Here is a 56,799-nt window from a genome sequence, read left to right on the forward strand (position 1 = left end):
AGAATTACGGCAAGACGATCGAAGGCAAGAAGACCTGGGACGGCAAGCAGCAGCGGGACACCGAGGAAGGCTTCGGCCGCCTCGACGCCCTCAATCGCATCGGCAACCAGGTGTTCTCGCAGGACTTCGCGCTCAGCGGGGTCAAGGGCTTCGAGAAGAACCTGCATGCCCAGGACGCGCCGGTCAGCTATCCCGCGATCTGGACCGTGCCGTGGTTCAAGTTCGCGCAGTACGACGCCTCGATCGAGCAGCCGCTGATCCGCAATGCCGGCGAAGCGCTCGGCGTCACGGCGCTGCTCAACCTGTCCGACGCTTATCCGGAGGACAGGCTTTGGCGGTCGTCGGTTCATATCAACACCATCGGCTGGATCGAGGACATGCTCAGGGGCCCCGATCCGTTCAAGGCGGCCAAGCCGGAGTTCGGCGGCCTGCTGTCGCCAAAATGGCCGTCGCAGATTCTCGGCGACGCCTGGAGGATCGATCAGAAGAAGGCTGATAATGGCCGCAAGATCTACACCGAGATGTGCTCGGGATGTCATCTGCCGGCCGTCAACACCGACGCTTTCTGGTCTTCAGGGCATTGGGAGCCGAGCGGCGACAGCAAGGTGCTGAACGCGGTGACGATCCCCACCGACGAGATCAAGACGGATCCCGAGCAGTCGATGGTGCTCGGCACCAGGACCGTCGACGTGCCCGGCTTCCTGAAGGTGAACACGGCCGACCTCAAGACCTGGTGGCAATGCGACGGCTCGACGGCGAGCTCGCCGACCGAGATGTCATATGCGCTCGGCCTCATGACGGTGGTCGATCTCGTCGCCCGCAAGTGGATGGACGACGACAAGATTCCGGACGTCGAGCGGGCAAAGCTGTGGAATCTCGCGCGCAAGAACTGCCCCAATCCGGCGCCCGGCCCCCGCTATCGCGCGCGGCCGCTGAACGGGATCTGGGCCACTGCACCCTATCTGCACAACGGCTCGGTACCGTCGCTCTACTGGCTGCTGAAGCCAGCAAGCGAGCGTCCGCAGAAATTCTGCATGGGCCGCCGCGACTATGATCCCGTCACCGTCGGCTTTGCCGTCACCGCCGACGAGCGCTGCAAGACGGGCGAGACGCAGTTTTCGACGACGGGATCCGACGGCAAGCCGCTCCAGGGCAACAGCGTGCTCGGCCATTCCTTCGAACGCAAGCCGGGCGAGGAAAGACGCCCCGGCGTCATCGGCCGCGAATTCAAGAACGACGACGAGCGCTACGAGTTGATCGAGTATCTGAAGACGCTGTAGCCAAAGCCCTCATCGTCATGGCCGGGCTTGTCCCGGCCATGACGAGTTTGCGGCTCTGTCCGCAATACAAACTCTCACTTGAACAGCGGCGTGCCCGGCACGAAGGCATCGAAGGCGGCCCAGAACTGGGAGCGGTAGCGGTCCTGCTCCTGGAGGATCTCGTGCTTGGCGCCGGCGATCACCAGATGAGAGCCGGCGCGCAAATGATAGGCGAACTCCTCGATCGCCGCGGTCGAGACCACGGTGTCGTTGGACGCCGCCAGCATCAGGATCGGCTGGCGGATCTCGGAGGGGTAGTGAGTGCCCTTGAAGGTGTGCATCGCGCGGAAGGCGGTATCGGCCCAGGCGACCGTCGGTGACGCCAGCCCGAGCGTCGGATCCTCCTCCAGGATCGCGGCGTTGCGCGCATAGCGCACGGGATCGCTGGTCAGGGGATTGTTGATGAAGGGGTTGAGCCCGGTGATCTGGTCGCTGCCGCCGGGGACATAGCGGCCGCCCATTCCCATCAGGCGCATCGTCTTCAAAATCGCCCGCGCCGGCAACGAGGTGGCGCGGCCGGGCAGGTCGATCATCGGCGCCGTCAGCACCATGCGGTCGAACCAGCGCTTGCCGGCATGCGCCACCCGCAGCAGCACGGTGCCCCCCATGGAATGGGCGAGCGCGAAAAAGGGCGGCGGGCAATCCGGCAGCACCACCTGCTGCACGAAGGTCTCGACGTCGATCTCGAAATCGGAGAAGTCGCGCACATAGCCCTTGCGCGGATCGCGCAGGCGGCGCGAGGAATGGCCCTGCCCGCGCCAGTCGATCATCGCCACCGCAAAGCCGCGGTCGCGCAGGTCGCGGACGGTCTCGAAATATTTCTCGATCTGCTCGCTGCGCCCGGTGAAGACGCAGACCGTTCCCTTGCGGCCCGCCGGCGGCGCCCAGCGCGCAAAGCGCAGCTCGACGCCGTCGGGCGTCTTGATGGTGCCGCTGACGACGTCTTCGGGGACGGGATTGGAGGGAATCGAGATCAGCGTCATTGGGCGCAAAGTGCTGAAAATCAAGGGGCGGGAGCGCCGAAAAGGCGCAAATTGCCGCCCTCTTGAACGCAGTGTCCCTGAACCCATATCACCATGGTGCAGGCCGCTACCAGTGTTTCGGACCCGGAACATCAGGCTGCACACAGACGAAAGCCCGGCCCGATTGGCGGGCGGGTTAGCGAACAGTCGCTCAACGGAGGACTTGAACCATGCGTACCTACGATCTCACCCCCTTCTACCGTTCCACCGTCGGCTTCGACCGCCTCTTCAACCTGCTCGACCAGGCCGGTTCGGACGGCAGCCCCGGTTACCCCCCTACAATATCGAGCGTACCGGCGAGAATACCTACCGCATCACCGTCGCGGTCTCGGGTTTCGCCAAGGATGAGCTCTCCCTCGTCGCGAAGGAAAACACGCTGACGATCAAGGGCGAGAAAGTCGCAAACGAGAACAGCAAGGCCGAAGTGCTCTACCGCGGCATTGCCGCGCGCGCCTTCGAACGCGCCTTCCAGCTTGCCGACTTCGTGCAGGTGAAGGACGCTTCGCTCGAGAACGGGCTGCTTCACGTCGACCTCGTACGCGAGATTCCCGAAGCCAAGAAGCCGCGTCAGATCGCGATCAACGTTGGCGCGCCGAAGGCGCAGGTGATCGAGAACTCGGCCGCGCAAGTCGCCGCGTAAAGTACGCTCGCCACTTCCAGGTTGCGAAAACGCCCCGGTGCCCCGGGGCGTTTTTTTTGCATGTTCAATCGCTGGCTCACGAACAGCCGCGAGTCGTCGGCTGGTTTTCGGTTGAACTGGAAATACGGTTTCGGGTCTCTCGTTCTACCGTGCCCACGCACTGCGTAAATCGCCTGCGCGCCTTGCGGCGCCTGATCAGGACGTTTGTCACGGATCAGTGACCGAGCGTAACGCCGCCGCCCAGCGCCTCGTCCTTTGGATATCGAACCCAAAACAAGACGGAGAACGATCATGACTTTCTGGCGCAGCCTTTTCGTCGCCGCGAGCCTGCTGGCGGCCCCTCTCAGCCTCGCTCACGCGCAGACGCCGCAGACCGTGAAGGCCAGGAACGTCGTACTGGTGCACGGCGCCTGGGCCGACGGCTCGAGCTGGTCGGAGGTGATCCCGATCCTCCAGGCCGCCGGCCTCAACGTCACTGCCGTTCAAAACCCGCTCGGCTCGCTCGCCGAGTCGGTCGAGGCGACCAAGCGCGCGCTGGCCGAGCAGGATGGACCGACCGTGCTGGTCGCGCATTCCTGGGGCGGCACGGTGATCAGCCAGGTCGGCACCGACCCGAAGGTCAGCGGCCTCGTCTACATCGCCGCGCGTGCGCCCGACGCGAACGAGGATTTCGTCGCGCTGTCGAAGCAGTTTCCGGCGGGACCGGCGCGCGCCGGTATCGTCGAGCGCGACGGCTTCACCAAACTCTCGGAAGATGCCTTCCTGAAATATTTCGCCAATGGCGTCACTCCGGAACGCGCCAAGGCGCTCTATGCCGTGCAATGGCCGACGGCAGCTTCGATCTTTGCCGGCCGCACCACTGAGGCCGCGTGGCATTCGAAGCCGAGCTGGTACGCGGTCTCGAAGAACGACGGCACCATCAATCCGGATTTCGAGCGCTTCCTGGCCAAGCGCATGAACGCGACCACGGTCGAGCTCGATGCCGGCCACCTCTCGCTGGTGTCGCATCCGAAGGATGTGGCGAATCTGATCCTGGAAGCGGCGGGGTATCCGCGGAGCTGAGCGGCAATCGCCTTCATGAAAAGGCGCCCGAGATGTTCGGGCGCTTTTTTGTTTGCTCAGGCCTGTCCCCGGTGTGGTCCGTGCGAACGCAGGGACGACAGCGTTGGTGTGGTTAGCGCCGTCGCATCAAACGAGCAGAGCTAATCCAGCCCCTGCGCCGCCGGCATCTCCTGCGTCGGCAAAATCGTGGGCGCGGGCCTGGCCTGGCCGACTGTCGGTGCAGCCGCCTCGGCCGGCTTTGCCTGCACGGCGGCCGTTTGCTGCGCGGGCTCGGCCGGCCTTGCCGCCGCGACCGGCGCCTCGCTGCGCGGCGGGGCGGCCTTGGGCAGCGGCACGGCGCGGCTGGCGACGTGCGGGATCGGGGCAGGCGGACGCGGCGGACCGCCGCGGACCATGGTGGGCGGCGGCAGCGCGCTTTGCGGTCCGTAAGGCGCCACCGCGCGCTCCTCGAAGGCGGGGGCCATGCCGTAGGCGTCGGCGGCCGGCATGAAGCGCAAGATTCTCCCGTCGCGGGCGTCGATCACGAGCCGGCCGTCGTCGCCGCGCCGGTCGATCACGGCAATGGTGTAGACGCTGCCGCGCAGGCGCGGGATGCCGAGCGGCGAAAAGCCGTTGTCGCGCAACACGGCGTAGACCTCGGTCGATGGCAGCAGCGCCGGGGCCGGGCCGCGCTCCTCATAGCCATAGCCGTAGCGCGGCTGGGGTGGCGGCGCGGCCTCCGGCGGCGCATAGGGCCCGTCGAAATCCGACACGGCGATTGCAGCCCCGCCCAAAATACCGTTCGCCGGGACTCGCGCGAGAATCTGCGCTTGAGCCGCGGTCGCGGCCAGCGCCAGCGCGGCGGCGGCCACACATCCTGTGAAAAACTTCATGGTCGGCACGCTCCTGTCAGACCCCCGAATGCCTCGCGCGCTTTCGCTTCTTGCGGCGTGACGCGCCTTTCGAAGGGCCGATCCGAAGCTTCAATTGAGAATTCGGCGTCGGCAGGGCCGGATCAGGGCGCGTTTGCTTCAAAACGGGGGCCGCGCAACTTTCGGAAAGCGATTGATTGACAGATCGGGAATCGGGACTTTCGCGCGCTTGTGTGATAGACAAAAATTTGGCAAGGTGATCGTTAGGACAGGATGACTGTCTCAATTTTGCTTGCGGTTCCGGCATAGGGATTGCAACGAAAGTCGGTGCTCTCGAGCACCAGGAAGGCAACAGGCAAAGCCGTTCTCGGGGACGAAGAACGCCTAGCTTGGCTTTAAGAAAATGCGGCTCGCAGCGGACGAGCGGTGACCCAGAAGCGGGTGCCGCGGAACGCCCAAGGTGCGCCGAAGAGAGCGGTGAGGCAGCTTGCCGCATGGAGAGGACGAGGACATGAACGGGTCGCAATTCGAGCGCGCAAACATCGTGGCAGACCAGCTGTCGGCGACGGTCGCCTCGAAAACGACCGATCCGATGCAGGAACACAATTCGCGTCCGCCGGCCGTGGGCCTCTACGATCCGAGCCTCGAGAAAGATTCCTGCGGCGTCGGCTTCATCGCCAACATCAGGGGCAAGAAGTCCCACGAGATCGTCTCCGACGCGCTCAGCATCCTCTGCAATCTCGAGCATCGCGGCGCTGTCGGCGCCGACCCGCGCGCCGGCGACGGCGCCGGCATTCTGGTGCAGATCCCGCACGCCTTCTTCAGCCGCAAGGCGAAGGAGCTCGGCTTCGCGCTGCCTCAGCCGGGCGAATACGCCATCGGCGCGCTGTTCCTGCCGCGCGACACCGCCTGGCGCAACGTCATCAAGAGCATCATCGCCGACCAGATCAAGGAAGAGGGCCTGACCCTGCTCGGCTGGCGCGACGTGCCGACCGACAATTCCTCGCTAGGCGTCACCGTGAAGCCGACCGAGCCCGCCTGCATGCAGGTGTTCATCGGCCGCAACGGCACCGCCAAGACCGAGGACGATTTCGAGCGCCGCCTCTACATCCTGCGCAAGTCGATCTCGCAGGCGATCTATCAGCGCCGCGACCGCGGGCTGGCGGGCTATTACCCCTGCTCGATGTCCTGCCGCACCGTGATCTACAAGGGCATGTTCCTCGCCGATCAGCTCGGCAAGTACTATCCCGACCTGCACGAGAAGGATTTCGAGAGCGCGCTGGCGCTGGTGCATCAGCGCTTCTCGACCAACACCTTCCCGGCGTGGTCGCTGGCGCATCCCTACCGCATGATCGCGCATAACGGCGAGATCAACACGCTGCGCGGCAACACCAACTGGATGGCGGCGCGCCAGGCCTCGGTGAGCTCCGAGCTCTACGGCAAGGACATCAACCGGCTCTGGCCGATCTCCTACGAAGGCCAGTCGGACACCGCCTGCTTCGACAACGCCCTCGAATTCCTGGTGCAGGGCGGCTACTCGCTGCCGCACGCCGTCATGATGATGATTCCGGAGGCGTGGGCCGGCAATCCCCTGATGGATGAGACGCGCCGCGCCTTCTACGAATATCACGCCGCGCTGATGGAGCCGTGGGACGGCCCGGCCGCGATCGCCTTCACCGACGGCCGCAAGATCGGCGCCACGCTCGACCGAAACGGATTGCGGCCGGCGCGCTACCTCGTGACCAAGGACGACCGCATCGTGATGGCGTCCGAGATGGGCGTGCTGACCATCCCCGAGGACCAGATCATCACCAAGTGGCGGCTTCAGCCCGGCAAGATGCTGCTGGTCGACCTCGAGCAGGGCCGCCTGATCCCCGACGACGAGATCAAGGCCGATCTCGCCAGGAGCCATCCCTACAAGGAGTGGCTGGAGCGGACCCAGATCGTGCTGGAAGAACTGCCGAAGGTGCCGACCACCGGCGTACGCTCCAACCTGTCGCTGCTCGATCGCCAGCAAGCGTTCGGCTACAGCCAGGAAGACATCGCCATCCTGATGACGCCGATGGCCTCCATCGGCGAGGAAGCAGCGGGCTCCATGGGCAACGACACGCCGATCTCGGCGCTGTCGGACAAGGCCAAGCCGCTGTTCACCTATTTCAAGCAGAACTTCGCGCAGGTCACCAACCCGCCGATCGACCCGATCCGCGAGGAGCTGGTGATGAGCCTGGTCTCGATCATCGGACCGCGGCCGAACCTGTTCGACCTGCAGGGTCTCGCCACCACCAAGCGTCTCGAAGCGCGCCAGCCGATCCTGACCGACGCCGATCTCGAAAAGATCCGCTCGATCTCGGACGTGGCTGAATCCCACTTCAAGTCGCGCACGCTCGACACCACCTTCCACGCCGGCCTCGGCGCGGCCGGGATGGACCAGGTGCTCGACGAACTCTGCGCGCGCGCGGAAAGCGCGGTGCGCGAAGGCGTCAACATCATCATCCTGTCCGACCGCATGGTCGGCAGCGACCGCGTTCCGATCCCGTCGCTGCTGGCCTGCGCCGCCGTGCATCATCACCTGATCCGCACCGGCCTGCGCACGTCGGTCGGCCTCGTCGTCGAATCCGGCGAGCCGCGCGAAGTGCATCACTTCGCCTGCCTTGCCGGCTACGGCGCCGAAGCGATCAATCCTTACCTGGCGTTCGAGACCATCATCGCGATGAAGGACCGCCTGCCCGGCTCGCTCGACGATTACGAGATCGTCAAGCGCTACATCAAGTCGATCGGCAAGGGCCTGCTCAAGGTGATGTCCAAGATGGGCATCTCGACCTACCAGTCCTATTGCGGCGCGCAGATCTTCGACGCGGTCGGCCTCAAGGCGGACTTCGTCGGCAAGTTCTTTGCCGGCACGCATACCCGCGTCGAAGGCGTGGGCCTGGCCGAGATCGCGGAAGAAGCCGTGCGCCGCCATGCCGACGCGTTCGGCGAGGCGCTGGTCTACAAGACCTCGCTCGACGTCGGCGGTGAATACGCCTATCGCAGCCGCGGCGAGGACCATGCCTGGACCGCGGAATCGGTCGGACTGCTGCAGCACGCCGCGCGCGGCAATTCGCTGGACCGCTATCGCGCCTTCGCAAAGATCCTGAACGAGCAGTCGGAGCGCCTGCTGACGCTGCGCGGCCTGTTCCGGATCAAGAACGCCGAGGAAGACAAGCGCAAGCCGGTGCCGCTCGACCAGGTCGAGTCGGCCAAGGACATCGTCAAGCGTTTCGCCACCGGCGCAATGAGCTTCGGCTCGATCTCGCGCGAGGCGCACACCACGCTCGCGATCGCAATGAACCGGATCGGCGGCAAGTCGAATACCGGCGAAGGCGGCGAGGAAGCCGACCGCTTCAAGCCGCTGCCGAACGGCGACAGCATGCGCTCGGCGATCAAGCAGGTCGCCTCGGGCCGCTTCGGCGTCACCACGGAGTATCTCGTCAACTCCGACATGATGCAGATCAAGATGGCGCAGGGTGCCAAGCCCGGCGAAGGCGGCCAGCTGCCCGGCCACAAGGTCGACGCGACCATCGCCAAGGTTCGCCACTCGACGCCCGGCGTCGGCCTGATCTCGCCGCCGCCGCACCACGACATCTACTCGATCGAGGATCTGGCGCAGCTCATCTACGACCTCAAGAACGTCAATCCGACCGGTGACGTCTCGGTCAAGCTCGTCTCCGAAATCGGCGTCGGCACGGTCGCCGCGGGCGTCGCCAAGGCGCGCGCCGACCATGTCACCATCGCGGGCTTCGAGGGCGGCACCGGCGCTTCGCCGCTGACCTCGATCAAGCACGCCGGCTCGCCCTGGGAGATCGGTCTCGCCGAAACTCACCAGACGCTGGTGCGCGAGCGGCTGCGCAGCCGCATCGTGGTCCAGGTCGACGGCGGCTTCCGCACCGGCCGTGACGTCGTGATCGGCGCGCTGCTCGGGGCCGACGAGTTCGGCTTCGCGACCGCGCCGCTGATCGCGGCCGGCTGCATCATGATGCGCAAGTGCCATCTCAACACCTGCCCGGTCGGCGTCGCGACCCAGGACCCCGTCCTGCGCAAGCGCTTCACCGGCCAGCCCGAGCACGTCATCAACTACTTCTTCTTCGTCGCCGAGGAAGTCCGCGAGATCATGGCCTCGCTCGGCTTCCGCACCTTCAACGAGATGATCGGCCAGGTGCAGCTGCTCGACCAGACCAAGCTGGTCGCGCACTGGAAGGCCAAGGGCCTCGACTTCTCCAAGCTGTTCGTCAAGCAGAAGGAAGAGAAGGGCCAGAAGATCTACCACTCCGAGCGCCAGAACCATCATCTGGAAGCCGTGCTCGACCGCACGCTGATCGAGAAGGCGCAGCCCGCGCTCGACCGCGGCGCGCCGGTGAAGATCGACGCCGCCATCAACAGCACCAACCGTTCCGCCGGCGCGATGCTGTCGGGCGCGGTCGCCAAGATCTACGGCCATGCCGGCCTGCCGCACGACACCATCCAGGTCAGCCTCAAGGGCACCGCGGGCCAGGCCTTCGGTGCGTGGCTGGCGCAAGGCGTCACCTTCGAGCTGGAAGGTGAAGCCAACGACTATGTCGGCAAGGGCCTCTCGGGCGGCAAGATCGTCGTCAAGCCGCCGAAGAACTCTGGCATCGTGCCGGAAGAGAGCATCATCGTCGGCAACACCGTGATGTACGGCGCGATCCAGGGCGAGTGCTACTTCCGCGGCGTCGCCGGCGAACGCTTCGCCGTGCGCAACTCCGGCGCGGTCGCCGTGGTCGAAGGCGCCGGCGATCATTGCTGCGAATACATGACCGGCGGCATCGTGGTCGTGCTCGGCAAGACCGGGCGCAACTTCGCGGCCGGCATGTCCGGCGGCATCGCCTATGTGCTCGACGAGGATGGCTCCTTCGACAAGCTCTGCAACATGGCGATGGTCGAGCTCGAGCCGGTGCTGTCGGAAGAACTGATCAATGCCGGCACCTATCACCACACTGGTGACCTCGAGGCGCACGGCCGGGTCGATGTGCTCAAGAACCTGCTCGCCTCCGACGTCGAGCGCTTGCACATCCTGATCTCGCGCCACGCCAAGGCGACCGGCTCCAAGCGCGCCGCCGACATCCTTGCCAACTGGAAGGACTGGCTGCCCAAATTCCGCAAGGTGATGCCGGTCGAGTACCGGCGCGCGCTGCGCGAAATGGCCGCCAACGCGGACGCCGAGCCGAAAATCGCGATCGGGGCGTAAGGCAACAAGCCCTCATGGTGAGGAGCGCGAAGCGCTTCTCGAACCATGAGGTCACCAGCGGGGCCTTCATCCTTCGAGACGCGGCGCCAAGTGCGCCGCTCCTCAGGATGAGGGTCTGGCTAGAGAGAAGACGAATTTAAGCGGCAGGGACTTCGGGTTTAATGGGCAAGATCACGGGTTTTCTCGAAATCGAACGGCACGACCGCAAGTACACCCCGGTCGCCGAGCGCGTGAAGCATTACAAAGAGTTCGTCGTTCCCTTGACCGAGAAGGAAACGCGCGACCAGGCCGCGCGCTGCATGAACTGCGGCATTCCCTATTGCCACGGCACCGGCTCGGTCTCGCCCGGCACGCCCGGCTGCCCGGTCAACAACCAGATCCCCGATTTCAACGACCTCGTCTATCAGGGCAACTGGGAAGAAGCCTCGCGCAATCTGCACTCGACCAACAATTTCCCGGAGTTCACCGGCCGCATTTGTCCGGCGCCGTGCGAAGCGTCCTGCACGCTCAACATCGACGACAACCCGGTCACCATCAAGACCATCGAATGCGCGATCGTCGACCGCGCCTGGGACAATGGCTGGCTGAAGCCTGAAATTGCCTCCCACAAGACCGGCAAGAAGGTCGCGGTGATCGGCGCGGGGCCGGCCGGCATGGCCTGCGCGCAGCAGCTCGCGCGCGCCGGCCACGACGTGCATGTGTTCGAGAAATACGCCAAGGCCGGCGGCCTGCTGCGCTACGGCATTCCCGACTTCAAGATGGAGAAGGGCGTCATCGACCGCCGCATCACGCAGATGGAAGGCGAAGGCGTCACCTTCCACTACAACAGCCATGTCGGCGTTGACGGCAATGTCGATCCGCGCGAGATGCTCAACGCGTACGACGCGATCGCACTGACCGGCGGCGCGGAAGCGCCGCGCGACCTGCCGATCCCCGGCCGCGACCTCGCCGGCATCCACTATGCCATGGACTTCCTGCCGCAGCAGAACCGCCGCGTCTCCAGCGAGCCGTTGAACGGCGTCCAGGAGATTCTGGCCGCCGGCAAGCATGTCGTCGTCATCGGCGGCGGCGACACCGGAAGCGACTGCATCGGCACCTCGCTGCGCCAGGGCGCACTCTCCGTGACCCAGCTCGAGATCATGCCCGCGCCGCCCGAGCACGAGAACAAGGGCCTGACCTGGCCGAACTGGCCGCTGAAGATGCGGACATCGTCGAGCCAGGCCGAAGGCGCGGTCCGCGAATTCGCCGTGCTGACGCAGAAGTTTTCCGGCGAGGCCGGCCAGGTCAAGAAGCTGCATTGCGTGCGCGTCGACGACAAGTTCAAGCCGCTTCCCGGCACCGAGTTCGAGCTCGACGCCGATCTCGTCCTGCTCGCGATGGGCTTCGTCCATCCCGTGCACGAGGGCCTGCTCAAGCAGCTTGCGGTCGAGCTCGACCCGCGCGGCAACGTCAAGGCCACCACGCTCGACTACCAGACCTCGCGCCCGAACGTGTTCACTGCCGGCGACATGCGCCGCGGGCAATCGCTGGTGGTGTGGGCGATCCGCGAGGGCCGGATGTGCGCGCGGTCGATCGACACGTTCCTGATGGGGAAGACGGATCTGCCAAGGTAGGCGCGGCTCGCTCCGCTGCCAGATTTTCAAATGGTGTCATCGCCCGCGAAAGCGGGCGATCCAGTATTCCGAGACAGTTGTGATTTACTGAAAAGCCGCGGCGTACTGGATGCCCCGCCTTCGCGGGGCATGACGGCGGAGTGAGGGGCAGCGAGCAGACTTCAGTCTATGACGTGCGGAAAGTGCCGTGCGTCCCACTCGTCAAGTCGGAACAGCACCTTACCATATTCGAGAATCTTGTCGTCCGGTCGATAGGGCCTCGTCGAAACCTCAACGTCCGATGCTACTGCACTTGGCATCAAGTGAAAATGTCGTTGGTCTCACTTAAGGCCAGCAGTTCCTTGACGAGGACGTCGCGCCCCTCCGGATTAAGCCATAGCTCGAATTCACCAGCCGAGTTGATATCCAAAGTAATCCGAGCGGCCATAGTGGCCTCCCCTTCAATTCTGCAGCCGCAGCCCGAGCATCACCACAGTCCCCTGCGAGCTCGATCCCGCGACATTCGAATCCAGGATGTCATGCCGCAGCGTGCCCTTTACCCAGATGTTGCGGTTGAGCTTGTAGATCAGATTGCCTTCGAGCGAGTAGGTCTTGTCGTTGCGGTTCTGACCTTGATAGTCGTAGGTGCCGTAGGTGAACTTGCCGACCGCGGTCAGCCAGCGGCGGAAGTCGTGATCGACCTCGGCGGCGTAGGTGTGCACCAGCACGCCGGAGGAGCCGGGAATGGTAGTCTCCGCGATCTGCGTGTCGGTGTTGAATTTCACCGTGGTCAAACCGCTCGCGTTCCAGATCAGCGAGCCCGAGGTGAGGAAGCCCGCGAGCTGGCTGAGGCGCGGGTCGACATAGTTGCGCGCGGAATACCCGACCGAGACTTCTCCGGTGAGGATGCGCGAGAACTCGAAGGACGTACCGACCTTGGCATAGCCGCCGTTTGAATCGCGGAAGTAGCCGTTGCGGTCGGCGGCCTCGTCGTGGATTCGGGTGTCGCCCTGGATCTCGACGAAGGGCTTCAGCCCCGGCTTGAGTTCGTAGGAGAAGCGCCCGACGCCGCCATACTGGTTGAAGTCGCGGTCGTGGTTGTCGAAGACCGAGCCGTCGGTGAGTTTTGAATCCGTGTAGGCGGTGCGATCCACCGTCGCGCCGGCCGCGACCTGGAAGCGGTTGAAGGTCTGGTCGAAGCCGACGGTGGTGCCGTAACTGGCGTAGACGGGATATTTCTGCAAGCCGGCCTGCACGTTCGGGCTGCCGGGATTGTCGGTGGCGAGCCGCAGGCGCAGCTGCGAGGTCAACTTGAGATCGCGATCGACGTCGAGGCGGCCGTCGATGTGGCCGGTAAAATCAGGACGATCGATCTCGACCGGCGAGGGCGAGGCGAAGCCGTCGATCGTCGCCGGCATGTTGTTGGTGTAGCCCGAGAACGAGCCGCGCAGATCGGCGACCAGCGCGTGGCGCTCCCAGTCGGACGCCACGAGGAGGTCTGGCGCGACGACATAGACCGGCGAGCCGATCGGCTTGTTGAGGCGCGCCGGATTGGTGTCGTAGCCGGCGGAGAGCTCAAGCCCGCCCTTGATCAGGAAGCTGCCGGCATAATCGCCGACGGCGCCGAACGCATCGTCATCCGCCTTGAGACGGCGGCGCAGCGGCTGGCCGGGCACGGTGCCCGCCATCGCGGCCGGCACCGGCGCCTTGTTGGCGGAGGCGGATGGCGGCGGCGCGATCTTCGGCAGGCCGAGCGTCGACAGCTGCGGCTTCGTGGTCGGCAAAGGCGAGCCGGGACCGGCGCGCTTCGGCTTCGGCTGGCCGGGATAAAGCTTGGGCTGCTGCCGCTTGCGGTTGAGCGAATCGTAACCGGAGCTGCTGGCGCCGTTGGCGGCGGGCAGGCCATAGGTCGGGACCTGATTGGTCGGGTTCCGGCCGACGCGTGAGGTCGCCGGGGTCTGCTGGCGCTTGCGCGGGTCTGCATTGGGGTCGGGCGGCGTCGGCAGGGTGTCCGACGGTGCCTGCGGGACGCCTGCGGTGCGCCGCGTCGGCAGCGTGTCGGGCGAAGCGAAGCCGCCGCGGGTGGGATTGAACAGGTCGGGGGTGAGGCTCTGCGCGGCCACCGGCGCGTTTCCGAGGGCCGTCAGCACGAAGCACGGCAAAGCCGCGCGCAGGAAATGTGCGCGTTTGCTCCGGCCAGTGCCTGGAGACGACCCCACGATGGAATTACCCCAACGAAATCAAATACTTTCGCGATTGCTCCCGCCGGCTGGCGGAAACCATCGTTAAGGGAGTTAAAACAATTATGGTTAATGACCCGTTGAAGGTCCTGGAGGTCGCGTCGCCTCGCCCGCCGGGGCGTGCTAAGCAGGCGCCAACGGGCCACCGCCCCACCCTTCCCTTGGACGAAAACATGCCGAGATCGAAACCGCTGATGACCCAATCATCCGGCTCCACCCCTGCCAGCGTCGAATCCGCGCTCCGCACGCTGGAAACGGAGAGCGGCGGCATTAACGCCCTCGCCGCCGCCCTGCGCGGCCCGCTCGGCGAGACCTTTGCCAAGGCGGTCGACCTGATCCGCAATGCCAAGGGCCGCGTCATCGTCACCGGGCTCGGCAAGTCGGGCCACATGGCGCGCAAGATCGCGGCGACTTTGGCCTCGACCGGCACTCCGGCCTTCTTCGTCCACACCGCGGAGGCCGCCCATGGCGACCTCGGCATGATCACCACCGACGACGTCATCATGGCGCTGTCCTGGTCCGGCGAGCAGCCGGAAATGAAGACCCTCGTGAACTATTCGGCGCGCTTTGCGATCCCCATGATCGCAGTGACGTCGAACGCTTCGTCCTCGCTGGGCCAGGCCGCCGACCTCGTGATCGAGCTGCCGAAGGCGCGCGAGGCCTGCCCGCACAATCTGGCGCCGACCACCTCGACCATGATGCAGGTCGCGATTGGCGATGCGATCGCGATCGCGTTGCTCGAAGGCCGCGGCTTCACCGCGCTGGAGTTCGCGCACTTCCACCCCGGCGGCAAGCTGGGCGCGATGCTGAAATTCGTCCGCGACTACATGCGCACGGGCGCGGACATTCCGGTCAAGCCGCTCGGCGCCGAGATGTCGGATGCGATCATGGAGATGTCGGCGAAGGGACTGGGCTGCGTCTGCATCGTCGATCAGGCCGGCGGCATCGCAGGCATCATCACCGACGGCGATCTGCGCCGCAACATGCGGCCCGATTTGCTGACGGTGGTTGTCGACGACATCATGACGAAGCAGCCGAAGACCGTGCCGCCCTCGATGCTCGCCACCGAAATGATCGAGGTGCTGAACACGCGCAAGATCACCACGCTGGTCGTGACCGAGGCGGACAAGGTGGTCGGCATCGTGCATCTGCACGATCTGCTGCGCGCGGGCGTGGCCTGATCGTCATCCCGGGGCATCGCAAAGCGATGAACCCGGGATCCATCGGGCCGCGGAGCCCGTTGCATCATGGATTCCGGGCTCGCGCCAAGTGGCGCGCCCCGGAATGACAGAGAGGGTGAGGCGCTCCTCACCTATGACGGCGGTCAGAGCGGCGCCGGAAACCGCGCCGCATTCTCCTCCAGCGGCAGTCGCAGCCCGTTCGCCAGATACGACACCGTGCGATAGAAGCCGCACAGCAGCATGATCTCCAGAATCTGCGCCTCGTCGCAATGCGCCGCGAGCGCGGTGAATTCGGCGTCACTCAGCGTCGCTCGGTGATGCAGCGCGTCCACGGCTGCGATCAGCGCCTGCTCGGCTGGCGACCAGCACGGTGACGTCGCATCGCCCTCGACGGTCGCGCGGATCTCCTCCGCGGTCAATTTCGCCGGGCCAGCGAAGATCGCGATATGCACGCCCCATTCATATTCGCATCCGGTCAGCGCGCAGGTGCGGTCGATGACGTCTCGCGTTGGCGCAGGGAGAGCGGACCGGGATCGAGCAGGCCACCGGCGCGAAACTTGTCCCAGGCGCGGCTGTGGCCCGCCATCACCCGGAACAGCGCCAGCGGCGGCGCGCCCCGCATGATGCGGTCGAATTGCGCCTGGATCTCCGGGGGATAAGGCGGCGTGAGCGGGGCAATGCGCGGCCCAGGCTGGGACATTCGCCGTCTCCGTTGCTACAATTAATGTAACATATTGCTACACTATTTGTAGCATCACGCAAGAGGGCCGGGATGACGAAACAGCCAGCATCAGGCAAGGTCCGCGGCTCGCGCACCGGACGGCCGATCATGGCGCTGCTCGATCTTTTGGGCCGGCGCTGGAGCCTGCGTATCCTCTGGGAATTGCGTGACGCGCCCCTCACCTCGCGCGCACTGCGCACAGCCTGCGACGAGGCCTCACCGACGGTGCTGCAGGCGCGCCTGTCGGAGTTGCGCGAGGCGGAGTTCGTGGAGCTGGGCGAAGGCGGAGGCTATGGGCTGACGCCGCTCGGGCGGGAATTGTGCGAGACGTTCATGCCGCTGCACCGGTTTGCGGAGAAGTGGAAGAGCGCTTCCCCCTCTCCCCGCTTGCGGGGAGAGGTTCGGGGTGAAGGGGAGCCTCCGCGCAAACGGTGAGAGACGGACTCGCGGAGAGGCGAAGAGACTACGCCGCAGCCACCGTCAAATTGACGCCGTCCACCTGAACCACCTTGACCCGCGTCCCGGCCGGCGTATCGGGACCTGCGACCCGCCACACCGTGTCGCCGATGCGCATGGTGCCGTTGCCGTCGATGATCGGCTTCTCCAGCGTGAACTCGCGGCCCAGCAGCGCCTCGGTACGCCTGTTGAGGAAGGGACTCGCGCTTGCATCCAGCTTCGGCCGGGCGAGCCGGCGCCACACCGGCACCGCGGCGGCGGCGAACACCGCGAACATCACCAGCTGGATCTGCCAGGATATGACGACCGTGAACGAGATCAGGCCAACCAGCAACGCGGCCAGCCCGAGCCAGAACAGGAAGATGCCCGGCGCCAGCACCTCCAGCGCCATCAGGATGAAGCCGAAGATCAGCCAGTTCCAGGTGCCGAGCGATACGAACATGTCGGTCATGACGCGACCTCTTGAATTTGGCGCATGCCCTTGGACGGGCCTGCGCTTGAACTATCCTTGCCGCGGCGGCACCGCCGGCGGCGTGCTGCCGGTGGTCGGCACCGAGCCGCGGCGTGCGGCGGCGGCCGCGGATGCCGCACTCTCGCCGAACGTCGCCTTGGCGATCTCGCCGATGCCGGCGAGCGAGCCCAGAATGCTGGTCGCCTCGATCGGAAGCATGATGATCTTCTGGTTCGGCGAGTCCGCGAGCTGCCCGAACGCCTTGATGTACTTGTCGGCGATGAAGTAGTTCAGCGCCGCGACGTCGCCCTTGCTGATGGCGTCACTGACCATCTGCGTCGCCTTGGCTTCGGCCTCGGCGGAACGCTCGCGCGCCTCGGCGTCACGGAATGCAGCTTCCTTGCGGCCTTCGGCCTGGAGGATCTGGCCCTGCTTGGCGCCTTCGGCGCGCAGGATTTCGGACTGGCGCTGGCCTTCGGCGGCCAGAATGTCGGCGCGCTTGACGCGCTCGGCCTTCATCTGCCGGCCCATGGCTTCGACGAGGTCGGCGGGCGGCACGATGTCCTTGATCTCGATACGGTTGACCTTGAGGCCCCAGGGCGAGACCGCGGCATCGACGACGCGGAGCAGGCGCTCGTTGATCTCGTCGCGGTGCGACAGCACCTGGTCGAGATCCATCGCGCCCATCACCGAGCGGATGTTGGTCATGGTCAGGACGGTGATGGCCTGGGTCAAGTTGGAGACCTCGTAGCTCGCCTTCGCGGCGTCGAACACCTGGTAGAAGGCGACGCCGTCCACCGTCACGGTGGCGTTGTCCTTGGTGATGACCTCCTGCTCGGGAATGTCGATCACCTGCTCCATCATGTTGATCTTGCGCCCGACGCGATCGAAATAGGGCACGATCAGATTGAGCCCGGGGCTCAGGGTCTGGGTGTACTTGCCGAACCGTTCGATGGTCCAGTCATAGCCCTGCGGCACCGTTTTCACGCCGGCGACCAGGGTGACGATGACGAGCAAAACCAGAACAATCGCGAAAATGTCGAAGCCGCTCATATATCCTCCAAGGCAGGAAAAGCCGTTTCCCGCGCTGTCATTGGTCGGGATCGCGACCTTACCGGTTCAGCGGTTGCCGGTAACGTCGGTATCAGCGTGATTCTGCACAAGACGTGCGGACAAGGACCGGTCGCGATTATGTATTTGCGAAAGGCCCTTGAAAGCATGCAGAGGCAAACCTAGCGGCAAAAGTTAAGATTTCGAGACGCGGCGTGCGGGTTCGTTGGGACGCCACTCAAATCCAGCCCTGAAGCTCGCGCAGCACCAGGGTGCGGATCACGTCCATGCCGGGCTCGCTGTCGTTGAGGCAGGGGATGGCAGAGAAATGCTCGCCGCCGTTTTGCTCGAAGATCTCGGCATTTTCCTGCGCGATTTCCTCCAGCGTCTCCAGGCAGTCGGCCGAAAAGCCCGGCGTCACTACGGCGATGCTGCGTACGCCTTCCTTGGCGAGGCGCTCCATTGTCTTGTCGGTGTAGGGCTGAAGCCACTCGTCGAATCCGAAGCGCGACTGGAAGGTCAGCAGCAGCTTCGTCTCGTCCATGCCGAGCCGGCGGCGCAGGGCCTCGGTGGTGGCAACGCACTGGCCTTGATAGGGATCGCCCTTGTCGACATAGGATTTCGGCATGCCGTGGAACGAGGCGACGATCAGCTCCGGCTTGAACGGCAGGCTCGCCAGATGCGTCTCGATCGAGGTGGCGAGCGCCTCGATATAGGCCTCGTCCTCGTAGTAAGGCGGCGTCACCCGCAGCGTCGGCTGGCTGCGCAGCCGGGAGAGCACGCGGAACACTTCGTCGCAAACGGTTGCCGAGGTCGGGGCGGAATATTGCGGATAGAGCGGCACGGCGAGGATGCGGTCGCATCCTCTCGCGATCAGCCCGTCGATGCCCGACCTGATCGACGGATTGCCGTAGCGCATCGCCCAGTCCACCACGACGTGGTCGCGATCCGACAGTGCGGCCGCGAGCTTGTCGCTCTGCGAGCGCGTGATGGTCTTCAGCGGCGATTCGTTCTTCTCGGTATTCCAGATCTTCAGATAATCGCGCGCCTTGGCGCGGGGCCGGGTGCGCAGGATGATGCCGTTGAGCACCACTTTCCAGATCAGGCCCTGGTCCTCGATGACGCGGGCGTCCGACAGAAATTCCTTCAGATAGACCCGCACGCCGGGCGCGTCGGCCGTATCGGGGGTGCCGAGATTGACCAGAAGCACGCCGACCCGCGCCCGGCTGGACAGAAGGAGCGGCTTCGCGGTCTCGATGGGGGCTACGGTCGTCATGGTCCGTTGCGTCGCGCGTTGCACCGAACTTGTCAAGATTGGGCCGGTTTCGCTAGGGTCGGGATCGAGGGGGAGGAACCATGACGCTGGCGGAATGGTGCGTATTCGGGGCGCTGCTGCTCTATCTGGTAACGATCGCCTCGATCAAATGGATCAGGTTTCGCGGATTCGACAATTCCCGGCCGCGTGACCCTGCCTTCTATGAAGACGCCCTCGCGCAGCGCGCGCTCGGCGCGCACCAGAACGGCATCGAGACCTTTCCGTTCTTCGCCTTCGCCGTCCTGCTCGCCGAATACCGGGATTCGCCGCAGCGCCTGATCGACGAACTGGCGGCGCTGTTCCTGATCGTGCGGATCGCCTACGTGCTGACATATCTCGGCAACCGCCCGACGCTGCGCTCGATCCTCTGGAGCATCGGCTTTGCGATCAATCTCGGGATCTTCTTCATGCCGATGCTGAAGCGGTTCCTGCCGGTGTGAGGCCTCTTCCTTCTCCCCTTGTGGGAGAAGGTGGCGCGAAGCGCCGGATGAGGGGTATGCTCTTCAAACTCGGCTCAGCGTTCGTGGCGACATGCCCCTCACCCGTCTCGCCGCTACGCGACGAGCCACCCTCTCCCACAAGGGGAGAGGGGAAGAAACACCTCAAAAACACGTGGTCCGCTCGGCCGCGATGTAGCCGAACAGCAGGCCCGCACCGAACAGCAGCACGAGAGCGGCCGCGCCGAATTCGATACCCCGCATGAACAGCGCGCCGCCGCCGTCGCGGCCTGCACTCAGGCGGGCGGCGACGTCCTTGGCGGAGACGGCGACGACGGCGATCGCGGCAACCGTGATCGCGGTGCCGAGCCCCATCAGGAAGGTCGCGGCGATGCCGGCCCAGAACAGGCCCTGGGCGAGCGCGAACACCAGCACCAGGATCGCACCCGAGCAGGGACGGATGCCGACGGTCAGGATCGCGGCGAAGCCACGCCGCCAGCCGCCAGGGCCGGCCAGCTCGCTCGGTGTGGGGCCGTGGGAATGGCCGCAATGCTCGTCATGGACGTGATCATGCCCGTGGTGGTGATCGGCCTGAGCGTGACCGTGATCGTGGTGAGCATGGTCATGGTGATCGTGGGCCTCATGATGATGGTGATGACCGTGATCATGATGGTCGTGCGGCACGCCCGCGATTGCCGGCACCGGCTGGGCCGCCTGGAGCGCACGGATGAAGGTGCGGCCCTTGACCCAGACCAGGCGCAGGCCGAACAGCGCGATCAGGCCATAACTCGCGATCTCGATGGCGCCTTCCGCCTTGCACATCGTCTTTGCGGTCGCGTTCAGCACCCAGGCCGAGATGCCGACGATGAGAATCGCGACCAGCGACTGCATCAGCGCCGAGGCAAACGACAGCGCGATGCCGCGCCGCGCGGTCTCGCGGTTGGCGACGAGATAGGAGGCGATCACCGCCTTGCCGTGGCCGGGTCCTGCGGCGTGGAAGATGCCATAGGCGAACGAGATGAACAGCAGCGTCCACACCGCCGAGCCGTCGGTCTTGGCGGCGCGGATGGTCGCGGACATCTGGCGATAGAATTCAGACTGTTTTGCGAGCAGCCAGCCGATGAAGCCGCCGGCCTCGGGCTCGGCGGCCTGCGCGGGACGCGGCGCGCCAAAGGGGTTTTGCGCGAGGAGATCATGGAGCGCGGCATCGGCCGCGGCCGCCACGACGACAATCGCAGCGCAGGTGAGCAGCCCGCGCGCGAGCGGGGAGAGGTGCGGCCTCAAGGGCAATCCACCGTGATCTTGTTGGCGAACATCATGCCGAAATTCGAGTTCTCGCCGTTCATGAAGGTCTGCTCGTTGAGCTTCTGGGCGGTCGCGGTGCCGTCGCTGGGCCGATCGAGCTTCATCTGGCAACCGGCGGGCGCACCGACCAGCTTGACCGGATTGTCCTTGGCCATCTGGAAGTCGATGAAGTAGGAGCGGTCGAACACTTCGAGCACCAGTTGCTTGGGCCTGACCGGGTTCTTCAGCGGCAGCGTGAAGTGCAGGGTCAGCACCGTATCCTTGTAGTCGAGGAAGTAGTCGACCGGCTCCTGGAATCGCTCCTTTTTGCCGTCGGCTCGCGCGAAGGTGAAGTAGGCATATTCCTTCAGCGACTCGACATTGGTCTGCGCCAACGGCCCCAGTTCCTCGCGGGTGTAGGCGCCCTTGGTCTTGCTCTCGAGCCCCTGCACCGCATAGGCCGAGAACATGTCGTCAAACGTCCAGGCGTGGCGGACGCCGGTGATGCTGCCGTCGGGCGCATAGACGAGCTCGCTCGTCGCGGTGATCCAGACATGCGGATGCGCGTGCGCCACACTTGCCGCGAGCGTGAGGCCGGCGGCGAGCAGCAGTCCAAACAGGGCGCGCATGCCCATCAGGCCGCCTTGGGGGCGTCGAGCAGGCCGCGGCGGCGCAGCAGCGCGTCGGGCTCCGGCGGCCGGCCGCGGAAGGCCTCATAGGCGGCCTCCGGATCGACCGATCCGCCCGAGGAGTAGATGTCGTCGTGCAGGCGCTTGGCGACGGCGGGATCGAAGATGTTGCCGGCCTCCTCGAACGCGCCGAAAGCGTCGGCGTCCATCACCTCCGACCACATGTAGCTGTAATAGCCGGCGGCATAATGGTCGCCGGAGAAGATGTGACCGAACTGCGTGGGCCGGTGGCGCAGCGAGATCTCCTCGGGCATGCCGATCTTCTCCAGCTCCTTCTTCTCGAACGCCCGCACATCCTGCGCGGCCGAGGCCGGCTGGGTGTGGAATTCGAGATCGACCAGCGCCGAGGAGACGAACTCGACGGTGGCAAAGCCCTGGTTGAATTTCCGCGCCGCGAGGAAGCGCTGGAGCAGATCGTCCGGCAGCGGCTCGCCGGTCTGGTAGTGACGTGCGAACTTCTGCAGCACCTCGGGCCGCTCCTGCCAGTGCTCGTAGAGCTGCGAGGGCAATTCGACAAAATCGGTGAACACCGAGGTTCCCGACAGCGACGGATAGGTCACATTGGAGAGCATGCCGTGCAGGCCGTGGCCGAATTCATGGAACAGGGTGCGGGCATCGTCCGGCGAGAGCAGCGAGGGTTCGCCGCCGGCGCCCTTGGCGAAGTTGCAGACATTGATGATCAGCGGCGCGATCTCGCCGTCGAGCTTTTGCTGGTCGCGCAGCGAAGTCATCCAGGCGCCGGAGCGCTTCGACGGCCGGGCATAGTAGTCGCCATAGAACAGCGCCTTGTGCTTGCCATCAGGTCCCTTCACTTCCCAGACCCGGACGTCCGGGTGCCAGACCGGGACGTCCTTGCGCTCGGCGAAGGTGATGCCGAACAGGCGCGTGGCACAATCGAAGGCCGCCGCAACCATGTTGTCGAGGGTCAGATAGGGCTTGATCGCGGCGTCATCGAAATTGGCGCGCTGCAGGCGCAGCTTCTCGGCATAGAAGCGCCAGTCCCAGGGCGCGAGCTTGAAATTGCCGCCCTCGGCCGTGATCAGCGCCTGCATCTCGTCACGGTCGGCGAGCGCCCGGGCACGTGCCGGCTTCCAGACCCGCTCGAGCAGGTCGCGCACCGCATCCGGCGTCTTGGCCATGGAATCCTCGAGCCGGTAGGCCGCGAAGGTCGGGTAGCCCAGGAGCTTGGCGCTCTCCTCGCGCAGCTTCAGGATCTCGACGATGGTGGCGTTGTTGTCGTTGGCATTGCCGTTGTCGCCGCGCGCCGTGAAAGCCTTGTAGACCTTCTCGCGCAGGTCACGCCGCGCCGAGCTCTTCAGGAACGGCTCGGTCGAGGAGCGCGACAGCGTCACGATGGCCTTGCCGGCCATGCCGCGCTCTTCCGCCGCAGCCTTGGCGGCGGCGACGAAACTCTCCGGCAGGCCCTGACGGTCGCCCTCGCCGAGCTCCATGAACCAGTCCTGCTCGTCGCCGAGCAGATGATGGCTGAAGCCGGTGCCGAGCTGGGCCAGTTTCTCGTTGATCTCGGCCATCCGCTTCTTGGCCTCCTCCGAGAGACCGGCGCCGGAGCGATGGAAGCGGGTGTAGGTGCGCTCCAGCAGGCGAAGCTGCTCGGGAGCCAGACCCAGATTGGCGCGGTTCTCGTGCAGCTGCGCGATGCGACCAAACAGCACGGCGTTCATCATGATCGGATTCCAGTGCCGCGCCATCCGCAAGGAAACCTCCTTGTCGATCTCCAGGATGGCCGGATTGGAATGCGCCGAGACGAGGTCGTAGAAGACGGCCGCGACCTTGTTGAGCAGCTTGCCCGAGCGCTCCAGCGCCGTGATGGTGTTAGCGAAGTCGGCCGCGGCGGGATCGTTGGTGATCGCCGCGATCTCGGCGGAGTGATCGGCGAAGGCCTGCTCGAAGGCCGGGAGGAAATGCTCCGGCTCGATCTCGTCGAAGGGCGGGGTCGCGAACGGCGTCACCCAGGCCTTCAGCAGCGGGTTAGTCTCGGAGTCCGTAGTTTGGCGGGGTTCTGACATTGCAAGTCCCGGTTTTTGAGCTGATTTGTTGCGGCCAGCTATAGCACGCGATGGGGCTTTTTTGGGCCATTTGGCCTTGCTCCCGCCCGCCTTTTCAGGGAGATTGCGGCCATCGAAGCCCAGAGATCCCCGAGCCCATGAACGCGCCTTCCTCGTCCTCCCGTCAGATCGTCTGGCCGAGCGTCATCACTGTCATCAGCGCCGCAATCCTGATCGGCGCCGAAGTGTTCGGCGCGGCGTTTGCCGGCGGCTGGGCGCTCTCGATCCTGTTCGGACTTGGCGACCAGGGTGCACACATCCTGCAGGCCGTGCTGTTCGCACTCGGCGTGCTCGTGATGACGGCCTTCGTCCGCGCAGCTCAGCGCGTCGAGCCCTTCACGAAGCGCGGCTGACGCTTCCGCGCGTACGTCAGACACGCGCGCGACACAGAAAACTTAACGCGCGTTCATCTTCCGCGTCCCTCGCGCAACACTGCGCAAGCAGATGTTAGGCAATTCTGCCCACAGCCTAAAAAAATTCTTGCGAAGCCGGGTCAAAACCCTTATGTGCGCTCTTGCCCAATTTCGCACGTGCCTGTGGTCGTGTGTCAGTCGGTAGGTATCCGGACAAGAGGCCGGACAGCCGCCAAGGGGTGAAGAAGCCGAGGGGCTCTTCGGAAGTGCGGAAGTCGAAAGACCCAAAAGTCTGAAGACTGAAAGCAAACCCGGAGCGTCCAGCATCTCTCTCAAAGAGATGCCTTGTCGAAGGTGACTTCACTTTTTGCAACCGTGACTGGCAGCCGGAGGCGAACCGGCGCACCCCGCTCTCAACGGGGGACGCGACTTAAAGCAACGACGGATCGGGCTTTTTTGGTCTCTACCGGCAGTCCAACGCCGGCGCGGGCTACTGAAAAGGCTTGTCCTTCATTGCCAGGTGTGCGGGCGGGAAATTCCCAACCAATCCACGGCAGCACAGTCTGATTTGAGTCTTTGGCTCGTCGCGCCTCCATCGCGCGATCTGGCCGGGGCGCTGATCCGACGACATTTTTTGAACGGATCCCCGTCGCTGGGCCGTTTGGGAGAGTGCTATGACCGAACGTATTCAGGAATTCCTGCGCAACCGCCGCAGCGAGGGCCGGGACACCGAGCCTTGCCTCGTGGTCGACCTCGAAGTCGTGCGCGACAATTACCAGACCTTTGCCAAGGCGCTGCCGGACAGCCGCGTGTTCTATGCCGTCAAGGCTAACCCGGCGCCGGAAGTGCTGGCCCTGCTCGCGTCCATGGGCTCCTGTTTCGACACCGCGACGGTCGCCGAGATCGAGATGGCGCTGGCCGCGGGGGCGACGCCCGACCGCATCTCCTTCGGCAACACGATCAAGAAGGAGCGCGACATCGCGCGTGCCTTCGCGCTCGGCATTCGCCTGTTCGCGGTCGACTGCACCGCCGAGGTCGAGAAGATCGCCCGTGCCGCTCCCGGCGCGAAGGTGTTCTGCCGCATCCTCTATGACTGCGCCGGCGCCGAGTGGCCGCTGTCGCGCAAGTTCGGCTGCGACCCGGAGATGGCCGTCGATGTGCTCGACGCTGCCAAGCGCCTGGGCCTGGAGCCGTGCGGCATCTCGTTCCATGTCGGCTCGCAGCAGCGCAAGGTGAAGGCGTGGGATCGTGCGCTGGCGATGGCCTCGCAGGTGTTCCGCGACTGCGCCGAGCGCGGCATCAACCTGACCATGGTCAACATGGGCGGCGGCTTCCCGACCAAGTACCTGAAGGACGTGCCGCCGGTGGTGACCTACGGCCGGTCGATCTTCCGTGCGCTGCGCAAGCACTTCGGCAACCAGATTCCGGAGACCATCATCGAGCCGGGCCGCGGCATGGTGGGCAACGCCGGCATCATCGAATCCGAGGTCGTGCTCATCTCGAAGAAGAGCGACGAGGACGAGGTGCGCTGGGTCTATCTGGACATCGGCAAGTTCGGCGGTCTCGCCGAGACCATGGACGAGTCGATCCGCTACGCCATCCGCACCCCGCATGACGGCGCGGACATGACGCCGTGCGTGCTCGCGGGTCCGACCTGCGACAGCGCCGACGTGCTGTACGAGAAGAGCCCGTATCCGCTCCCCGTCACGCTCGAGATCGGCGACAAGCTGCTGATCGAAGGCACCGGGGCCTATACGTCGACCTACTCGGCGGTGGCGTTCAACGGCATCCCGCCGCTGAAGACCTACCACATCTAAGCAGCCTCTCTTTTTCCGAGGCCTGACGAACCCGGGAGCCGGCTTGCCGGCTCCTTCCCTGACATTTCGATTTCTGACGACGCCTTGGACCGGCGTGCTTTTGGCACGCCCGTCCAAGCGGGGAATGACGCGCCATGACTGCTTTTCGGAAGCCACAAGTCGCCCTCACTTCGAAAGCCGCTCCGTTCGCGATCCGCAGCGAGCGTGCTGCCGACGTCGCCGCCCGTGAAGCGCTGCTGGATGCCTGCTTTGGCGAGAACCGCCATGACCGCACCTGCCAGCGCCTGCGCGACGGACGTTCACCAGCCGCCGGCCTTGCGCTGTCGTCCGTGCGCGAGGGAACACTCGTGGGAACCGTGCGGCTGTGGCACGTCAGCGCCGGAGGCAGGCCCGCTCTGGTCCTCGGACCGCTGGCGGTGGACCCTGCCTGCCGCGAGCTCGGGATCGGCGCCGCGCTGATGCAAAAAGCACTGGCCGCCGCCCGGGCGCGTGGGCATGAAGCCGTGATCCTGCTCGGCGACGCCCCCTATTACGCCCGATTCGGCTTCTCGCCCGAGAAGACCGGCGCATTGATGCTGCCCGGCCCGTTCGAGCAGGACCGGTTGCTGGCGATCGAATTCCAGCCCGGTGCGCTCGATGGCGCCGGGGGGATGATCGTCCCGACCGGTGCGGCCCTGCCTAAACGGAGGGTAGTTCGCGCCCTCGAAGCGCAAGCGGCCTAAGGGATTGCCATGACGGCGACGACCGAAGCCGCATTGAGCGGCAACGGTCGGCCGTGCCCCGCGCTAAGCTGTTTTCCTTTGGGGTTGCGCGGGCCCGCAAATTGCCCGTAAACCCCATGAAATTCCCCTTCAGTCGAGGCCCACGACCATGTCCCGCCGCCTGATTTCCACCGGCTCCCCGTTCGAGAAGACCGCCGGCTACAGCCGCGCCGTGATCGACGGCGACTTTGCCTTCGTCGCGGGAACCACCGGCTATGACTACACCACCATGAGCATGCCGGCCGATGTCACCAGCCAGTCACGCAACAGCTTCAAGACCATCGAAGCGGCCCTGAAGGAGGGCGGATTCGAGATGGCCGACATCGTCCGCGTGACCTACTATCTCACCGACGCCAAGGATGCAGACGCCCATTTCGCAGTCTGCGGCGAAGTGCTCGGCGAGATTCGCCCGGCCGCAACGCTTCTCGTCGTCTCGGCGCTGTACAAGCCCGAGATGAAGGTCGAAATCGAAGCCACCGCCAAGCGCCGCAGCATCTGACAAGCGCCGCAGCGCCTGATCCACCCACCCCTTTGTACGCGAGCACGTTCCGGAGAAACCATCCCATGAGCCACCCCTCGCAGATCTACGCGAAGATCACTGGTCCCATCGTCATGGTCGGCTTCGGCTCCATCGGCAAAGGCACGCTGCCCCTGATCGAGCGGCATCTCGACTACGACAAGTCGCGCGTCACCGTGATCGATCCCAAGGACGAGGGCCGCAAGGCGCATTGCGAGAAGCACAATGTCCGCTTCATCCAAAAGGCCGTGACCAGGGACAATTACCGCGAATTGCTGACCCCGCTGCTCACCGAAGGCGGCGGCCAGGGATTTTGCGTCAATCTCTCGGTCGACACCGGCTCCACCGACATCATGGAGCTCTGCAACGAACTCGGCGCTCTCTATATCGACACCGTCAATGAGCCCTGGCTCGGCTTCTATTTCGATACGTCGAAGGGGCCGGAAGCACGCTCCAACTATGCTCTTCGCGAAGCGACGCTGGCCGCCAAGAAGGCGCGTCCCGCGGGCTCGACGACGGCCGTCTCCTGCTGCGGCGCCAATCCCGGCATGGTCTCCTTCTTCGTCAAGCAGGCGCTGCTCAACGTCGCCGCCGACCTGAAGCTCAATGCCCCCAAGCCCAAGACCAAGGCCGAATGGGCGGATCTGATGCGGCAGGCGGGTATCAAGGGCATCCACATCGCCGAACGCGACACCCAGCGCTCGAAGAAGCCGAAGGAGCCTGACGTGTTCGTCAACACATGGTCGGTGGAAGGTTTCCTGTCGGAAGGCGTGCAGCCGTCGGAGCTCGGCTGGGGCACCCATGAAAAATGGATGCCGGAGAACGCGCGGACCCACGAGGCCGGCTGCGGCGCGGCCATCTATCTGATGCAGCCCGGCGCCAACACGCGCGTGCGCACCTGGTGCCCAACCCGCGGCGCGCAGTATGGCTTCCTCGTCACCCACAACGAGTCGATCTCGATCGCCGATTACTTCACCGTACGCGACGCATCCGGCACGGCGGTCTACCGGCCGACCTGCCATTATGCCTATCATCCGGCCGACGATGCCGTGCTGTCGCTGCACGAGATGTTCGGCCGCGCCGCGAAGATGCAGGAAAAACACCACATCCTCGACGAGAACGAGATCGTCGACGGCATCGACGAACTCGGCGTGCTGCTGTTCGGCCACGACAACAACGCCTACTGGTACGGCTCGCAGCTCTCGATCGAAGAGACCCGCAAGCTCGCGCCCTATCAGAACGCCACCGGCCTGCAGGTGACCTCCGCCGTGCTCGGCGGCATGGTGTGGGCGCTGGAAAACCCGAAGGAAGGCATCGTCGAAGCCGACGAGCTGGATTTCGACCGTCTGCTGGAAATCCAGCTGCCCTATCTCGGCCCGGTCAAGGGTTTCTACACCGACTGGACGCCGCTGACGGATCGTCCGGGACTGTTTCCGGAAGACATCGATACGAGCGATCCCTGGCAGTTCCGGAATATTCTGGTGCGGTGAAGGACACGACGCCTCTCGCATCGCTGTCATGCCCCGCGAAGGCGGGGCATCCAGTACGCCGCGGCCTCTCGATCAATCACAACTCTCTCGGAATACTGGATCACCCGCTTTCGCGGGTGATGATACCGAGGATGTGGGCGCAGCTTACTGCTTACCGCTGATCGGCGGCGCGATCTTCTCGGCTGGGGCCGCCGGCAACGCCGGCTTCGCAGCGCCCTGCGTCTGAGGATCGGGCCGTGCGGGCTCCGGAGCCGGCGTGGTCGGCCGGTCGCCGCCGGGCTTGGCTTCCGCGGGCGTTTTGCTCTGATCGTCGGAAGGGGTGCCCTGGAGCGGCTGAGTTGCCTGCGCCAGTTCCATGCGACCTTCAGCGCGGATTTGCGCGATCGATACCCCTGATATCACGACGCCAGCCGCAAACAGCGAGCAGGCAATCATGACGTCGAGTTTCAGTCTGCGCTTGTCATTGCCGGTCATATCGATCACCGCCTTTGTCCGCGAGATCAACGAAGTCGCCGGGCCGCGGTTCCGTAGCCGCTGAAGCGGGAACTGCTGCTTCGCGCGCCAAAACGCCGCGCTCAGTCCGAGGTGCTGACTTCCCAGGTGGCGTGGCGCACGCCCGGCAGGTGCTGGAGATCGGTCGCCACCGCATTCAGCTCGTTCGGATCGACTGCAGTCGCGACCAGCTTGGCGACGATCTCCAGAACGTCCTCGCCGATCTCGACCACCTCGATATCGGCCACCGGATATTTCGCGGCTTCCAGCTTGTCGATGAGACGGTCGCGCATGTCAGGCAACGCGTCGGTCGCGACAGCGAGCTTGAAGTAATAGGTCGCCTCAGAGGCCTTCTCGTTCAGCGGAATGCGGTTGATGGCGTTGACCAGCGGCCGCAGCATGGTGTTGCCGGCGATGACGAACACGGTGAGGGCGGCGGCCTGCGCCACCATGTCGGCTCCGGCGCAGGAGCCGACCGCGGCCGAGGCCCACAGCGTCGCCGCGGTGTTGAGCCCGCGCACATCCATGCCCTGCTTCATGATGACGCCGGCACCGAGGAAGCCGATACCTGAGACGACGTAGGAGATCACCCGGACCGCACCGTCGGAGCCGGTCAGATGCATGGCGAGATCGACGAACGCGGCCGCGCCGACCGCGACCAGCACATTGGTGCGCAGGCCCGCGGTGCGCTGGCGATACTGCCGCTCGGCGCCGATCAGCGTCCCCAGCACGAAGGCCGTGAACAGGCTGACCAGCGTGTCGGCGAAATCAGCAATCTGGAAGGTCGTCAGAAACCGCATGGTCCCTCGCACGGGTTGGCAAACGATCTATGCGAGAGTTCCGTCGAGGTCAATTTGTATGGGCACCGGCTGTAAAGGCCGATGCCCCGCCCGTCTCGATTTGCCCGGCCTAGTGAGCGGCCGCGAGCAGCGTCTGCTGCTGCGGCACGTAGCTCAGCGACGTGCCGCCGTTGCCGTCGGATGCCAGCACGAAGGACGAAGCCGCGTACTGCCCAAGCAGGCCCCAAGAATAGATAAGACCTTCGCTGGTCATGACCGTCAAATTGTTCGTGCTGTCGACCCCGACACTGCTGATCGCGGTGTTGCGGAAGTCGATGTAGTCATCGGCGCCGAAATTGGCGATCGTGCCGGAGAGGCCCGCCGGTGCGTCCAGCACCAGCGTCGAGCCGGCCGAGCCGTCGAAATCGACGTTCTGGGCGCGGCCGCCGGCATAGACGTGCTCGGTGCCGCCATCCAGACGCGAGTTCGTGGCCGTGGCGCCGGCGGCGATGTCCTGCTGACCTCGACCGCTGACGGTCGCCCCGCTCGCCGAGCCCGCGACATACTGCCAGCCACCATTGAGGGTCGCACCGCTGTCGGTGGCGCCAGTGTCGACATACTGGAAGCCGCCGGCCGCGATCGTGGTGCCGGAGGTTGCGCCGCCGGAACCGACATACTGGCGGCCGCCGGCATTGACGATGGTCGCGTCCGCCTCACCGCCTTCGAGGACCTGCTGCTGGCCGGTCAGCACGGTGTTGGTCGCGGTGCCATGGTAGACGTCCTGATAGCCGCCCGCAGCAACATTGGTGCCGTCGGCACTGCCACCCTGATAGACGTGCTGGCTGCCGCCGCTCTGGACGAGCGCGCCGCTCGAAGTACCCTGATCATACTGAACGCCACCGTTGCCGATGGTCGTATGGGTGGTCGCACCGCCCGCGCCGACAAATTGCCAGGCACCGGCGTTGATGGTGGTGGCGTCGGCGGAGCCACCGGCGAGCACTTGCTGCTGGCCGTTCAGCACGGTGTTGGTGACGGAGGCCTGATACACATCCTGGTAGCCATCGGCCGCGACGGTGGTGCCATCGGCGCTGCCGCCCTGATAGACGTGCTGCACACCGGCGCTCTGGACGAGAGCACCATACGACTTGCCATAGTCATACTGGATGCCGTGGGCGCCGATGGTCGCGCCATAGCCGATGCCGCTGAGATATTGGGTGCCGTAGATGGTCGCGCCGTGCTCGTCGGCACCCGCCGCGACCTGCGAGACGCCCAGGGCCTCGACCACCGTATTGGTGGCATGGCCGCCACTGGTGACCAGTTGGGCACCGCCAGCCTTGATCATGGTGTGAGCGGCCGTGCCGCCCGACAGCACCTGCTCGTTGCCGTAGAGAATTGTATCCGTCGCGGTTCCCTTGGAGATGTCACGGAAACCGCCTGCTTCGACAGTCGTGCCGATCGCGGTCCCGTAAACATGCTGAATGGCGCCGTTCAGGATCACGGATCCCGTCGATTTGCCGTAGATCCTTTCCGATCCACCGCTCCAGACCTTGGTGCCGGTTGCCGTTCCATTGACCTCGACCTGCACGAAAGCCCCGGGCGCGACACGGGCGTTTGTGAGCACACCGCCGGCAAGCACGTCGAGGCCATAGGCCCCGATGGCAATGTACCTGTTGGCGCTGCTGGTACTGCTGTAGACGTATCCGGAATTGACGATCCTCAGATTGACCTGCGTGCTGATGGTGGTGTTGCCGGCCGCATCGGTCGCCTGGGCGGACAGATTAGCTATGCCGTACGAGTCGCTTGGCAGGGTCTGGTTGCTCAGGATCCATTTGCCATCGCTACCGGCAACGGTACCGCCGAGCGCCACCGTGCCTTGCTGATTGATGGTGATGGAGACGCCGGCATCGGCTGGCCCGATCGTTCCCATCATGTTGAACTTGCCGCTGCCGTCGACGGGCTCAAAATCGACGATGGAAAGAACCGGCGCTGTCGTATCGACGATGAAGCTGAACACCGGTCCGGCCTTGGTGTTGCCGTTGCCATCCGTGACCGACGCCACATAACCGTAGCTGTGCCCATCCTGGAGACCGGAGACGTTGATGGCCCAGGCACCGCTGGCGTCGGCGGTCGTGGTGCCGACGACGGTGTTGTCCGCCGGGTTGGTCAGCGTGATGACGTCTCCCGCCGTCGCGACGCCGGACAGGGTCGTCGTGCCGTTGTTGAAATGCGCCGCGTTGATGTAGTTGTTGCCGTCGGTCCCCTGTGTGACGGCAGCGTCAGTGATCGCCAGCGCAGGCACGGGTCGATGAATGGTGTAGGCTGGGGCCGCGGAGTTGGACGGGTCGCTCGTCAGCACCGTCGTCCGGTTCACGAAGGCAGCGGGGATCACGATATCGGGCTTGCCGTCACCATTCAGATCCGCGACCGACATCCCTGTCGAGGAGCCGCCACCCGGCAACGTCACCGGTGGCCTGAATGCCCCGTCTCCCAGGCCATACAGAATCGAGACACCGCTTGCGCTGTTGACCACGAGGTCGAGCTTGCCGTCCTGATTCAGGTCAGCGGCCGCAAGTGCGTCCGCCTGTTCGGGAACGAATTGGAGCGGCCGCGTCGCGAAGGTACCGTCTCCTCCACCGATCATGACGCTGATCGTGCCGTAGCCCAAGGTCGCCAAATCGATCTTGCCGTCGCCGTTGAAATCGCCTGATACGATCGAGTTTTGCGCCCCACTTCCATAGCTCGTCCGCGGCTGGAATGTCCCATCGCCGTTGCCGAGCAGGATGGAGGTGCTATCGCTGTTCAACACCGCGAGATCAAGCTTCCCGTCGCCGTTGAAATCGCCGGTTGTCATGTAATTGTAATTGCTCGTCAGGGACGGAGCGCTGCCCGTGGCATAGACGGTCTGGGTCCTGAACGTGCCGTCGCCATTGCCGACCAGCCCCGACACCGTGCCGGAATTCATGTTGGCGACGATGGCATCGGCCAGACCGTCATTATTGACGTCGCCGACAATGATCTGCCTGGGAAATGACCCTACCGCGTATTTTGTCTCCGCCGCGAAGGTGCCGTCGCCATGGCCGAGCCTGGCACCCAATGTCCCGTCGTTGTAGCGGCCGTACAGCAAATCCAGTTTGCCGTCACCGTTGACGTCACTCAGCGCCACCGACGAGATCGCGCTGTCGGCGTCGATCGTCACAGGCGCAGCGAAAGCGCCATTGGCGTTGAGCGAGATCGAGATATAGCCGTGGCCGGCCGAAGCGGACCCAACCGACACCAGATCCGGTTTGCCATCGGCATTGACGTCGCCCAGCGCAATACGCCCGTACGCGCTGGTCGTGTAATCGGTCTCGGACTGAAATGGCCCGACCTGATAACCGTCGGCATCGCGCACAAAAGCGCTGGTCATTTGCAGCGTGAGGGTGCCATCGCCCGTTCCGGAGTTCACGGCAACGACGTAGCTCGAGCCATTGCTGCCCGCGACGGGAGTCACGCCGGCAATGCTGGCGCCCGCGAGCGAGCCTGAAGTCACCAGGCTGAATTTGTCCGCGGCAATCCCGGTCACTGGCTCGGAGAACGTGACGGTGTAATGCACGATGCCCGCGTCGGTCACGGTCGGATCGGTCGCCGAGATGCTGGTGATGGTCGGCAGGCTGGGAATGTTGGGCATTTGCTGTGTCCTGTGGGGCGCGTCGATGCGATTGCATTTGCGTCGGCGCGGCGGAGAACCAGCACCAGGCGCAAATCAGTCGGAGCTTGACGACAATCCGAGATTGCCGGCCGCTCTCCTTGCATCCGCAACCCTACAGGGGCAGCTTGTCGGTTATGTTACCAATTAACGAAAACTAACATAAACGGGAAGCCAGGGCTGCGCGTGCGCGAGCAGCGTGCCCACAACGCGAAACGGGCACCGGCTGTGAAGGCCGATGCCCGCCCGTCTTGACTTGCCTGCCTCAGTGAGCGGCCGCGAGCAGCGTCTGCTGCTGCGGCACGTAGCTCAGCGCCGTGCCGCCATTGCCGTCGGATGCCAGCACGAAGGACGAGGCCGCATACTGCCCGAGCAGCGCCCAGGAATAGCTCTGGCCGCCGTCGGTCGTGACCGTCAGATTGTTCGAGCTGTCGATGTCGACGCTGGAGATCACGGTGTTGCGGAAGTCGATGTAGTCGTCGCCGCCGAAATTGGCGATCGTGCCGGCGAGGCCTGCCGGCGCGTCGAGCACCAGCGTGGAGCCGGCCGACCCGCTGAAGTCGACGTTTTGGGCTGTGCCACCGGCATAGACATGCTCGGTGCCGCCATCCAGATGCGAGTTGGTGGCCGTGGCGCCGGCGGCGACGTCCAATTCGCCACGGCCGCCGACGCTCGCGCTGCTCGTCGAGCCTGCGACGTACTGCCAGCCGCCGTTGATCACGGCGTTGTTGTCGATGGCTCCAACGTCGACATACTGGAAGCCACCGACCGCAATCGTGGAGCCGTAAGTCGACCCGCCCGAGCCGACATATTGCCGGCCGCCGGCATTGACGACGGTGCTACCGGCGAAGCCGCCGTCAAGAACCTGCTGTTCACCGTTGAGCACGGTAAAAGTGACGGAGGCGTGGTAAACGTCTTGGTATCCGCCTGCGGCGACCGTCGTGGCATCCGCACCGCCTTGGTAGACGTGATGGACACCGCCGCTCTGGACGATTGCGCCGGTCGATGTGCCGTAGTCGTACTGAACGCCGCCTGCGCCGATGGTGGCGTTCCAGGTGTGGCCCGTGACATACTGCGTCCCGTAGACGATCGAATCGTGGTCGCTGCCTGCGGTGATTTGAGAGCCGGAAGCTTCAATCACGGTGCTGTACGCGTGAGAACCGGCAAGAACCGTTTGCGCGCCACCCGCCTTGACGATGGTGCGCGTTGCTTCCCCGCCGACTGATTGCGTTCCGTAGAGCACGGTATCCGTGGCGCTCCCCTGGAACCTCACGGTCTGGGTGCCACCAGCCTGCACCAGGGCGCCGTACGCCTTGCCATCCTGGACCAACTGACTACCGCCATTGCGAATTGTCGCACCGGTCGACGTCCCCAGGACGATTTCCTGGGCGCCGGACAGCACGATCGCACCGTTCTCCGAAGCGTTGAAGCTCACGGTGAAGAAGCTGTTGAGCACGACCGCGTTGGCGAACTGCGTGCCCGCGGCAAGCGTATAATAACCCCGGACGAGCGTATAGGTTGGTGAAGTCCCGATATTGCCCGCGGCATCCGAGAACTTGGCCGTGAAAGTCGTCAGTCCATTCGGCACGACTCCACTGTCGAACTGCCACGATCCGCTCGAACTGTCGACGAGCACGTCGGTTCCGCCGATCGAGACCGTCACCTGCGCCGGCGTGTCGGTCGTCCCCTGAAAGGTGACCTTCGAGCCGGATACCGCGTCGGCGGACAAATCGATGTTGGTGACCCCAAGCGAAGCCGTCGCATCAACCGTGAAGGTAAACGCCGGACCGACGCTGCTATTGCCCTGGGAGTCGGTCGCGGAAGTGACATAGCTGTAGGTGGTGCCGTCCTGCAGGCCGGACACGCCGAGGCTCCACTTGCCGTCCTGGCCGACCGTGGTCGTGCCGACGACGGCGTGAGTCACGGCATCGGTCACAGTGATGGCGTCGCCGGCATTGCCGGTGCCGGCCAGCGTCGTCGCGCCACCGCTGAGATGCGCTGCGTTGATGTAATTGTTACCATCGGTGCCAAGTGTCACGTCCGCATCGGTGATGGCCAGCGCCGGAGACGACCGTACGATCGTGTAGGCCGCTCCGTTCTCATTGGATGGGCCGGAGAGCAGGATATCGGTGCCCGAAGTCTGACTGAAAGGATTGCTGCCGAACTGATATCCGACCAGAATATCGGCCTTGCCGTCGCCGTTGAGATCGCCGACCCCGATCTGCCCGGCGGTCTTGTCGAGCGGCGAGACCCTCACTTGCCCAAACGTGCCGTCGCCGTGACCGTAGAAGGTCGAGAGCGTGTTATTGGACGTGACGACCACGAGGTCGGCTTTGCCATCCCCATTGACGTCGGCGACCGCGCCGGTACCGAGCGCAGCTGCGGCCTGCAGAGTCCCGGACGCGTTGAACGAGCCATCGCCGTTGCCGAGGAGGATCGAGATCGCGCTGCCGGTCACGGTTGCCATGTCGAGCTTGCCGTCACCGTTGAAATCGCCAGTCAACACGGTGGTCGCCGTCGCGACCTGGGCGGACGGAGCCTGGAACGTGCCGTTACCGTTGCCGAAGCTCAGCGCTACTGCCGAAGTCGACGTGTTCCTGGTCACGAGGTCGAGCTTGCCGTCTCCATTGAAGTCGCCATAGGCGATGGAGCCCACGCCGAGATTCGTGGTGATCGCAGTCCCAAATGCACCGTTTCCGCTGCCGGGCAGGACCGTACTGCCGATCACGACGTCGAGCACGCCGTCGCCGGTCACGTCGATCACCTTCGGTGCCTGATAGGCGCCGCCGGCGGAATAGTTGGTCTCGGCCGCGAACGTGCCGTTACCATTGCCGATCCGAACCTTCACCGTGCCGTCAGCATTGACCTGCGCGACGTCCAGCTTGCCGTCGCCATTCAGATCGGCCAGCGACAGCAAGGGCATGATGCCTGCGGCCGAGGCGTTGGAAGTGGAAGAAAAGTGGCCGGTCCCATCATTCAGCGCCACAGTGATGTAGTTCGTGGTGTAGAAATAAGATGCTCCCATTACAATATCCAGCTTGCCGTCGCCGTTGACATCGCCGACCGCGATGGACGTCGGGCTGCTGGTGTTCAGCGTCGCTTCGGATTGGAACGCTCCGACATAGTAACCGCTGGAATCGTGGACGTTGCTTCCGGTGAACTGCAGCGCCACCGTGCCGGAGCCGGAGCCGGTATTCACCGTAACGGTGTAGCTCGCGCCGTTGCTGCCGGCGACCGGAGTCACATCGGTGATGCCTGCGCCACTGATGCCACTCGTCGTCCCGAGGCTGAATTGGTCGGCCGCGACGCCTATGACGGGCTTGGAGAAGGTGACGGTGTAGTGAACCGTCGCCGCATCGGTCTGGGTCGGATCGATGGCTGTGATGCCGGTGATGGTCGGAAGATTGGAAATGGCTGGCATGGGATTTCCCTGCGGTGGCGCACATTGATGCGAGGATTCGAATTGCGCACCGACTCCAACGGACCGACGCCAGGCGCAATTCTATCGCGCGGCGGCAATTCGAAATTGCACGTCGTGCGCTCTACATCCGCGACCCTACAGAGGCTGTTTGTCGGTTATGTTACGCGATAACAAAAATAACATAACGAAGGGAAGCTGTGGAGAACAAGCCTCACAGCTCCAGCAATCCGCCGTCCCCATTTTCATCCGCAAACGCCAGCAGCGTGCCCTTGGCGTTCCAGGCGAGCGCTGCGACCGGCGGGGTGCCGTTGCGACGAACCAGGATCTCCGCGCCGTCTTCCAGACGCACCATCAGCACGGTGCCGTCGCTGTAACCGGCGGCGAAGATATCGTTCTTCGGATGGCAGGCGACCACCGACACGCGCGCCTGCAACGGCGCGAGCATCGCGGGCTCCTTGCCCATCGGGCCGTCCTTGCTAACGAACGGCCAGACGATGACGGTGTCGGCGCCCGAGGTCGCGAGCCCCTTGCCGCCCGCGCTCCAGGACATCGAGCGGACGCGGCCGGGATAGCCGGTCATGCGCATGTGCCTGTTGTCGGCGAGGCGCCAGCCGTGCAGCGCCGACTCGTGCATCGTGGTGACCAGAAATTTGTTGTCTGGGCTGAAGGTGACGCCGAGATGCGACCCCGCCCAGGGCAGGAATTCGGCCGATCCTTCCATATTGGGAAACCACAGCGTCGCGCCGTTGTAATGCGCGATCGCAAGCCGCAGACCCTTGGGCGCGAACGCAAGGCCACCGACGGTGGAAGGCACCTCGAGCGACTTCTCCTCGTTCTTGCCGCTCTTCACGGTCGCCGTCTTCCCGGCCGACCAGGCAAAGGCGCCGTCGGGATGCAGCGCGACCGCGTCGATCCAGCGCCGCTTCGGGTCGGTCGCGAGCAATGTCACCTCGCCCTTGGCGTCGAGCGACACGACCTTGCCGTCGTCGCCGCCCATGATCAGGCGCTTGCCGTCAGAGGCGGTGGAGAGAATGCCGCCGCTGTGCACGGCGACTTTGGTGATCTCTCCCTTGGCGTCGACCAACGCCACGTTCTCCTCGGCCCCGACGAAGGCGGCGCGGGGTCCAAGGAAATGCACCGATGTCACGCCCATGCCGAGCGTGACCGGCTTGACGCGGTCGGTGACGGAGACGATCGAGGCTGAATCCGGGGCCGGCGTAAACTCTTTCATCACGAGACGATGCAGCTCTCGAAGCCCTTGCGAATGAGATCTTCGGGCAATTCGCGGCCGATGAAGACGAGGCGGCTTTGGCGCGGCTCGCCGTCCTTCCACTTCCGCTGGTGGTCACCCTCCAGCATCATGTGGACGCCCTGGAAGACGTAGCGGTCGTCGTCGTCGTGGAAGGAGAGGATGCCCTTCGAGCGCAGGATCTTGCCGCCTTCGACCTGCACCAGGTTCTGGAGCCAGGGCATGAACACGTTGGGATCGAGCGGCTTGTCGGTCTTGAGCGACAGCGATTGCATGTCCTCGTCGTGATAGTGCTTCAGGCCGTGGCCGTGATCATGGTGGTGATGATGGTCGTGGCCGTGATGATCGTGATCGTCGGCCTGCAGGAAATCCGGTTCGATCTCCAGAATGCGATCGAGGTCGAACGCGCCGCGGTCGAGCACGTCGGCCAGCGCCACCGAGCAGCGCTCGGTGCGATGCAGCTTGGCATAGGGGTTGATGGCGCGGATGCGGGCCTCGACCTCGGCAAGCTCGGCCTTGGTGACGAGATCGGTCTTGTTGAGCACGATGACGTCGGCGAAGGCGATCTGATTCTTGGCTTCGGGCGCGTCCTTGAGCCGGTCGGACAGCCATTTGGCATCCGCGACGGTGACGACCGCATCGAGCCGGGCGTTCTTCTGCACGTCCTCGTCGACGAAGAAGGTCTGGGCGACGGGCGCCGGATCGGCAAGGCCGGTCGTCTCGACGATGATGGCGTCGAACTTGCCCTTGCGCTTCATCAGGCCGTCCATGATGCGCACGAGGTCGCCGCGCACGGTGCAGCAGATGCAGCCGTTGTTCATCTCGAACACTTCCTCATCGGCGCCGATGATGAGGTCGTTGTCGATGCCGATCTCGCCGAATTCGTTGACGATGACGGCGTATTTCTTGCCGTGGTTTTCCGACAGGATGCGGTTGAGCAGCGTGGTCTTGCCGGCACCGAGATAGCCGGTCAGGACGGTCACGGGAATTTTCTGGGACGCTTCAGACATAACAACTCCGGACGTAGGGCTTTCGCGCGACGCGAGGCGGGGTGGCCCCTGCCCTAGTGGTCAAGCGCGCTGGTCAGGGCCTTTATATTGTGCCTGACCATATCAATGTAAGTGGGTGCAGGCCCCTTTTCACCCGTCAAACCGTCCGAAATCAGGGTCCCACCGACCTTTGCCCCGGTCTCGGCCGCGATCCGCCGGATCAGCCGGTCGTCACTGATATTTTCCAGGAATACCGCCGGGATCCGCGCGGCCTTGATCTGGCCGATGATGGCGGCGATGTCCCGCGCGCTGGGCTCGGTTTCGGTGGACACGCCCAGGGGCGCGATGAACCGGACGCCGTATTCGGCGGCGAAATAGCCGAAGGCGTCGTGGGTAGAGATCACCTTGCGGCGCTCCGGCGGGATCTTGGCCACGGCCTCGCGGACCTCACGGTCGAGCGTTTCGAGCTTGTCCAGGTAGGTCTTGGCCTGGGCGCGGAAGAACTCCGCATCCTCGGGATCGGCCGCGACCAGCGCATTGGCGATGTCGGTGACGTAGACCTTGGCATTGGGAACGGACTGCCAGGCGTGGGGATCCGCAGCCGAGCCAAGCTTCAGGGGCGTGATCCCGGCGCTCGCGGTGACCACTTGCGCCCTGGCTCCGGAGGATTGCACGAGCCGCGGCAGCCAGCCCTCGAGACCAAGCCCATTGACGATGACGAGCTTTGCGTCCGCGATCCGCTTCGCATCGCTTGGCGCGGGCGTGTAGACATGGACGTCGCTGTCGGGGCCGACCAGCGTCGTCACGTTGACCCGGTCGCCGCCAATGGTACGGACGAAATCGCCGAGGATGGAGAAGCTGGCGACGACGTTGAGCCGCTCCGCGGCGCGCAGCGGCGAGGCGGATAGCAGCAAGGCGAGGAGCACGAGAAAGCGCATTGCTGTCAGGCCTCCAGATGCCGGCCGGGAAACAGCTGACGGACGATGCCGCCAACGCGGCCGAACAGGACCGAGACGATGTAGAGCACGGTGGCCACCAGGATGATCGCAGGGCCGGAGGGCACACGGGTCTGGAACGACAGCACGAGGCCGGCATAGCCGGAGACGGCGGCGGCGATCACCGCGATGCAAATCATCACAGTGAGATCGCGCGACCAGAATCGCGCGATGCCGGCCGGCAGGATCATCAGCCCGACCGCCAGCAACGTGCCGAGCGCCTGAAAGCCGTTGACGAGGTTGATGACGACGAGGGCGAGGAAGGCGAGATGCGCAGGGCCACCGGCGCGGCTCACGGTCCGCAGGAATAGCGGATCCACACTCTCGATCACGAGCGGACGGTAGATCACCGCGAGCACCAGCAGCGTCACGGTGGCATTGAAGGCCACCACCAGTAGGGTCTGGTCGTCCATCGCGAGGATGTTGCCGAACAGCACGTGCAACAGGTCGATATTGGTACCTTTGATCGACACGATGGTCACGCCGAGCGCCAGCGAGGCCAGATAGAAGGTCGCAAGCGACGCGTCCTCCTTCAACCCGGTCGAGCGCGCGACCACCCCGGCGAGGATCGCCACCGCAAAGCCCGCGATCAGGCCGCCTGCGGTCATCGCGAACAGATTGAGCCCGGAGAGCAGGAAGCCGACGGCCGCGCCGGGCAGGATCGCGTGCGCCATGGCGTCGCCGACGAGGCTCATCCGCCGCAGCATCAGGAAAACGCCGATCGGCGCCCCGGCGAGCGACAGCGCGATGACGGCGGCGAGCGCCCGCCGCATGAACTCGAATTCGGTGAACGGACCGATCAGCGCGTCATAGACCATCTGACGTCACGCCGCCTGCGAGCGGGCGTCGTCGGCCGCGCAGGCTGCGGCGCCGTCGTCGAAGGCTTCGCACATCCGCATCGCGACCATCAGGTTCTCCGGCGTCAGCACCTCCGCCGTCGGTCCCCAGGCCACGGGGCCGCGCGCGAGCACCAGGGTCTCGCTGAAATGGGTGCGCACCATCTCCATGTCGTGCAATGCGGCGAGCACGGTGCGGCCCTCGCCGTGCCAGTGCTTGACCAGCGCGAGCAGGTCGGTCGTGGTCTTGCTGTCGATGGCGTTGAATGGCTCGTCGAGCACGATCAGGCGCGCATCCTGGAGCAGCACGCGTGCAAACAGCACGCGCTGCATCTGTCCGCCCGAAAGCGTGCCAAGGGGGCGGTTCTCGAAGCCGTTGAGGCCGACGGAAGCGATCGCGCGCAGGATCTTGTCACGCGCGGCCTTGCCGATGCCGCCGAACAGGCCGGTCGCCCGCCACAGCCCGGTCGCGACGAAATCGAACACCGAGATGGGAAAGCTGCGGTCGATCTCCGCGCTCTGCGGCAGATAGGCGATGTCGCGGGAGTCGAGCCCGCCGAGATGGATACTGCCGTCGAGCGGCCGGAGGATTCCGACGATGCCGCGCAGCAGCGTCGACTTGCCGGCCCCGTTCGGACCGATCACGGCGACCAGCGCGCCAGAGGCGACCTCGCCGTTGAGATGGTGCACGGCCGGATGCCGGTCGTAACCGAGCGTGACGTTGTCGAAGTGCACGGCCGCCATGGTCACCTCATCGCCAGGAAGACCACGCCCCAGAGCACGGCACAGACGGCCAGCGCAGCCGAAAGGCGCCCGGCCACGGTCATGCGCAGAATCGACCAGGGCGCCGCCTGGGCCGGATGCGGCGAGGCCGCATCGTGGACATGGGCGTGGCTGTGATCATGCCCATGCGAATGCGCGTGGTCATGAGAATGGCCATGGGCATGGCCGTGAGGATGGGTGGGGGACGCGGCGGGAACCATGCCAAGGACGTTATATTATAACATTACCCCTGTCCACGGCCGACTCAGGGCTTGCCGATCACCATCGCGATGGCAGCCGCCACGAACGGGAACGGTACCGACACGGCGCAGCGGAACCAGACGAAGCGGGCCGGCATGAACGGGATTTCCCACAAGATCACCCGCTGGAAGGCGAACAGGGCCCAGGCCACGACATAGGCGACCACCTGGGGCACCCCGCCGCCGGACTTCAACGCCACGGTGCCGATGGAAAAGCCGATCACGGGGCCACCGGGCGTCGCCGCTCCGGCGACCACGGCGGTTGCGACGCCCAGCCAGCCGCTGTCCGGCCCGAGCCAGCCGGTGATCACCTCCTGCGGGATGATGGCGGCGATATAGCCGGAGCCGATCACGCCGAGCGCGATCCGGGGCACGATGTTGATGAAGTCCATCGAGCCTTCGCGCAGCGAGGCCTTGAACACCGTTGGTCCGCGGCGGAAGGCGATCAGGCCGACGCCGAACACCGAGCCCCACAACAGGATGTCGATCAGAAGCGCGGCGCTCATGCCGCGGCCTCGTCGCTGCCGCGCTTCGGGTAGAGCCGGACATAGACGAAGCGGCCGAGCGCGCCGGCGAGCACCGGCAGCGGCAGCGAGATGACGATCCGCCACAGCGTGAAATCGGTGCCCATGATCGGGATCTCCCAGACCACCGCGCGGCCATAGCCGATCAGGGTCCAGCTCACGACCATGGCGATGGTGGCGCCGAAATCGGCGCCGACCGCGAGCAGCGCGCTCGCCACCGGATAGGCGGTGAAGGGCCCGCCGGGCAGGATCGCGCCGAAGGCGGTGCCGATCAAAAGGCCTTTCAGCCCGGATTTCGGCCCGAGCGAGCGCGAGACTTTTTCGTGCGGCAGGATCTCGGAGATGAAGGCGCCGAGCAAGCAGCCGGCCAGCACGCGCGGCAGGATGCCGCCGAACAGCGAAAGGTCGTGGGTCAGAATATCGAGGACGCCCTCGGTGCCGTCACGCCGCCACACCAGAGCCGCGCTCACCGCCACCAACGCCGCAATGATGATCGTCGACCAGCCGATCGGCTTGCGCACACGCCCCGGCCGCGGCTCGGACTCCGCGTCCTCTGCGGGCGGCTGATTTTTCGGGGACAGTTCTGACAACGGGCTTTGTAGGCTCGAGGGTGATGCCCGTCCTGATTAAGCGCGGTATCCGAGCGATGCAAACAGTACGATGGCAGACCCGTGCGCGCACCACGCAGGGCAATTCCGCACAGCAAAAAAGGCGGCCGCGCGAGCGACCGCCTTTTGTCGTCCGGCGCGCGCGAAACGCGCCCCCGGAATGACCAAGAAGAAGCTTACGCCTTCTCGAACAGGGACTCGACGTATTCCCAGTTCACGAGGTTCTCGACGAACGCCTTGAGATAGTCGGGACGGCGATTGCGGTAGTCGATGTAGTAGGAGTGCTCCCAGACGTCCACGCCGAGGATCGGGGTGGCGCCGTGCACCAGCGGATTCTCGCCGTTCGGGGTCTTGGCGATTTCGAGCTTGCCGTTCTTGACCTGGAGCCAGGCCCAGCCGGAGCCGAACTGGCCGACGCCGGCCGCCTGGAAGTCGGTCTTGAACTTCTCGAAGCCGCCGAGGTCCTCGTTGATCTTCTTCTCGAGCTTGCCCGGCAGCTTGGTGCCGCCGCCGTTGGGCTTCATCCAGCTCCAGAAGTGGATGTGGTTGTAGTGCTGGCCGGCATTGTTGAATACGGCCGGGTTCTTGCCGAACGAGCCCTTGACGATCTCCTCAAGGGGCTTGCCTTCCCATTCGGTGCCCTTGAGCGCGTTGTTGCCGTTGGTGACGTAGGCCTGATGATGCTTGTCGTGGTGGAATTCCAGCGTTTCCTTCGACATGAACTGGCCGAGGGCGTCATAGGCGTAAGGGAGGGGGGGAGCGTAAAGGTCATGGGATGTTGTCCGCGACTGATGGGGAACTGGCTTAACGGTCACCCCTTATAGAAGGTTCCGCCGTCGTTAAATACCTTGAATTTCCCGAAAGCGCGCCATGACGCAATTGCATAATTCGCGCGCATCGAATTTAATCCAGTCCATTGTCGTAGAATATCTTTTTCCAATGAAGCCTTTATGGGAGTTGACGTCATGCGAGACCTCCCCTTGGCGCTGGCCGCCAGCACTGCCTTGCTTGCACTGATCCCGGTTTCGAGCGAAGCCGCCGGCGGAGTCCTCCACGCCAGGTTCAGTTTCGAGGGAACCGCGTCCTGCCAAAACCCGCCGATCCAGAATTTCCCGATCCACGGCGAGGGCAGCGGCACGCTCTCGACAGATCGCAGCGCACAGCTGGACATGACGAGCAATGTCGAAGGACGCGTGGTCTACAACGCCACCCTGGGCGCCAAACCGACCGAAGCTCCCGAAGGGTCGGCATCCCTCCGGGTCGCCGGGCGGCACAGCCTGCGGGCCACCCGCGAATATCCGAACAACTACATCATCATCACCCTGACGGTGGTCGGCAGCCGCTGCACGATGAAAATCGATCAGAAGCTGAAGCCGGGCAAGACGCAATACACGTTCTACAACGGCGCTGGACTGTCCTACTGCTCCAAGCCGACCATCACGCGGACCACCTGTGAAGGTTATTGATCGATCCGCGCGGCGCGACCAGACGCCAAAGTCGTTTTGCGATGACACCAGTGGAGATTGAGCTCGATGAACGGACGAGCGCTTCTTTCATGTCTCGGCGTGGCGGCGATTTCGGCCGCGATCCTCGCCATACCCGGTTCCGGTGAAGCGGCCAGCTCCTCCATTCGCGGCCACTTCAGCTATGATGGAATTGCCAATTGCGAAAAACCCCTGATCCGGAATTTTCCGATCCACGCCGAGGGATCGGCCGTCCTGTCGACGGACCGGAATGCAAGCCTCAAGATGACGACGAACACCGGAGGCACGTCACGCCTCAAGGCGACATTGGGCGGCAAACCCACGGCGGCGCCGGGCGGCTCGACCACACTGAATGTCGTGGGTGGCCACACGCTTCGGGTGGTGCGCGAATATCCAAACAATATCGCGGTCGTGACCATGACGATTCGAGCCGATTCCTGTACGATGACGGTCGACAACAGGCTGAAGCCCGGCAAGACGGTCTACACGTTCACCAACGGCGGCAGCATCTCCTATTGCGCCCACCCGCAGATCACGCATACGGAGTGTGTCGCCTTCTGAGTCATCATGGCGACCGGCTTCCACGCCTTCGCAAAGAGTGCGCCGCTCCGTGACCAACATGCACCGATCATGAGCATTGAAATCGACATCCTCAACGGCGACGCCTCTTGGCGGATCGCGGAGCCGCTGCATCAGGCGGTATGGGGCCCAGAGCAGATCGCGGGCAAGCCATGGGCTCACGTCAAATGGGCCAATGCCGATTTGCGCGTGCTGATCGAGACGCCCGAGGACGGCCTCGTCTGCCATGTCGGCATCTACTTCCGCACCGTCACCTGGAACGGCCAGAAGGTCCACATCGGCGGCATCGGCGGGGTCTGCACGCGCGAGGACCGGCGCGGCCGCGGCTATGCGACCGTGGCGATCGACGCGGCGGTGCACACCATGCGTGCCAACGAGGCCGTTCGCTTCGCGCTGCTGTTCTGCGAACCGCACAATTTTGCGTTCTACCAGACCCGGAGCTGGCTGCCCTTCAAGGGCGAGGTCTATTGCGAGCAGCCGGAGGGGCGGACCCGCTGCGACCATATGGCGCCCTACGTCTTCAACATCGTCCGCGCGCCGACGCTGGGCACCATCGACCTATGCGGCCTGCCGTGGTGAGCCCTGCGTGACCAGAGGGCTGGTGCCGGCAGCCCGCGCCCTGTAATATGTCGATCATCATCCAATATTCCGCGCGGTGAACATGACGATCGACGCCTCCGCAGACACCGTCCCGCCGCGCGCACCGGCCGCCTCCTCCATTGCCAGCCTTCTGACGGCGCCGATCCTGCCGACGCTGCTGCGGCTCGCGATCCCCAACATGGTCGCCATGGTCGGCAGCACGCTGGTCGCGATCGCCGAGACCTCCTACATCGGCCGTCTCGGCACCATTCCGCTTGCCGCCATCGCGCTGGTGTTTCCGTTCGCGATGCTGACGCAGATGATGAGCGCGGGCGCGATGGGCGGCGGCGTGTCGTCTGCGATCAGCCGTGCGCTCGGCGCCGGAGACCGCGACCGCGCCGCGACGCTGGCGCTGCATGCCGCGATCATCGGCCTCTGCGGCGGCCTGTTCTTCACGGTGATGATGCTCGTCTTCGGCCGCTCGTTCTTCATGCTGCTCGGCGGCCGCGAGCGCGTGCTCGAGGAAGCTAGCGGCTATTCGCAGGTGCTGTTCTCCGGCGCGGTCGCGATCTGGCTCGTCAACACGCTCGCTTCGGTGATCCGCGGCACGGGGGACATGCGCCTGCCCTCGATGATTCTGATCGGGGCGAGCACGCTCCAGATCGCACTCGGCGGCACGCTCGGGCTCGGTCTGTTCGGCGTCAAGCAATTCGGCATGCCCGGTGTCGCCGCCGGCCAGTTGATCGCCTTCAGCTGCGCTGCGGCCTTCTTCCTCTGGTTTCTCCTGTCCGGCCGCAGCCGGCTACCGCTGAACGTGCGCGCCTTCCATTTCGAGCGCGCGATGTTCCTGGACATTCTCAAGGTCGGCGCGGTCGCCTGCCTGTCGCCGCTGCAGACCGTGCTGACCATCCTGATCTTCACGAAGATCCTGGCGACCTTCGGCACCGAGATGCTGGCCGGCTACGGCATCGGCTCACGGCTGGAATTCCTGCTGATCCCGATCACCTTCGCCTTCGGCATCGCCTCGGTGCCGATGGTCGGCATGGCGATGGGCGCGGGCCAGGTCAAACGCGCGCGGCGTGTGGCCTGGACCGCGGCCGCGGCCTCCGGGCTCACGGTCGGCCTGATCGGACTCGTGATCGCGCTCGATCCCGCGTTGTGGGTCTCGCTGTTCACGAACGATCCGGGCGTCATCGCCGCCGCACACAGCTATTTCCACTGGGCCGGGCCGGCTTTCGTGTTCTTCGGCATGGGCGTGTCGCTGTATTTCTCCTCGCAGGGCGCAGCCCGCGTCGGCGGCCCGGTGCTCGCCTCCACCGCGCGGCTTCTGATCGTCGCGATCGGCGGCGTCGGCCTGATGACGGCGCAGGCGCCGGCCTGGACCCTGTTCGCGCTGGTCGGCGGCGCCATGGTCGTGTTCGGGCTCTCGACCGCAGCTTCGGTCGCCTTCGCACGCTGGGGCAAATGAGCGCAGGCCAATAAGCGCGGCAATGTGATTCCATCCAGCGTTGCACTATCCAGCCGGACTGCTATGGAGGCGCCTCCATTTTTCGAGGCTCTCTCCATGCTCCGCAGATTCGCTATCTTCTCCGTCATTCTGACCGCGCTGCTCGGCGCGACGGCCGCCCGTGCGCAGAGCGCTGACGGGATCTGGCTGACACAGGCGGGCGATGCCCGCGTCAAGGTCAGCAAATGCGGCGGCGGCATCTGCGGCCACATCGTCTGGCTGCGCGAACCCCACGACACCGCGACCGGCCAGCTCGCCACCGACAGCAAGAATCCCAATCCCGCGCTCGCCAAGCGCCCGATGATCGGCTTGCCGCTATTCAGCGGCATGCAGCCATCGGGTCCGAACAAATGGTCGGGCCAGATCTACAATGCCGACGACGGCAGCACCTATGCGAGCAGCGTCACCGTGACGTCGGCGGATGCGCTGCGGGTCGAAGGCTGCGTCGGCGCGCTCTGCGGCGGCGAGACCTGGACGCGCGCGGGGCGCTGACAGCTCAAGCCATCATTGCCTTCAGTGCCGTCGCTGCCGAGGCGTAGCCGCCCCGCGCGCCGTCGATGAAATGCACGTGGTCGCTGCGCAGCGCCGAGGGCGTGAAGCAGGTCATCATTGCGGCGTCCTGCTGGTAGAGTCCGTAATGAACGATACCGTCGCGCGCGGCCGCTGCAAGACGATCGCTCAGCGCGCGCTCGAGCTGCGGAGTGCAGTCGAGGATCATGCGCAGGCCGTCGTCATATTTGCGGAAGTCTGAATTCTCGACCACCTGGCGCTTGTAGACGTTTGGCACGAAGCCCCCGACGTTGAGGTCGAGACGCATGATCAGGTAGACGAACAGCGTGTAGGCCAGCACGCGGGCGCGACGCGCGAGCAGCGGACCTCCGCGCTTGGTGCGGGCTTCGAAGTCCAGCCCCTGGGGTGGCCATTTCAGTGGTGGCCCCTGCGCCGGCACCGGCCGGCCGCCATCCGGGCTGCGCTCGACGAGATGGATGATGTCCTCGATCACCTTGCGGAAGGCCGCAGGATCGGCGCCGCGCGCCGGCATCACCAGCACCGACAGGATCAGACCCCGCGCGGCCGGGATCACCTCGAAGCGGCAGGACAGGCCGGAGAGATCCGGCTGCGTGCCGGCGGGAGCCTCATTGACCGCGAACTCGCCGCGTTTCATCGCGGCGTCGGCCCAGGCGAGCCCGCCGCCGGAGAACATCGCATAGGACAAATTAGCCGACGGACCGAAGCGCGCGACGCGCACGTCGAGGCCCTGCGCGCGGATGGCCCCCACAGGCACCAGCGCGACCCGCATCTTCAGGTCGAGATCCTCGCGCACCCAGGTCGCGGTTGCGGCAAGTGCCTCGCGGGCCGGCGCGATATCGGAAGGCGCGACCGCAAAGCTCGCGCCGTCGCCGCCGAACACGAAGGGGAATTCCCGCCCCTCCAGCGCATTGGTCACCGCCGCGATCACGGCCGCGCCAGCCATGTTGACGGCCTTGTAGCGCTGCGCCGCGATCGCCTTGGTGGAATCGACGATGTCGGCCACGCCGATGCTCCAGTCATCCGGCAGCGGAGCATAGAGCGCAGGGTCCATCAGGCTGGTGAAGCCGCGGAAGACGGGAATGCCGCCGTAGAAGGATTCGCCTGATGTCATCGGGTGATGCCGGATGGGATTGGGACCCGCGTCCAAAATCGACACGAGAAGGAAGATACGTGGCAGGATCGATCCGGGTTCGCCGGTCGCCCCGTCAATCATTGGCCGAAACGGGCCCGGACAACAAGATCGCAGCGCGCCGCAATGCCGCAGCCCGTCATTGATCGGCGTCAAAGAGCTGGCCGCAAGAGCCATTAGGCTTGGGCCCTCTCCAGGGGTGACGCGGGATGATCGAAGTGCCAGACTTTGGCAGCAAGGGCTCCACGGCTCCGGTCCGCCGGCGCACCGGGCATGACCCGATCAGCGCGGTGAAGATGCCGGAAGGGCTGACCGCGGCGATCGATGGCTGGGCTGAAGCCCATCAGCTGTCGCGCTCGGAAGCGATCTGCAAGCTGGTCGAGCTGGGTCTGAAGAATTCGCCTGCTCCCCCGGCATCGGCACATCCCATCGCATCGGACGCCACGCGGATCGAGCAGATCGCGGTGCACGAAATCGAGGGCCTGCTCGATCCGGCATTGCCCACGGACGAACGCGAGCGCCGCATCCGCCGCCTCACCGAAGGGCCGCCGGAATTCTCCCACGAACGGATTGACCTGCCAAAGCAGCGGACGTGATTGCTAGTGCAGCCTCTCGTCCTCGCGCTTGCGCAAGGCCTCGAGAGAGGCATCGTGGCAACCGACCAGGCGCACGAATTGCTGCGGATACATTTCATGGCCGTGACTGCCGGAATTCTGATGCGTCATCGGCGGGCAACGAACATCGTCGGGCTTGGTGCGAGCCGGCTCGGCCCGGCGTTCACTTGAAGCGTTCATGTCTGGCGTGGCCATGCTCTGCTCCCTATCGATTGGGGCAGATCGACTGACGTAACCCAATCGATTGCGGCGCATCTTACGACCAAATCCGGCTTGCTGTCATTGCGCCGGATCAACGCAATTGTGGCGGCGCGAGTTCCAATTACGCCGTATTCCCCGCATCGATCGTGAACACCGTGCCGGTTACGTTGCGGCCGCCTTCGCCGAGCAGATATTCCACCATGCGCGCGACGTCGTCGGTCTCCGGCAGGCGGCGTAGCGCGCTGCGGCCGGCGATGCGCTTGCGGCTCTCGCCGGAGAGATTGTGCGTCAGCTCGGTGTCGATGAAGCCCGGCGCGATCGCATTCACCGTGATGCCGAGCTTGCCCACCTCTCGCGCGAGCGAGCGGGTGAAGCCGGTGGCGGCGGCCTTGGTCGCGCCGTAGACGGACAGGCCATTGTAGCCGGTGGTCGCGATGATCGACGAGATGTTGATGATGCGGCCGGCGCCATCGGCCATCATCTGCCGCGCGACGTATTTCGTGAGGATGATCGGCGACAGCACGTTGAGCTGCACCAGCGCCTCGATCTCGGAATTGTGCATGGTGGCGAGCAGGCCTTCGGTGCCGAGGCCGGCGTTGTTGACGAGGCCGTAGATCGCGCCGAACTCGTCGCGCACGAGCTTTGCGAATGCCGGGATCGCATCGATCACCGCAAGATCGCAGGCTCGGAAATGCAGCCGGCCCTCGGACTCGGCGATCGCGGCCTTGAGCTCGTCGCTCTCGCGCCGCGCTGCTGCGATGACATTGTAGCCGGCACCGACGAGGCGCCTGCCGATCGCGAGCCCAATGCCGCGGCTGCCGCCTGTAACGAGGACATTATGCATCGGTGCGCGCCAGTTTGCCGGCCGGAGTGACGTCGAGCGTCTCGACGAAGCGGATCACCGCCGGCACCTTGTGCGAGGCGAGCTGCGCGCGGCACTGGTCCAGGATCTGGTCGCGGATCTCCTTGGTCCGCGCCGGATCGGTGCCGTCGGCGAGGATCACGTCGGCGACGACGATGCCGCCGGTGATCGGACTGCGGCGCGATTTCGCCCGCGACATCCGCACATCGGGGTGGCGGTTGATCACCGCCTCGATCTCCTCGGGGTGGACCTTCAGTCCACCGATATTGATGATACCGCCGCGGCGGCCGACGAAATAATAGCGTTCGCCGCGCAATTCGACGATGTCGCCGCTGTCGACGAACCCGTCGTCATCGGTGAGCGCGGCGGCATTGCGGCCGATGTAGGCGTGCGCCGTGCGCGTCGAGCGGACGCGCAACGAGCCGTCGACGACCTTCATCTCCACGCCGTTGCGATTGCCGAGATAGTTGGCTGGAAAGCCCTCCAGCCCGTCATTGACGGCGAAGCCGACGCCGGCCTCGGTCGAGGCATAGGCATGGCCGACGGAGGAATTGGGGAATGCGGCCTTCAGGCCGTCGAGCACCGCCTGGTCGGCGATTTCGCCGGAGAGACGGACGTAGCCCGGCCTGAACTGCGCGGCCGACCCGCTCATCAGGAGCTTGCGCCAGTGCGACGGTGTTCCCGAGATGTGCGTGACCCCGCGCGCATTCAACCGCGCGACGTGGGCGGCGAGTGCTTCATGCGGATCGGACAACACCATCGAGCCGCCCGAGAGAACGGCGCGGAGGAAGATCTGCAGGCCGCCATAGCGGCGGATGTCGTAGAACGTCGCCCACACCGGCGCGGGTCCACGCGCGGGGCCTTCGGCGACGATCGCGCCGGTGAGTGCGTCCAGCGTATGGCCGACGATTTTCGGCACGCCTGACGTGCCGGAGGTGAGCATCAGCCACTCGGTGGCGCGCTCCGTCCTGGCCGGCGCGGTGGCTTGAAGCGGCAATTGCGCGGTGACGATCAGCGGCACGCCGGTCGTGGCCCAGCGATCTGGCTCGTCGGTGACGACGGCATCGATCCCGGCGTCCGCAATCAGCGCCTCGAGATGCGCCGGATTGAGATCGGGCGGGCAGAGCAGCATGCGGCGGGCGATGCCGTCGAGCTCGATCATGGCGAGCCCGGAGCGGAGCTGATCGGACAGCTTGAGCAGGACCGCACGGCCGGACAGCTCACGCAGGCGGCCGCCCAGGACGGTCTGCGAGAGGATATTCGTCAGCGACACGCAATCGTGCGCGTCCGACAGCGTGCGGCCGGTCAGCTCCGCGCCGAGATGATCGCGAAGCGCAAAGATCTCACGCGGGGACATTTTCGTAGGCCCGCACGAAATCGCCGACGGTGGCGGGAAACGCTGCGTCCTCGGAAATGGTGAAGGGATCGACGCCGGTTTCGTCTTCGAGCCGCGCCACCAGGATCGCGAAGGCGAGCGAGTCGAACCCGGTCTCATGCAGGGACAGATCGTCCGAGAGGGCAGGAAGCGTGACGTGCTGCTCCTTGGCGATCTGCTGGATCGCCTCGATGACCTTAGACCTTACCGACATGGCTGGCTCGCTCTTGCTTTGTTGATTGATCGTATCTCTTGCGGCGGCTCTTGATGACCGCCTCCCCATGCCCGTCTGTTTACCGGACAGAAGTAAATGCCTTCTTGGACAATTCAGATAAAATTGGACCTATCTCCGGATTTTAGGTCGGGCTACAGCCTGACCGCACCGCCGACGATCTGCGCGTAGGCCTCGGACGTCAGTGCGATATAAACGCCGGATTTCGGATCGAGCATGAACAGCGGGTCGGCGATCGCACCGGGATCAAATCCCTCGCGGGCGAGATCACCCTTCTTCTGCTTGAACGTCTCGGTCGCATCGAGTTCGCGCGAGAGGCGAACGAAGACCGGGCGGGCATAGGCCGGCAGGCGCTGCGCGAGATGCGCAGGCAGCGCCGCGATATCAAAGCCCTCGTTGACGACGATCGCGCTCATGCCGGCGCGGCCGTCGGCACCGGGAATGCTGACACCGTAGGTGGTGGCGTCGACCACTCCGGTGAAGTCGCGCACGGCGTCATTGACCTCCGACGTCGCGACGTTTTCGCCCTTCCAGCGAAACGTGTCGCCGATGCGATCGACGAAGTGGAAGAAGCCCTTGTCGTCGATCCGCATCAGATCCCCGGTGCGGAACCAGGCATCGCCCTTGGCGAAGACGTCGCGCAGAATTTTCTTCTCGGTCTCGCCGGCATCGGTGTAGCCCTCGAAGCGGCCACCGCCCTTGTCCGCGGAACCGATGCGGCCGACGGCTTCGCCGGCCTCGCCACGGGCGCAGGCGATGCAGAGGCCATCTTCATTGCGCAGCGGCGCACCGCTGTCGGGATCGAGCCTGACGAGGCTCGCCGGGAAACGATGCGCGAGCAGCGGCGGGATGCGGCCGATCGCGCCAGGCTGGCCCTCGACGTTGAACAGCGAGAAATTGCCTTCGGTTGCGGCGTAGAACTCGAGAATGCGAGGAATGGCGAAGCGTGTCTGGAAATCCTCCCAGATATCGCCGCGCAGGCCGTTGCCGCAGACGAGACGCAGACGATGCCGGTTCTCGTATTCCGACGGCGGCGCCTTCAGCAGATAGCGACAGAGCTCGCCGATATACTGGAACAGCGTGCAGTCATGCCGCACGATGTCGGGCCAGAAGTTCGAGGCGGAGAATTTGTCCGCGATCACCACCGAGCCGCCGGCAGCCAGCATGCTGCACGGCGCGACGATGCCGCCGACCGAGTGGAACAGCGGCAGACAATCATAGAGCCGGTCCTGCGGCGTGGCTCCGGTGAGGCCGGCGAACCAGAAACCCCAGTTGAGAATGCGGCGATGGCTGATGCTGGCCGCTTTCGGCAAGCCGGTGGTGCCAGACGTATAGATCAGCAGGGCCCGATCGTTGATGGTGACGTCGCCATGCTCGTCCGGCGACAACGGAGCATCGTCGAGCGCCGCGAGCGCAACGTCGATGGCACGCTCGCCGCGCGCATCACCATGGGTCCAGATTTTTGCTTCGGTCTTCAGATGCGGCTTCGCAGCCTCCAGCGTCTCCGCCAGATCATGCGCGACGATGATATGCGAGGGCGCCGCGACGTCGATGCAATGCGCGAGCGACTGTCCCACCAGCTTGGTGTTGAGCAGCGCCACCACGCCGCCGACGCGGCTGATGCCGAGCCAGGCGGCGACATAGTCGATGCCGTTCGGCATGATCAGGCCGACGGTGTCGCCCTTGGCTACACCCACCGAGCGCGCCCAGCGCGCGTAACGGTTAATGCGTTTGACGAGCCCGTCATAGTCGAGGCTTGCGTCGTCCGTGACCAGCGCAACGCGGTCGGGCTGGCGCCGCGCCCAATCGTCGACGACGTCGGCGAACAAGCGACCCGGCAGCGTTTCAATGCGCGCGGTGAGCTCGATCGCCGTCAGCCAGATCTTCGATGCCGAGGGAGCGCGCGCGGCTTTCGGTTGCTCGATGACGCCGGTGGTCATGTCGTTCATTCTTTCGGAACGTGCCTGCTGATTGCGGTAGTCTAATCCGCGCGCCCTGCCCAGGTGTTAAGAGACAAGGTAAAAGCCGGTTAGTGCACGATTAACTCCAGTCATCCTTTACCAAGCCGGCGGGATCGGCGTGCGGTCCGTTGCGATTCTTGCGATAGCAAAAGGACGAGGCCGAATGCTGCGCTCACCCTCCATTCCTTGTACGAGCGGTGCAGCAGCAGCGGAGACGCGGATCATGATCACCAAACGCCATTTCCTTCAGACCGCAGCTTCTGCCGCAGCGGCGCTCGCCGCGCCGCGCGCATTTGCGATCGGCAACCCCTCCTATCCCTCGCGCAGCGTGAAATGGGTGGTGCCCTACGCACCGGGCGGGGCGACCGACGTGCTGTCGCGGCTGCTGTGCCAGCGCCTGTCCGACCGGCTCGGCCAGACCTTCGTGGTCGAGAACAAGCCCGGCGCCGGCAGCAATATCGGGACACAGGCGGTGATCACGTCTGCGCCCGACGGCTATACTCTGCTGCTGACCTCGACCGCCAATGCGATCAACGCCTCGTTCGATCCGGCACTGCCGTATGATTTCGCCAAGGGCATCGCGCCGGTCGCGGGTGTCGCCCGAATTCCGCTGGTGCTGGTCGTCAACAACGACCTGCCGGTGAAGACCGTCGCCGATTTCGTCGCCTACGCCAAGACCAATCCCGGCAAGATGTCGATCGCCTCCTCCGGCATCGGCACGTCGCTGCATCTCTCGGGCGAGCTGTTCAAGTCGATGGCCGGCGTGCAGTTCACCCACGTGCCCTATCGGGGCTCGGCGCCGGGATTGACCGACGTCATGAGCGGCCAGATCCAGGGCATGTTCGACAACGTCACCTCGTCCTTCGAACTGGTGCGCGCCAGCAAGCTCCGCGCGCTCGGCGTGACCACGCGCGAACGCTCGGAGATTCTCCCAGAGGTACCGCCGATCGCCGAGACGCTTCCAGGCTATGAGACCAGCTCATTCTATGGCGTCGGCGCGCCTCACGACACACCGCGCGAGATCGTCGACCTGCTCAATCGCGAGATCGACAGCGCGTTGTCCGACGCCGAGATCAAGGCCCGCATCGCCGAGCTCGGCGCGATCCCGCTGCATGGCAATGCTGGCGAGTTCGGCAGCATGCTGACAGCGGAGACAGACCGCTGGCGCAAGGTGGTTGAGCTGTCGGGAATCAGGAAGGAATAGCACCCGCCTGGATCATGTCCGCGCGAGCCGGTTGAGAAACCGCGATCATGCCAAGGGTCGCGCCAGCGAGCGTGGTAAGGGTACGCCTGTTCATGGAGATCTCCTCGCCTCATGCGCCCGATCCGAGGGACCGGCATGATGCCGGACTCCTGCTGTCGGGCTTCAAGTCGAAGGCTGTCAGGGATCGCAGATGCGCACGTTGATCTGGCGCAACCTCGCGAGTGGCCGGAAAGCCGGCCAGAGCACGGAGGCTAGTGGCGGAGCGGCTGACGGGAACGGCGCGGCGGCTGCACGTTGACCGGATAATACGGATTGAGATCGCAGGACGCGGAGCGGCCTGTCGCCGTGGCGCGGCACTGCGGCAGCGAGATGAAGGAGCAGTCGTACCAGTCGCCGCCGCCGCCGCTCGCCCCGGAATAGACGTGCATGCAGACGGGATAGCGGGGGTCGAAGGTCTGCGCATGTGACGGCGCGGCCGCGAACAATGCACCGGCGATCACGGCCAGACCGAATGAGCAACGCATGAAGAACATCCCGGGACGCAGCATCGCGGATCGCTAGTGCTCTTTCTTGTGGCGACGGCGCGGGGGCGGCGGCGGTTCGTCGAAGGCGTAATAGGGATTGACGTCGCAGCTCGCGGAGCGGCCCGAGGCCGTCGCACGGCACTGCGGGATCGAGGTGAAGGAGCAGTCGTAATAGTCGCCGCCCCCGCCCCAGCCGCCCGGCGAGTAGACGTGCATGCATACAGGATAGCGCGGATCATAGGTCTGGGCGCTGGCGTCTGCCGCGACGAACAGCGTGGCAATCGCGGTGAGGGTCAGGATCGGCAAGCGCATGGAGACATCCTCGAATCGATGGCGTCGGCGGAGCTGGTGCCGACCGCCTCCTATGGCACAACACCACGGCGGAGGCGACTGTTCCTAGAACATATGACGGCAAGGTGAGTGGGGTGCGTGATGTACCGCACGGACGCGACCAATTGGCGTCGTCACCCCGTCACGGCCGTTTCGGCTCGCGCGCAGTCGTCAGGCCGGAGACATGACGACTGCGCCAGATGGCGCTATCCGCCGAGCCCCTGCAGGACCAGCCGGTTCAGCCGCGAGGCAAACGCGGCGGGGTCCTCCGGCAGCTCGCCGTCCAGGATCTGCGCCTGTTCGAGCAGGAGCAGGCTGAGATCGTCGACGTCCCTGGAGCCGGCCTGCGCCCTGGTGATCGCCGTGACCAGCGGGTGGCGCAGATTGATCTCGAGGATTGGCCTGGTGCGCATGCCGCGGTTCTGCTGCGACAGGATGCGCTCGAGCTCGCGGCTCGGGCCCTGGCTGTGGGCAACGAGGCAGGAGGCCGAACTGGTGAGGCGCGTCGAAGCCTTGACGTCGGTCACA

Annotated in this window: 50 protein-coding genes and 3 pseudogenes (2 of these 53 cut by a window edge); 20 read left to right on the forward strand and 33 right to left on the reverse strand. The window is 65.0% G+C overall.

The genetic code is table 11. The features are described from left to right. Positions 1 to 1,280: the 3' portion of a di-heme-cytochrome C peroxidase gene (locus F8237_RS10865; protein ID WP_151644497.1), read on the forward strand. The gene continues 1,477 nt to the left of window position 1, outside the view; 1,280 of the gene's 2,757 nt are visible here — the last part of the coding sequence; its start codon lies beyond the left edge, outside the window; the stop codon is at positions 1,278 to 1,280. A 74-nt stretch (positions 1,281 to 1,354) separates the two neighbouring features. Here F8237_RS10865 and F8237_RS10870 read toward each other — a convergent pair whose 3' ends face one another. Then, a complete protein-coding gene (locus tag F8237_RS10870) occupies positions 1,355 to 2,302 on the reverse strand; it encodes an alpha/beta fold hydrolase (protein ID WP_151644499.1) in 948 nt (315 codons plus the stop codon). A 209-nt stretch (positions 2,303 to 2,511) separates the two neighbouring features. On the opposite strand from F8237_RS10870, the pseudogene F8237_RS10875 reads away from it, so the two are divergent. Both F8237_RS10875 and F8237_RS10880 read left to right on the forward strand, forming a co-directional pair. Beyond that, positions 2,512 to 2,981: pseudogene (locus tag F8237_RS10875) on the forward strand (Hsp20 family protein). A 291-nt stretch (positions 2,982 to 3,272) separates the two neighbouring features. Further along, on the forward strand, positions 3,273 to 4,043 hold the full coding sequence (locus tag F8237_RS10880) for an alpha/beta fold hydrolase (RefSeq protein ID WP_151644501.1): 771 nt from the start codon (positions 3,273 to 3,275) through the stop codon (positions 4,041 to 4,043). 140 nt (positions 4,044 to 4,183) lie between these two features. On the opposite strand, the gene F8237_RS10885 is transcribed toward F8237_RS10880, so the two are convergent. Continuing rightward, complete coding sequence (locus F8237_RS10885) at positions 4,184 to 4,915, reverse strand: hypothetical protein (protein WP_151644503.1); 732 nt, start codon at positions 4,913 to 4,915, stop codon at positions 4,184 to 4,186. Positions 4,916 to 5,405: 490 nt separating this feature from the next. Here F8237_RS10885 and gltB point away from each other — a divergent pair, with 490 nt between their 5' ends. Together gltB and F8237_RS10895 are read left to right on the forward strand one after the other, a co-directional pair. Continuing rightward, positions 5,406 to 10,139 (forward strand): glutamate synthase large subunit, encoded by a 4,734-nt coding sequence (gene gltB, locus F8237_RS10890; protein ID WP_151644506.1) that lies wholly within the window; start codon positions 5,406 to 5,408, stop codon positions 10,137 to 10,139. A gap of 161 nt (positions 10,140 to 10,300) precedes the next feature. After that, on the forward strand, positions 10,301 to 11,752 hold the full coding sequence (locus F8237_RS10895; protein ID WP_151644508.1) for a glutamate synthase subunit beta: 1,452 nt from the start codon (positions 10,301 to 10,303) through the stop codon (positions 11,750 to 11,752). 298 nt (positions 11,753 to 12,050) lie between these two features. On the opposite strand, the gene F8237_RS37220 is transcribed toward F8237_RS10895, so the two are convergent. Next, complete coding sequence (locus F8237_RS37220) at positions 12,051 to 12,179, reverse strand: hypothetical protein (RefSeq protein WP_259173303.1); 129 nt, start codon at positions 12,177 to 12,179, stop codon at positions 12,051 to 12,053. A gap of 13 nt (positions 12,180 to 12,192) precedes the next feature. Beyond that, entirely contained in the window at positions 12,193 to 13,950 is a 1,758-nt protein-coding gene (locus F8237_RS10905) for an outer membrane beta-barrel protein (RefSeq protein ID WP_151644510.1), read from the reverse strand. A gap of 194 nt (positions 13,951 to 14,144) precedes the next feature. Here F8237_RS10905 and F8237_RS10910 point away from each other — a divergent pair, with 194 nt between their 5' ends. Next, positions 14,145 to 15,152 (forward strand): KpsF/GutQ family sugar-phosphate isomerase, encoded by a 1,008-nt coding sequence (locus F8237_RS10910; protein WP_162005986.1) that lies wholly within the window; start codon positions 14,145 to 14,147, stop codon positions 15,150 to 15,152. A gap of 143 nt (positions 15,153 to 15,295) precedes the next feature. Here F8237_RS10910 and F8237_RS10915 read toward each other — a convergent pair. Beyond that, positions 15,296 to 15,852, reverse strand: a pseudogene (locus F8237_RS10915) (carboxymuconolactone decarboxylase family protein). 72 nt (positions 15,853 to 15,924) lie between these two features. Between F8237_RS10915 and F8237_RS10920 the strand changes: the two are divergent. Then, positions 15,925 to 16,308: a winged helix-turn-helix transcriptional regulator gene (locus tag F8237_RS10920; RefSeq protein ID WP_151644514.1), complete on the forward strand. Its 384-nt coding sequence runs from the start codon at positions 15,925 to 15,927 to the stop codon at positions 16,306 to 16,308. Between the two features lie 28 nt (positions 16,309 to 16,336). Here the strand turns inward: F8237_RS10920 and F8237_RS10925 are convergent, their stop codons facing one another. The 3 genes from F8237_RS10925 to hemH form a co-directional block, all read right to left on the reverse strand. Then, positions 16,337 to 16,780, reverse strand: a complete 444-nt coding sequence (locus F8237_RS10925; protein ID WP_151644516.1) for an NfeD family protein — start codon at positions 16,778 to 16,780, stop codon at positions 16,337 to 16,339. A 51-nt stretch (positions 16,781 to 16,831) separates the two neighbouring features. Beyond that, positions 16,832 to 17,833, reverse strand: coding sequence for an SPFH domain-containing protein (locus F8237_RS10930; RefSeq protein WP_151644518.1), 1,002 nt, complete (start codon positions 17,831 to 17,833; stop codon positions 16,832 to 16,834). Between the two features lie 235 nt (positions 17,834 to 18,068). Beyond that, the gene (gene hemH, locus F8237_RS10935; RefSeq protein WP_151644520.1) at positions 18,069 to 19,106 is read right to left on the reverse strand and encodes a ferrochelatase; all 1,038 of its coding nucleotides are present in this window, start codon (positions 19,104 to 19,106) and stop codon (positions 18,069 to 18,071) included. Between the two features lie 80 nt (positions 19,107 to 19,186). Here hemH and F8237_RS10940 point away from each other — a divergent pair, with 80 nt between their 5' ends. After that, positions 19,187 to 19,585: an MAPEG family protein gene (locus F8237_RS10940; protein ID WP_151644522.1), complete on the forward strand. Its 399-nt coding sequence runs from the start codon at positions 19,187 to 19,189 to the stop codon at positions 19,583 to 19,585. 162 nt (positions 19,586 to 19,747) lie between these two features. On the opposite strand, the gene F8237_RS10945 is transcribed toward F8237_RS10940, so the two are convergent. From F8237_RS10945 to F8237_RS10955, 3 genes are read right to left on the reverse strand one after another with little or no spacing between them, the layout of a single operon-like run. Then, positions 19,748 to 20,866 (reverse strand): nickel/cobalt transporter, encoded by a 1,119-nt coding sequence (locus F8237_RS10945; protein ID WP_201280189.1) that lies wholly within the window; start codon positions 20,864 to 20,866, stop codon positions 19,748 to 19,750. After that, entirely contained in the window at positions 20,863 to 21,501 is a 639-nt protein-coding gene (locus F8237_RS10950; RefSeq protein WP_151644526.1) for a DUF1007 family protein, read from the reverse strand. Before F8237_RS10950 ends, F8237_RS10945 begins: the two co-directional genes overlap by 4 nt. Next, positions 21,501 to 23,582: a M3 family metallopeptidase gene (locus F8237_RS10955; protein ID WP_151644528.1), complete on the reverse strand. Its 2,082-nt coding sequence runs from the start codon at positions 23,580 to 23,582 to the stop codon at positions 21,501 to 21,503. Before F8237_RS10955 ends, F8237_RS10950 begins: the two co-directional genes overlap by 1 nt. Before the next feature lie 137 nt (positions 23,583 to 23,719). On the opposite strand from F8237_RS10955, the gene F8237_RS10960 reads away from it, so the two are divergent. The 5 genes from F8237_RS10960 (at position 23,720) to F8237_RS10985 (ending at position 28,559) form a co-directional block, all read left to right on the forward strand. Continuing rightward, complete coding sequence (locus tag F8237_RS10960) at positions 23,720 to 23,974, forward strand: hypothetical protein (protein WP_151644530.1); 255 nt, start codon at positions 23,720 to 23,722, stop codon at positions 23,972 to 23,974. A 674-nt stretch (positions 23,975 to 24,648) separates the two neighbouring features. Next, entirely contained in the window at positions 24,649 to 25,791 is a 1,143-nt protein-coding gene (locus tag F8237_RS10970) for a type III PLP-dependent enzyme (protein WP_151644531.1), read from the forward strand. A 134-nt stretch (positions 25,792 to 25,925) separates the two neighbouring features. Then, the gene (locus tag F8237_RS10975; protein ID WP_151644533.1) at positions 25,926 to 26,513 is read left to right on the forward strand and encodes a GNAT family N-acetyltransferase; all 588 of its coding nucleotides are present in this window, start codon (positions 25,926 to 25,928) and stop codon (positions 26,511 to 26,513) included. A 148-nt stretch (positions 26,514 to 26,661) separates the two neighbouring features. Then, the gene (locus tag F8237_RS10980; RefSeq protein WP_151644535.1) at positions 26,662 to 27,051 is read left to right on the forward strand and encodes a RidA family protein; all 390 of its coding nucleotides are present in this window, start codon (positions 26,662 to 26,664) and stop codon (positions 27,049 to 27,051) included. Positions 27,052 to 27,116: 65 nt separating this feature from the next. Further along, positions 27,117 to 28,559 carry a homospermidine synthase gene (locus F8237_RS10985; protein ID WP_151644537.1) on the forward strand — a complete coding sequence of 481 codons (1,443 nt, stop codon included), beginning with the start codon at positions 27,117 to 27,119 and terminating at the stop codon, positions 28,557 to 28,559. A gap of 144 nt (positions 28,560 to 28,703) precedes the next feature. Here the strand turns inward: F8237_RS10985 and F8237_RS36070 are convergent, their stop codons facing one another. From F8237_RS36070 to F8237_RS11045, 13 genes and pseudogenes are all read right to left on the reverse strand, one after another. Beyond that, positions 28,704 to 29,033, reverse strand: coding sequence for a hypothetical protein (locus F8237_RS36070; RefSeq protein ID WP_162006366.1), 330 nt, complete (start codon positions 29,031 to 29,033; stop codon positions 28,704 to 28,706). A 101-nt stretch (positions 29,034 to 29,134) separates the two neighbouring features. Further along, on the reverse strand, positions 29,135 to 29,851 hold the full coding sequence (locus F8237_RS10990; protein WP_151644539.1) for an MgtC/SapB family protein: 717 nt from the start codon (positions 29,849 to 29,851) through the stop codon (positions 29,135 to 29,137). Between the two features lie 109 nt (positions 29,852 to 29,960). Further along, positions 29,961 to 33,497: an FG-GAP-like repeat-containing protein gene (locus F8237_RS10995; protein WP_151644540.1), complete on the reverse strand. Its 3,537-nt coding sequence runs from the start codon at positions 33,495 to 33,497 to the stop codon at positions 29,961 to 29,963. Between the two features lie 283 nt (positions 33,498 to 33,780). Then, entirely contained in the window at positions 33,781 to 36,936 is a 3,156-nt protein-coding gene (locus F8237_RS11000) for a beta strand repeat-containing protein (RefSeq protein ID WP_151644542.1), read from the reverse strand. Between the two features lie 211 nt (positions 36,937 to 37,147). Next, the gene (locus F8237_RS11005) at positions 37,148 to 38,167 is read right to left on the reverse strand and encodes a WD40 repeat domain-containing protein (RefSeq protein ID WP_162006367.1); all 1,020 of its coding nucleotides are present in this window, start codon (positions 38,165 to 38,167) and stop codon (positions 37,148 to 37,150) included. Continuing rightward, entirely contained in the window at positions 38,167 to 39,195 is a 1,029-nt protein-coding gene (locus F8237_RS11010) for a CobW family GTP-binding protein (protein WP_151644546.1), read from the reverse strand. The genes F8237_RS11005 and F8237_RS11010 overlap by 1 nt, the downstream gene beginning before the upstream one ends. A 53-nt stretch (positions 39,196 to 39,248) precedes the next feature. Further along, the gene (locus F8237_RS11015) at positions 39,249 to 40,112 is read right to left on the reverse strand and encodes a metal ABC transporter substrate-binding protein (RefSeq protein WP_162005987.1); all 864 of its coding nucleotides are present in this window, start codon (positions 40,110 to 40,112) and stop codon (positions 39,249 to 39,251) included. A gap of 5 nt (positions 40,113 to 40,117) precedes the next feature. After that, positions 40,118 to 40,987, reverse strand: a complete 870-nt coding sequence (locus tag F8237_RS11020; protein ID WP_151644548.1) for a metal ABC transporter permease — start codon at positions 40,985 to 40,987, stop codon at positions 40,118 to 40,120. Between the two features lie 6 nt (positions 40,988 to 40,993). Then, on the reverse strand, positions 40,994 to 41,749 hold the full coding sequence (locus tag F8237_RS11025; RefSeq protein WP_162005988.1) for a metal ABC transporter ATP-binding protein: 756 nt from the start codon (positions 41,747 to 41,749) through the stop codon (positions 40,994 to 40,996). A 2-nt stretch (positions 41,750 to 41,751) separates the two neighbouring features. After that, positions 41,752 to 41,988 carry a hypothetical protein gene (locus tag F8237_RS36855; RefSeq protein ID WP_151644552.1) on the reverse strand — a complete coding sequence of 79 codons (237 nt, stop codon included), beginning with the start codon at positions 41,986 to 41,988 and terminating at the stop codon, positions 41,752 to 41,754. A gap of 44 nt (positions 41,989 to 42,032) precedes the next feature. Continuing rightward, positions 42,033 to 42,533 carry a hypothetical protein gene (locus F8237_RS11035; protein WP_151644554.1) on the reverse strand — a complete coding sequence of 167 codons (501 nt, stop codon included), beginning with the start codon at positions 42,531 to 42,533 and terminating at the stop codon, positions 42,033 to 42,035. Continuing rightward, positions 42,530 to 43,141, reverse strand: coding sequence for a permease (locus tag F8237_RS11040; RefSeq protein WP_151644556.1), 612 nt, complete (start codon positions 43,139 to 43,141; stop codon positions 42,530 to 42,532). The genes F8237_RS11035 and F8237_RS11040 overlap by 4 nt, the downstream gene beginning before the upstream one ends. Before the next feature lie 194 nt (positions 43,142 to 43,335). Continuing rightward, positions 43,336 to 43,931 (reverse strand): annotated as a pseudogene (locus F8237_RS11045) (superoxide dismutase). A gap of 193 nt (positions 43,932 to 44,124) precedes the next feature. On the opposite strand from F8237_RS11045, the gene F8237_RS11050 reads away from it, so the two are divergent. From F8237_RS11050 to F8237_RS11070, 5 genes are all read left to right on the forward strand, one after another. After that, positions 44,125 to 44,625, forward strand: coding sequence for a hypothetical protein (locus F8237_RS11050; RefSeq protein ID WP_151644560.1), 501 nt, complete (start codon positions 44,125 to 44,127; stop codon positions 44,623 to 44,625). Positions 44,626 to 44,682: 57 nt separating this feature from the next. Continuing rightward, complete coding sequence (locus F8237_RS11055; protein WP_151644562.1) at positions 44,683 to 45,204, forward strand: hypothetical protein; 522 nt, start codon at positions 44,683 to 44,685, stop codon at positions 45,202 to 45,204. A 69-nt stretch (positions 45,205 to 45,273) separates the two neighbouring features. After that, positions 45,274 to 45,801, forward strand: coding sequence for a GNAT family N-acetyltransferase (locus tag F8237_RS11060; RefSeq protein ID WP_151644564.1), 528 nt, complete (start codon positions 45,274 to 45,276; stop codon positions 45,799 to 45,801). 82 nt (positions 45,802 to 45,883) lie between these two features. Next, a complete protein-coding gene (locus F8237_RS11065) occupies positions 45,884 to 47,269 on the forward strand; it encodes an MATE family efflux transporter (protein WP_162005989.1) in 1,386 nt (461 codons plus the stop codon). A gap of 96 nt (positions 47,270 to 47,365) precedes the next feature. Then, positions 47,366 to 47,800 carry a DUF2147 domain-containing protein gene (locus tag F8237_RS11070; RefSeq protein WP_151644568.1) on the forward strand — a complete coding sequence of 145 codons (435 nt, stop codon included), beginning with the start codon at positions 47,366 to 47,368 and terminating at the stop codon, positions 47,798 to 47,800. A 4-nt stretch (positions 47,801 to 47,804) separates the two neighbouring features. On the opposite strand, the gene F8237_RS11075 is transcribed toward F8237_RS11070, so the two are convergent. Next, the gene (locus tag F8237_RS11075; protein WP_151644570.1) at positions 47,805 to 48,950 is read right to left on the reverse strand and encodes a DUF3095 domain-containing protein; all 1,146 of its coding nucleotides are present in this window, start codon (positions 48,948 to 48,950) and stop codon (positions 47,805 to 47,807) included. A 227-nt stretch (positions 48,951 to 49,177) separates the two neighbouring features. Here F8237_RS11075 and F8237_RS11080 point away from each other — a divergent pair, with 227 nt between their 5' ends. Then, positions 49,178 to 49,564 carry a hypothetical protein gene (locus F8237_RS11080; RefSeq protein ID WP_151644572.1) on the forward strand — a complete coding sequence of 129 codons (387 nt, stop codon included), beginning with the start codon at positions 49,178 to 49,180 and terminating at the stop codon, positions 49,562 to 49,564. A gap of 3 nt (positions 49,565 to 49,567) precedes the next feature. Here F8237_RS11080 and F8237_RS11085 read toward each other — a convergent pair whose 3' ends face one another. From F8237_RS11085 to F8237_RS11105, 5 genes are all read right to left on the reverse strand, one after another. After that, a complete protein-coding gene (locus tag F8237_RS11085; protein ID WP_151644573.1) occupies positions 49,568 to 49,777 on the reverse strand; it encodes a hypothetical protein in 210 nt (69 codons plus the stop codon). Between the two features lie 127 nt (positions 49,778 to 49,904). Further along, positions 49,905 to 50,627 carry an SDR family NAD(P)-dependent oxidoreductase gene (locus F8237_RS11090; RefSeq protein ID WP_151644575.1) on the reverse strand — a complete coding sequence of 241 codons (723 nt, stop codon included), beginning with the start codon at positions 50,625 to 50,627 and terminating at the stop codon, positions 49,905 to 49,907. Further along, the gene (locus F8237_RS11095) at positions 50,620 to 52,002 is read right to left on the reverse strand and encodes a class I adenylate-forming enzyme family protein (protein WP_162005991.1); all 1,383 of its coding nucleotides are present in this window, start codon (positions 52,000 to 52,002) and stop codon (positions 50,620 to 50,622) included. Before F8237_RS11095 ends, F8237_RS11090 begins: the two co-directional genes overlap by 8 nt. After that, the gene (locus tag F8237_RS11100; RefSeq protein WP_015688794.1) at positions 51,989 to 52,234 is read right to left on the reverse strand and encodes an acyl carrier protein; all 246 of its coding nucleotides are present in this window, start codon (positions 52,232 to 52,234) and stop codon (positions 51,989 to 51,991) included. The genes F8237_RS11095 and F8237_RS11100 overlap by 14 nt, the downstream gene beginning before the upstream one ends. Before the next feature lie 152 nt (positions 52,235 to 52,386). Then, positions 52,387 to 54,201 carry a long-chain-acyl-CoA synthetase gene (locus tag F8237_RS11105; protein WP_151644577.1) on the reverse strand — a complete coding sequence of 605 codons (1,815 nt, stop codon included), beginning with the start codon at positions 54,199 to 54,201 and terminating at the stop codon, positions 52,387 to 52,389. Between the two features lie 235 nt (positions 54,202 to 54,436). Here F8237_RS11105 and F8237_RS11110 point away from each other — a divergent pair, with 235 nt between their 5' ends. Then, the gene (locus F8237_RS11110; RefSeq protein ID WP_151644579.1) at positions 54,437 to 55,417 is read left to right on the forward strand and encodes a Bug family tripartite tricarboxylate transporter substrate binding protein; all 981 of its coding nucleotides are present in this window, start codon (positions 54,437 to 54,439) and stop codon (positions 55,415 to 55,417) included. A 251-nt stretch (positions 55,418 to 55,668) separates the two neighbouring features. Here F8237_RS11110 and F8237_RS11115 read toward each other — a convergent pair whose 3' ends face one another. The 3 genes from F8237_RS11115 to htpG form a co-directional block, all read right to left on the reverse strand. After that, entirely contained in the window at positions 55,669 to 55,941 is a 273-nt protein-coding gene (locus F8237_RS11115) for a DUF3551 domain-containing protein (protein WP_151644581.1), read from the reverse strand. Positions 55,942 to 55,974: 33 nt separating this feature from the next. Beyond that, a complete protein-coding gene (locus tag F8237_RS11120; RefSeq protein WP_151644583.1) occupies positions 55,975 to 56,253 on the reverse strand; it encodes a DUF3551 domain-containing protein in 279 nt (92 codons plus the stop codon). Positions 56,254 to 56,477: 224 nt separating this feature from the next. Then, positions 56,478 to 56,799, reverse strand: partial view of a molecular chaperone HtpG gene (gene htpG / locus F8237_RS11125; RefSeq protein WP_151644585.1) — the 3' portion only. It continues 1,556 nt past the right edge of the window; 322 of the gene's 1,878 nt are visible here — the last part of the coding sequence; its start codon lies beyond the right edge, outside the window; it ends in the stop codon at positions 56,478 to 56,480.

Origin of the sequence: Bradyrhizobium betae (assembly GCF_008932115.1) — a bacterium.
Taxonomy (GTDB): Bacteria; Pseudomonadota; Alphaproteobacteria; order Rhizobiales; family Xanthobacteraceae; genus Bradyrhizobium; species Bradyrhizobium betae.

Excerpts from the sequence above, each read along its gene's own strand:
- F8237_RS10980 (WP_151644535.1), top strand. The coding sequence starts at position 26,662 with ATGTCCCGCCGCCTGATTTCCACCGGCTCCCCGTTCGAGAAGACCGCC.
- F8237_RS11075 (WP_151644570.1), bottom strand. The coding sequence starts at position 48,950 with ATGACATCAGGCGAATCCTTCTACGGCGGCATTCCCGTCTTCCGCGGC.
- F8237_RS11065 (WP_162005989.1), top strand. The coding sequence starts at position 45,884 with ATGACGATCGACGCCTCCGCAGACACCGTCCCGCCGCGCGCACCGGCC.
- F8237_RS11005 (WP_162006367.1), bottom strand. The coding sequence starts at position 38,167 with ATGAAAGAGTTTACGCCGGCCCCGGATTCAGCCTCGATCGTCTCCGTC.
- F8237_RS11020 (WP_151644548.1), bottom strand. The coding sequence starts at position 40,987 with ATGGTCTATGACGCGCTGATCGGTCCGTTCACCGAATTCGAGTTCATG.
- F8237_RS11110 (WP_151644579.1), top strand. The coding sequence starts at position 54,437 with ATGATCACCAAACGCCATTTCCTTCAGACCGCAGCTTCTGCCGCAGCG.
- F8237_RS36855 (WP_151644552.1), bottom strand. The coding sequence starts at position 41,988 with ATGGTTCCCGCCGCGTCCCCCACCCATCCTCACGGCCATGCCCATGGC.
- F8237_RS10950 (WP_151644526.1), bottom strand. The coding sequence starts at position 21,501 with ATGGGCATGCGCGCCCTGTTTGGACTGCTGCTCGCCGCCGGCCTCACG.
- F8237_RS10910 (WP_162005986.1), top strand. The coding sequence starts at position 14,145 with ATGCCGAGATCGAAACCGCTGATGACCCAATCATCCGGCTCCACCCCT.
- F8237_RS10975 (WP_151644533.1), top strand. The coding sequence starts at position 25,926 with ATGACTGCTTTTCGGAAGCCACAAGTCGCCCTCACTTCGAAAGCCGCT.
- F8237_RS11080 (WP_151644572.1), top strand. The coding sequence starts at position 49,178 with ATGATCGAAGTGCCAGACTTTGGCAGCAAGGGCTCCACGGCTCCGGTC.
- F8237_RS11115 (WP_151644581.1), bottom strand. The coding sequence starts at position 55,941 with ATGCGTTGCTCATTCGGTCTGGCCGTGATCGCCGGTGCATTGTTCGCG.
- F8237_RS10995 (WP_151644540.1), bottom strand. The coding sequence starts at position 33,497 with ATGCCCAACATTCCCAGCCTGCCGACCATCACCAGCATCTCGGCGACC.
- F8237_RS11060 (WP_151644564.1), top strand. The coding sequence starts at position 45,274 with ATGAGCATTGAAATCGACATCCTCAACGGCGACGCCTCTTGGCGGATC.
- F8237_RS11120 (WP_151644583.1), bottom strand. The coding sequence starts at position 56,253 with ATGCGCTTGCCGATCCTGACCCTCACCGCGATTGCCACGCTGTTCGTC.
- F8237_RS11015 (WP_162005987.1), bottom strand. The coding sequence starts at position 40,112 with ATGCGCTTTCTCGTGCTCCTCGCCTTGCTGCTATCCGCCTCGCCGCTG.
- F8237_RS10885 (WP_151644503.1), bottom strand. The coding sequence starts at position 4,915 with ATGAAGTTTTTCACAGGATGTGTGGCCGCCGCCGCGCTGGCGCTGGCC.
- F8237_RS10925 (WP_151644516.1), bottom strand. The coding sequence starts at position 16,780 with ATGACCGACATGTTCGTATCGCTCGGCACCTGGAACTGGCTGATCTTC.
- F8237_RS10990 (WP_151644539.1), bottom strand. The coding sequence starts at position 29,851 with ATGCGGTTTCTGACGACCTTCCAGATTGCTGATTTCGCCGACACGCTG.
- F8237_RS10970 (WP_151644531.1), top strand. The coding sequence starts at position 24,649 with ATGACCGAACGTATTCAGGAATTCCTGCGCAACCGCCGCAGCGAGGGC.
- F8237_RS37220 (WP_259173303.1), bottom strand. The coding sequence starts at position 12,179 with ATGGCCGCTCGGATTACTTTGGATATCAACTCGGCTGGTGAATTCGAG.
- F8237_RS10920 (WP_151644514.1), top strand. The coding sequence starts at position 15,925 with ATGACGAAACAGCCAGCATCAGGCAAGGTCCGCGGCTCGCGCACCGGA.
- F8237_RS10895 (WP_151644508.1), top strand. The coding sequence starts at position 10,301 with ATGGGCAAGATCACGGGTTTTCTCGAAATCGAACGGCACGACCGCAAG.
- F8237_RS11010 (WP_151644546.1), bottom strand. The coding sequence starts at position 39,195 with ATGTCTGAAGCGTCCCAGAAAATTCCCGTGACCGTCCTGACCGGCTAT.
- F8237_RS11035 (WP_151644554.1), bottom strand. The coding sequence starts at position 42,533 with ATGAGCGCCGCGCTTCTGATCGACATCCTGTTGTGGGGCTCGGTGTTC.
- F8237_RS10960 (WP_151644530.1), top strand. The coding sequence starts at position 23,720 with ATGAACGCGCCTTCCTCGTCCTCCCGTCAGATCGTCTGGCCGAGCGTC.
- F8237_RS11105 (WP_151644577.1), bottom strand. The coding sequence starts at position 54,201 with ATGAACGACATGACCACCGGCGTCATCGAGCAACCGAAAGCCGCGCGC.
- F8237_RS11085 (WP_151644573.1), bottom strand. The coding sequence starts at position 49,777 with ATGGCCACGCCAGACATGAACGCTTCAAGTGAACGCCGGGCCGAGCCG.
- F8237_RS11050 (WP_151644560.1), top strand. The coding sequence starts at position 44,125 with ATGCGAGACCTCCCCTTGGCGCTGGCCGCCAGCACTGCCTTGCTTGCA.
- F8237_RS10940 (WP_151644522.1), top strand. The coding sequence starts at position 19,187 with ATGACGCTGGCGGAATGGTGCGTATTCGGGGCGCTGCTGCTCTATCTG.
- F8237_RS11095 (WP_162005991.1), bottom strand. The coding sequence starts at position 52,002 with ATGTCCCCGCGTGAGATCTTTGCGCTTCGCGATCATCTCGGCGCGGAG.
- F8237_RS10930 (WP_151644518.1), bottom strand. The coding sequence starts at position 17,833 with ATGAGCGGCTTCGACATTTTCGCGATTGTTCTGGTTTTGCTCGTCATC.
- F8237_RS10880 (WP_151644501.1), top strand. The coding sequence starts at position 3,273 with ATGACTTTCTGGCGCAGCCTTTTCGTCGCCGCGAGCCTGCTGGCGGCC.
- F8237_RS10985 (WP_151644537.1), top strand. The coding sequence starts at position 27,117 with ATGAGCCACCCCTCGCAGATCTACGCGAAGATCACTGGTCCCATCGTC.
- hemH (WP_151644520.1), bottom strand. The coding sequence starts at position 19,106 with ATGACGACCGTAGCCCCCATCGAGACCGCGAAGCCGCTCCTTCTGTCC.
- F8237_RS11025 (WP_162005988.1), bottom strand. The coding sequence starts at position 41,749 with ATGGCGGCCGTGCACTTCGACAACGTCACGCTCGGTTACGACCGGCAT.
- F8237_RS11090 (WP_151644575.1), bottom strand. The coding sequence starts at position 50,627 with ATGCATAATGTCCTCGTTACAGGCGGCAGCCGCGGCATTGGGCTCGCG.
- gltB (WP_151644506.1), top strand. The coding sequence starts at position 5,406 with ATGAACGGGTCGCAATTCGAGCGCGCAAACATCGTGGCAGACCAGCTG.
- F8237_RS10955 (WP_151644528.1), bottom strand. The coding sequence starts at position 23,582 with ATGTCAGAACCCCGCCAAACTACGGACTCCGAGACTAACCCGCTGCTG.
- F8237_RS11000 (WP_151644542.1), bottom strand. The coding sequence starts at position 36,936 with ATGCCAGCCATTTCCAATCTTCCGACCATCACCGGCATCACAGCCATC.
- F8237_RS11100 (WP_015688794.1), bottom strand. The coding sequence starts at position 52,234 with ATGTCGGTAAGGTCTAAGGTCATCGAGGCGATCCAGCAGATCGCCAAG.
- F8237_RS10870 (WP_151644499.1), bottom strand. The coding sequence starts at position 2,302 with ATGACGCTGATCTCGATTCCCTCCAATCCCGTCCCCGAAGACGTCGTC.
- F8237_RS36070 (WP_162006366.1), bottom strand. The coding sequence starts at position 29,033 with ATGACCGGCAATGACAAGCGCAGACTGAAACTCGACGTCATGATTGCC.
- F8237_RS11070 (WP_151644568.1), top strand. The coding sequence starts at position 47,366 with ATGCTCCGCAGATTCGCTATCTTCTCCGTCATTCTGACCGCGCTGCTC.